Raw genomic sequence first — 57,671 nt, 5'->3', positions numbered from 1 at the left:
ACAAGGTGATCGACTTAAACGGATTGTAGCGGCGGGAACTACAGGTCATCGAATTGTGAAAGCGATTGAATGGCTGAAAACAAATTTTGCAAAATCCTTTAGCGTTGAAGAGCTGGCAAGCACAATGGGTATGAGTGCTTCTAGTTTTCATCAACATTTTAGGGATATAACGTCGATGAGTCCCTTACAATACCAAAAGAGAATGAGGCTAACCGAAGCACGGCGTTTATTGATGACCGAAGAATGTGATATTTCAACTACTAGTATTCAGGTCGGTTACGAAAGTTTGTCTCAATTTTCCAGAGAATATAAACGCTTTTTTGGAGCACCACCGTCGGTGGATATAAAAACTATATAAATAAAAAAGCCCTGAATATTCAGGGCTTTTTTATTTATCACTTATTACTGTGGAATAATATTCACAGCACTTGGACCTTTTTGTCCTTGAGTGATATTAAACGTTACTTTCTGACCTTCATGTAAAGTTTTGAAGCCAGAAGACGCGATTTCTTTAAAATGAGCAAATACATCTGGACCAGATTCTTGTTGAATAAAACCGAAACCTTTAGTTTCGTTAAACCACTTTACTGTACCAGTATTTGTATTAGACATAATATATCCTTGAATATTAATCAGTTGAGTCATTTTAGAAATGACAAATATAACTTGAAAAAATGATGACGAATTGAGCTTAATATCTGAAAAAACGAAGGATTATGACTAAAACTACGATACTTAAAGAAGATTTACTACAAGTCTTTTTTCTAGCTAAGTTAAGCATACATGAAACAAGCATTTATTCAAGATTTTCGTATGTAATATTTATTTCTTTATAATTAAGAGACATATATCACCTACTTAGTAAAGATAAACACCTAAAAAGTAATGTTGAATGTATAGAGTAATTATTAATAGTTATAAGTAAAGCGACTTGAGCTTTGCTATGAAAATCACGGCAAAGCTCAAGTCGCTTTAAAAAGTATAGAATTTATAAACCTTGTAAATGATTCATTCGCTCAAGCTCACGGATTAAACCAGAGTGATCTAACTCCCCGTCTCCAGCAGCAAGCATATTTTCAAATAATTGACCGACTTGTTGAGCAATAGGTAAATTCAATTCAAGTGATTTAGCATAACTAACGGCTGTATGAATATCTTTATGCTGGTTTCGAGCAGTGCCTCCTGGTTTAAAATCTCGATTTAGCATGCGTTCACCATGCTGCTGTAAAATTGGGGAATCTGCAAAGCCCCCAGTCAGTGCTTGTTTTAGCTTATTAGGGTCAGCTCCCGCTTTACTGGCAAGCAATAAACCTTCACTCACGGTTGCAATGGTCGTTGCAACTATCATTTGGTTTACAAGTTTTGCGAGCATTCCACAGCCAGCACCACCAACTAAAATTGGGCGTCCCATTGCACTTAAAATAGTTTCAGCCTGTGAAAATGTTTTGGTGTCGCCGCCCACCATAATCGCTAAACTCGCATTTTGGGCGCCTTTTTCTCCACCTGAAACTGGGGCATCTAAATATTGAAAGCCTCGTTCTCTGCATTTTTCGCTTTGTGCTTGTGCAACTTCAACCGGTATCGAACTCATAACAATAACCGTGCTCTCAGGTTTTAGCTGAGAGATTGCGCCATGCTGTTTAAATAGGATTTCATCACAGGTTTTCCCATCGCTAAGCATACAAATCAGAAATTCTACATCTTTTCCAACTTGTTCAAGTTCAGAGCAGACATAGGCACCAGCTTCTTTTAAACTATCAGCTTTAGATAATGTTCTATTCCAGACTTTTAGCTGATGACCTGCCTTGAGTAAATTCATAGCCATCGGCATTCCCATAATACCTGTACCCACAAATCCGATGGTCGCCATTATTTCATCTCCGCAGCAGTTCGAACTTTAAGTTGCTGCTGTTCTACTTTTAAGCTATTTGATTTTAATCTTGCTAATAGAAGAAGTCCTAAGCCACCCATCGCTACAAATCCCGCAATGGCAAGGAACGCTACTGTATAGGTGCCCGTTGTTGTATATAAATATCCAGTTAAATATGGGCCAGTAAAACCACTTAAATTACCCACCGAGTTAATTAATCCAATTCCGGCTGCTGCACCAACACCCGTGAGAGTTTGCCCAGGAATAGTCCAAAAAATATTAATTGCGCTAAACACACCAATGGCAAGAAAGATAAAGCCTACAATAATGGCCCACGGTTGATTTACAATTAGTGCAATCGCAATTGCTAATGCAGCCATGAGTGCAGCACAAGCACCGTGTTTGTAACGCTCTTGTCTACGGTCAGAACGGCGGCTCCATAAAACCATTCCGACTGCTGCAAATGCATATGGAATTGCGGTGAGTAAACCATTTTGAATAAGACTGATTTGCATACCAAATGTGTTACGGAATGACTCTAAAACACTTGGTAAGAAGAAGAACATTGCATTTGAACCAGAAGTAATTCCAAAGTAAACAATTGCCATAATCCACACTAAAGGATTTTTAAACACTTGTTTGATCATTTCTCCTTTTGTTAACGCGGCTTCTGTTGATTGCTCTTTTTCTCTTTCTTCGCGCTCTAGTGTAGACATTAACCATTGGCGCTGCTCAGCCGTTAACCACTGTGCTTCTTTTGGGTTATTGGTTAAATATTTTAGACAGATTAATCCCAAAATAATGGATGGAATACCTTCTAGGATATACATCAAACGCCAACCTTCATAACCAATGGTATTGCCCCATTGCATGAGACCGACTGAAATTGGCGCCCCAATAATTTGAGCAATTGGTAATCCAAGATAGAACGTAGCAAAAACACGAGCGCGATATTTTGCAGGAAACCACAAGGTTAGATAAAAAATAACACCTGGAAAGAAACCTGCTTCCGCAATACCGAGTAAAAACCGTAAAACAATAAACTGCGTACCGCTATGAATAAAACCCATGAGTCCAGCAATAATTCCCCAAGTAATCATGATTCGGGCAATCCAGATTCGCGCTCCAAAACGATGAAGCAAAATATTACTAGGTACTTCAGCAATAAAATAACCTAGAAAAAAAACACCCGCACCTAGACCAAAAATGGTTTGAGTAATTCCAAGTGCATCATTCATGTGTAGCGCAGCAAAACCAATATTGGTCCTGTCTAGAAATGCCATAATGAATAGAATAATAAGAAACGGGATAATTCGATTCGAAATACGTTTGATTGTCTGCTCTTCGAGAGCAGTTACATTTTTGATATCTTCCATAATAACTCTCACATCAATTGGCGATCACTGCCATTAATTTTGGGTATCTTCTATATGTGCCTGAATCACGCTTTCAAAATTTTCATCTGCTTGGAAACCTAAAGATTCGGCATATTCAGCTTTCACTTGAACAGGCCAACTTTGAACAATACGTTGAATAGTTTTGTCTTCTTGCCATTGCACTAAATCAGTTGCTTTTTTGCCTGCGACTTTTTCAAGCGCATCAAGCATTTGTTTAACGGTAACCGTTAATCCCGGGAGCGGAATAATTCGGTTATCTTGAAGTACATCTGAAGAAATTGACGCAGCTTTAATCATTGATTCAACACAACGTCGTGGTGAAGTAACAAAAACAGGTGTATCTGACTGGACTGGGCAAACGGCCGTTTCACCCTTTAAAGGTTCGCGGATGATCGAACTAAAAAATGTCGACGCAGCTTTATTTGGTTTACCTGGACGAACCACAATCGTCGGTAATCTTAAAATACGGCCATCAATAAAGCCTTTTCTTGAGTAATCCGAGACAAGCAATTCTCCTACTGCTTTTTGCATGCCATAAGAAGACTTTGGGGTAACAACCGTCTCATCTGTCACCACCTCTGGCAACTGTCCACCAAATACAGCACAGCCACTGGCAAAAATGACTCGAGGCGTGGTTTGTTTCTTTCTTAATTCTTCTAATAAATTTAAAAGTCCGTAGAGATTAACATCCATACCTAAATCAAAATCAGCCTCTGCTGCTGAGCTAACCACAGCGGCTAAATGCCAAACGACATCAATATTTTCTGTAATATGAGCAACTGTAGTTTTATCAGTAATATCACCTACAATCACTTCAATTCTTGGATCTTGTGGCAAATCATCGCCAGCAAATGCATCAAACAGAATAATTTTATCGATCGACTGAGATTTATTGTCATCTAAAGTCAAACTGCCAGCTTTTAAAATCTCTTTGGCAATTTGCTTTCCAATAAAACCTGTTCCACCAGTGATTAGCACATTCATATAGAGGTCCTTTCCTAGTTTTTATTCACTTAAAAACTTTTGTAATTGTCGTGAATTAAACGATAAGGAGTCCTTGCAATAATTTCCAATGAATAATTTCTAAATATTGATAACTTTTTAATATCAGTTTTATGTTTATAAATTGACTCAATAGAGCAGGTTTTTCTTTTTAATTTTAAAGCCTCAAACCCAACTTTGGCTTGAGGCTGAATAGCTTATTTACGTTTTGCATTTTTAAGTAAAATATTAATAAACGCTGCTGCAATATCAGAAACTGGCTCATCTTTACGCGTTAAAATTCCATAATCCTGCGCATCTAAAATTAGATCTGTTTCTAAAATCTGTAATTGCCCTTCTTTTACCTGATCAATCACCATGGCTTCGGGCAACATCCCCACCATAGGCGCTCCTTTTAAGATCTGTAAAAAGGTTTGCATCGACATAGTATTGACTGTATTTAAAGGAATTTTGACTTTTGCTCGGGCAAATGCACCTTCCATACGTTCTCGAATTGGCGTGCCTTTAGGATAGAGTACCCATGGCCAATTTAGTAACTCTTCTAATGTACAAAACTTTTTATTAGCACATGGATGGGCATTATTGACAACAATACAAAACGGCTCTGGGCCTAAAGGTTGGAAATCAAAAAACTGGCTTTGTGTAACATCGGTAAAGCGACCTATGGCTAAATCTAAAGTATGTTCACTTAGCATTTCCATTAAATGGTCACTGGTCTGCTCAACAACATCGATAGAAAGTAGCGGCCATTGTTTCTTAATCTCAATAATGGAGTTTGGAATCACCACTGCTGTTGCTGCAAAGATACCACCTACTTTTAAAAAACCGTGACCACCTAATCTTAAAATTTCAATGTCTTCGACAAAATGCTTTGCATCATTTAAAACACGCTGGGCATATCGAATTACATGTTCGCCTAAAGCCGTTACTGGCATATTTCTAGGTAATCGTTCAAAAACAGGAAAGCCCAGTAAACCTTCTATTTCCTTTAGCATTTTACTCACCGCAGGCTGACTTAAATTCATCTGCTCGGCAGCCGAATGCATATTATTGGTCCTTGCCAAAGTTTCCAATAACACCAAATGTTTGAATTTCAACCAATTATTTAGGCTTGCGTAAGTCAAATCCGCCATTTTCAAAAATCCTTTTCGATAACTTTTCGTTATTAATAATTAAATTATTACGATTGGTGTTTATTAAATAAGAAACATATCATGATTTCAAATAAAAGAAGGATGCTTTAAATGAACTTTAGTTTAAATACCCATAACTCATTACCAGACGATGCTACCCAAGGATGTTTAATTGGTCGCGCGTGGATTCCAAATCAAATTTCCGGCCCATCTCCGATTCTTTTAAAAGGCGATCAGGTTTTTGATATTTCTGAAAAGTTTCACACTATTTCCCAGTTACTAGAAAGTTCAGATCCTTTAAAAGCTTTATCTGAAATTGAAGGAAAATTAGTTGGATCAATTGATGCGTTATTTGCCAACACTGTCGCTGAACCAGATACAAACAAGGCATATTTTTTAGCGCCTATTGATTTGCAAGTGATTAAAGCAGCTGGTGTCACCTTTGCAGCAAGCATGTTAGAGCGCGTAATTGAAGAGCAAGCAGGTGGCGATGCACAAAAAGCTCAATCGATCCGTGCAGTTGTGCAAGGGGTAATTGGTGATAATTTAAAAACAATTGAACCCGGTTCTGAAAAGGCACTTCAACTCAAAGAATATTTAATTGAACAAAAAATGTGGTCTCAATATCTTGAAGTAGGCATTGGTACCGACGCTGAAATTTTTACTAAAGCCCCTGTATTAGCAGCCGTAGGAACGGGTCAAAATATTGGTATTCATCCAAAGTCTGAGTGGAATAACCCAGAACCAGAAGTCGTATTAGTTGCAAATAGTCACGGTAAAATTTTAGGTGCGACTTTAGGTAATGACGTTAATTTGCGCGACTTTGAAGGTCGTAGTGCTTTGTTGTTAAGTAAAGCAAAAGATAACAACGCATCTTGCGCGATTGGTCCATTTATTCGTCTTTTTGATCATACTTTTACTTTAAATGATATCCGTGCTTGTGATGTTGAATTGCAAATTCAGGGTACAGATAACTTTGTGCTGAATGGCATTAGCTCTATGTCTCAAATTAGCCGTGATCCAGAAGATTTAATTCAACAAACACTGAATGAAAATCATCAATATCCAGACGGTTTCGTTTTGTTTTTGGGAACTTTATTTGCACCAACTCAAGATCGAGAACAAGCTGGTGCTGGCTTTACCCATAAAGTCGGAGATGTCGTTCGTATTCATTCACCAAAGCTCGGCACCCTATACAACACGGTCATGACCAGCGACAAAGCAACGCCGTGGAATTTTGGAATAAATGCTTTGATACATAATTTAAAACAACGCGAATTATTATAAATTTCACGTATTATCGATCGGTTGAATTGTAATATTCATCGTGTGAAAAAAATTAAATCTCAAAAAGTATGAGTGGAAGGATCTAAGAATGAATGATCAAGATAAACGGATTTTTTTACGTAGCCAAGAATGGTTTGATGATCCTACACATGCTGACATGACAGCACTCTATGTTGAACGTTACATGAACTATGGGTTAACCCGTGCCGAGCTACAGTCGGGCCGTCCTATTATTGGGATTGCACAAACTGGTAGTGATTTGACTCCATGTAACCGTCATCACAAAGAACTTGCTGAACGGGTTAAAGCAGGCATTCGTGATGCGGGCGGTATTCCCATGGAATTTCCTGTTCACCCAATTGCTGAACAGTCTCGACGCCCTACGGCTGCACTCGATAGAAATTTAGCTTACTTAGGTTTAGTTGAAATATTACATGGCTATCCACTTGATGGTGTAGTGCTAACAACGGGCTGCGATAAAACTACTCCTGCCTGTTTAATGGCGGCTGCAACAACAGATTTACCAGCCATTGTTTTATCTGGTGGTCCAATGCTAGATGGTCACTTTAAGGGTGAATTAATTGGCTCAGGAACGGTGCTTTGGCATGCAAGAAATTTACTTGCCACGGGTGAAATTGACTATGAAGGCTTCATGGAAATGACGACTTCCGCCTCACCTTCAATTGGGCATTGCAATACCATGGGTACTGCACTTTCAATGAATGCATTAGCAGAAGCTCTGGGCATGTCTTTACCTTCATGTGCAAGCATTCCCGCGCCTTATCGCGAACGCGGGCAAATGGCCTATATAACTGGAAAAAGAATATGTGAAATGGTTTTAGAAGATTTACGTCCATCTAAAATCATGAACAAACAATCATTTGAAAACGCCATTGCAGTAGCCTCAGCATTAGGTGCATCAAGTAACTGCCCTCCTCATTTAATTGCAATTGCCCGTCATATGGGTATTGAGCTAAGTTTAGAAGACTGGCAACGCGTTGGAGAGAATATTCCATTAATTGTGAACTGCATGCCTGCGGGTAAATATTTGGGTGAAGGTTTTCACCGTGCTGGCGGTGTTCCTGCTGTTTTGCATGAATTACAAAAGGCCGGCGTTTTACATGAAGGCTGTGCATCAGTCAGCGGTAAAACGATGGGAGAAATTGCTAAAAATGCAAAAACCTCCAACGCAGATGTCATTTTTCCATATGAACAGCCATTAAAACATGGTGCAGGTTTTATTGTGCTTAGTGGCAATTTCTTCGACAGCGCCATTATGAAAATGTCTGTTGTGGGTGAAGCATTTAAGAAAACATATTTATCTGACCCGAATGGGGAAAATAGCTTTGAAGCACGGGCAATCGTTTTTGAAGGGCCAGAGGACTACCACGCACGAATTAATGACCCTGCCTTAGACATTGATGAACATTGTATTTTGGTCATTCGAGGCGCGGGCACAGTTGGCTATCCGGGCAGTGCGGAAGTTGTAAATATGGCTCCACCCGCAGAGTTAATTAAAAAAGGAATTGACTCTTTGCCTTGTCTAGGTGATGGCCGTCAAAGCGGAACATCTGCTAGCCCTTCTATTTTAAATATGTCACCCGAAGCGGCGGTAGGCGGTGGCATTGCTTTATTAAAAACCAATGATCGTTTGCGCATTGATCTAAATAAACGCTCTGTAAATGTCCTTATTTCAGACGAAGAGTTAGACAAACGCCGCGAGGAGTGGAAACCAACTGTCTCTACATCTCAAACGCCTTGGCAAGAAATGTATCGCAACATGGTTGGCCAATTATCAACGGGTGGCTGTTTAGAACCTGCAACGTTATACATGCGTGTGGTCAATCAAAATAACCTTCCACGGCATTCTCATTAATTTCAGGATTTTATTATGACCATTATCGGACACAACTTTATTGGCGGTTCACGTAGTGCACAAAGTACAACTTTATTAAAAAGTGTGGATGCAACAACTGGCGAAGCTTTACCTTATGAATTTCATCATGCAACCGAGCAAGAGATCAATCAGGCCTGTGAAGCGGCCAGTCAAGCCTTTAAGACTTACCGCCATACATCACCTGAACAGCGTGCTGCCTTTTTAGAAAACATTGCCGATGAACTTGACGCCTTGGGTACAGATTTTCTTGAAATTGTCTCACAGGAAACCGCTTTGCCACTTGCACGCCTACAAGGTGAACGTGGTCGTACCAGTGGACAAATGCGTTTATTTGCCAAAGTACTACGCCGTGGTGACTTTTTAGGTGCCCGTATTGATACCGCTTTACCTGAGCGTCAGCCTTTACCGCGCCCAGACTTACGTCAGATTAAAATCGGTGTTGGTCCTGTTGCAGTCTTTGGAGCAAGTAACTTTCCTTTAGCTTTTTCAACCGCAGGTGGCGACACTGCTTCTGCACTGGCAGCTGGTTGTTCTGTGGTAGTGAAAGCCCATAGTGGACACATGGCCACAGCAGATTTTGTGGCTCAAGCAATTGAACGTGCTGTAGAAAAATCAAATATGCCTAAAGGTGTATTTAACATGATCTACGGTAATGGCGTGGGTGAACCGCTGGTGAAGCATCCTTTAATTCAGGCGGTTGGATTTACAGGTTCACTGCGTGGCGGTCGCGCTTTATGTGACATGGCCGCAGCCCGTCCACAACCGATTCCTGTGTTTGCTGAAATGAGCAGTATTAACCCGATGTTAATGTTGCCAGAAGCATTAAAAAACCGTGGTGAAAAAATTGCACAGGACTTGGCAGATTCAGTAGTGCTGGGCTGTGGTCAGTTCTGCACCAATCCGGGATTAATCTTGGGTATTAAATCAACCGAGTTTACTCAGTTCATTCGCAACCTCACCGAAATTATGGGCGGTAAATCTGCACAAACCATGCTCAATATGGGAACTTTAAAAAGCTATGCAGCAGGTCTTGAGCACTTAACTGGGCATCAAGGTATTGAACATTTGGCGGGTCAAACCCAGCAAGGCAATCAGGCACAGCCACAACTGTTTAAAGCGAATGTTGAACTCTTATTAGCAGGCGACCAGCTTCTGCAAGAAGAAATCTTTGGGCCAGCAACAGTGGTCATTGAAGTACAAGACAAAGCACAACTTTTGCAAGCGCTACAAAGCATGAATGGTCAACTTACCGCGACGTTAATTACTGATGAAGCAGATTTAACCGAGTTTGCAGATGTGGTTCCAGTGCTAGAGGAAAAAGCTGGGCGATTACTCATAAACGGGTATCCAACGGGTGTTGAGGTGTGTGATGCGATGGTACACGGCGGGCCATACCCAGCAACTTCAGATGCACGAGGTACTTCTGTTGGAACCTTGGCAATTGACCGTTATTTGCGTCCTGTGTGTTATCAAAACTACCCACAAAGTTTATTGCCAGAAGCTTTAAAAGACAGTAATCCATTACAGATTTTAAGACTTGTGAATGGTGAGATGACTGAAGAAGCAATCTAAAAAATTAAAAGAAATCTTTTGAAGTTAAAAGAATAAAAGCCCCGATGAGGGCTTTTATTCTTTGTTAAGCTAAAAATAAATCTGATCAATGTAAAGGGCTAAAATTATTCGCATTTATAACTATTTACGTGATTAATATCGCCAGCAATATAGGTAATTTTCGTTGGATATAGACAAATAGGTAGGCTACGATCTTTGCTTGCAGAACTAGCGACTAGATTAGTTGGAGCAGTACCCTTCTCAACCCAATTTGTTAACTGTTTATAAAGCTCATCATTAGTGACCAAGGCAACATTTGCATTGCTGTTAGCTGTGCCGTTAGCAAAAGAATGTCCCATACCTGGTATAAAATAAGCTTGCATAAAACTATTAACGACATTTTCCCCCATAGTCGATTTTAACTGTTTTATATAACGCATTGTGCCTTGAGGCATAATCAACTCATCAGCTAGTCCATGATAGATAATTAGTTTACCGCCATGATTTTTAAAATTACTTAGATCCGTTAAATCAGTATTAATATTTGAAAATGCACTTTGTAGCTCAACTCCTTTTTTCTGAACCTCATTTAGCCTTGCATAATCTAAGTTTTTCCACTGATCTAATCCATTGCTGGTCTTATTAATAAAATTGGATTGGGCAATACGGCTATCTTGCTGAATTAAAGCAACGAGATCTGTTGAAATTTGAAAAGGAACTGCGCCAGCTAAACGCGTTAAATTCGTGCCTCGTGTGAGTCCAAACCACTTATGATTCGCGGTTAAATCAAAATGGAAACTATTGTCATTTATTGGATCGGGTACGTTACCATCCTCAGTTTGGCCATACCACATTTTATTGACTGCTAAAGCTTGAACTGATGTTAAGCAACTGTCCGTTTGATTTGTACCACAAAGTATAGAAGTATCTTTTGTTGGGTCATATTTACAAGAAGAAGGATCGAGTACATAGCCATAACTTTGACCATTAACTTGACCACAAGTTTCGTTTGCTCTATTTGATACTAAATTGAGTTGTTCTGTAGTTAAAAGCTGCCCATTTAAATCTCTTTGCATCACAATTTGAGGATAAAGCTCAGAGGTAATAAATCTTGTCCAGTTAATTGCTGGAGCACCGGCAAGTACGCCATCAAAATCATCCGGATTAATCTGTACTTCTTTTAAACCTTGTCTTCCCCCTGTTGAAAAGCCATTCCAGTAGGCATACTTTTGTTTTTCTCCATAATATTGTTGGGTTAAAAGCTTACTGACCACAGCCATTTGGTGAATTCCTCTTTCTGTAAAATCACGCCATAACTCAGTATTAATGCTTCCATCACTATTCATAGCAAAAGAGCCATTATTAACAACATGACCTGTATCTGTTACTGCAGAAACGGCACCTTCAACTGTGGCAGTTTCTGCTGCAGAGCCTGCTGAACTTTGTGTAATACCCACAAGAATATTTGGATTTCGATGTTGACCGCCTACCCAGCCTCCACCACCTTTGACATGAATCCTTTTATTCCACTTAGCTGGATCAGGTAACCAAATTTCAACTCCAATCCCTTCAGAATAAGAAGGTTCTCCTTTATCTTGAAGATGAGTTTCAGGACCTACCAAAACCTTAACAACACAAATATTATTAGCAGCAGAAATGGAAGTATTCTCAGTATTCTCTTTTAATTTTAATAAATCACCTTTTTTAAAATATTCAGTAGAAATAATTTTATAATTATTATCACTAAAACTTTTACTTAATTGTGAACTATCACACACTCCAATTTTATTTGTTGTATCTTGCTCATTATTATCAGAATTATTACATCCATATAGTAGTAATGAGATTAAACTTAAATATAAAACTGATTGTACTTTTCCATTATAAGATTTCATTTTCCTCAAATCCTTTGAAAATAAAAACTCATTTAAGCACATTAATTTTTATATTTAAAAAACCTTATAAATATAAAAAAAGACCTTAAAGATATAATATAAAAACCATATTTATTTCTTAAATAAAACTATTCATCCATTACTAAAAAATAAATATGAAGAAAGATACTTCTATATTATTTTTTAAGAATGTGTAAAAACCTTCAAATTAATCTAGTTTATAATTTATATTTTTCATAAATAAATCAACTGCGTACTCAACCCAAGTGCTAATTTCACTATCAGAAATTGTATAATTAGGATGAGTAAGACACTTAAGATGAGCGTCACTTCGTAATAATGCCAAGAATATATTTGCTGCTATATCGGCAGAGGAATTTAACTCAATTTCTTTATTTTTTTGAAATTTTTCAAGATAACCCGCAATAATATTTGCAAGCTTTTGCGGACCTACTTCAAAGAATTTTTCAGATAACTCGGGAAATCTAACCGCTTCTGCAATACAAACTCTAAAAAATGCCAACCCTGAATGTGACAAGATGAAACACAGATAGGTTTTCCCCATTTCGGTTAAAGCTGAGCGTAAATTTTCAGCTTTCGTCTCGACTAAAATTATTTGCTCTTGCATGTTCGTGCATTGTCGTTCAATCACCGCTGCAAACATCGCTTCTTTATTTTTATAACAACCATACATCGTCGCTTTTGAAACACCCGCTTCCTTTTGGATCATATCTGTCGTTGTGCCACTAAAACCATGAGTCAAAAAAAACTTGGTTGCTGCATCCAGAATTTTTTGATCTTTTTCATTAGCTTTAGTTGAAACTGACATATTGACCTTATAAAAATTTTAGCGATTTCGTTCTAAGTGTAACTCATCGAAAAGTTCAAAATCGAGAATTGACGGAAATTTAATTAGAGAGTAGAGTACCGATCGGTACAGTACAGTAAATATCTGCTCCATGCAATGAATGGATGTTTAAGACTTAAGGTAAAAAATGAATACAAAGCCACTCATCGGTTTAGCAGGTGCAATATTTGCTGCAATGACTGTTGAATTTAATAACCGAATCACGAGCATTACCTTAGTCGACATTCGTGGCGCGATGGGTATTAGTGTCGACTCTGGTTATTGGGTCAACAGTATTTACGCGAGTGCCATGATTATTGGCATGATTCTGTCTACCAGTTGGGCAGTTATTTTTTCTATGCGCAGAGTTCTGCTTTTTGCCATAGGACTTTGCCTCTTTTCTAGCGTTTTAATTCCTTTTAGTCCAAATATCGAAATCTTTTATTTATTGCGTGGCTTACAAGGACTCGCCAACGGTTTAACCATTCCTTTGCTCATGGCCTGTGCGCTTAGATTTTTAGGGCCTGATATTCGGTTATGGGGTCTCGCCTGCTACGCATTAACTGCAACATTCTTTCCGAACTTAAGTGCCGCACTCTCTGCTTTTTATTTAGATGTGATTGGCTGGAAAATGATATTTTTCCAAACTATTCCTTTTTGTGCGCTAAGCGCTGCGCTGGTTTATTTTGGTATTCCCCAAGATCCATTGAATTATTCAAGAATAAAAACTTACGATTGGATGGGTGCCATTTTAGCGATTATTAGCTTAGCGAGCCTGAGCACCATGTTGTTGCATGGTAATCATTTAGATTGGTTCCATTCTCAATTAATTTGTGTACTGGCTTTAATTAGTGCCATTAGCTTACCTTTATTTTTCATACATGAATGGCGTTATCCGTCACCATTAATTAAACCGCAAATGCTCGAGATCCGAAATTTTGCTTATGCCGTTTTCGCACTCTTTTGCTTTGTCATTATTGGTATGTCGACCAGCACATTACCACTGAATTATCTTAGTGCTGTGCATGGCTATAAACCGACTCAGACCATGTGGATTGGCTTACAAATTGCGGCATTACAATTTATCTATATTCCTATTGTTGTGAAGCTTTTAAATCAAGCTTGGGTGGATAGCCGATATGTACACGGGTTTGGTTTACTTCTGGTCATTGCTGGTTGCCTAGGTGCAAGTCAACTTGATACCACATGGAATCAAGATCAGTTTTATTTTTGGCATGCGATCTCATGTTTGGGACAAACCTGTGTCGTGCTCTCGCTCTTAATGATGGGAACAAACAGCGTTCACCCAACCATGGCAATTTATGCATCACCGATGATTAACACTCCGCGTGCTATTAGCGGTGTACTGGGTGTTTGTATTTTAGATTGGATCAATCGAGTGCGCGGTGAATACCATTCAACACGGTTAATTGAAAATACAGCCCAACATGTTTTCCAAAATATTCAAGGCTCTGTCATTAATCCGCTTACTCCCCCTGTGCTCACTGCAAATGGTGCAGATCGTGTTTCAGGTGGTTTATCTGCCCTAAATTCTGCGATTCAAGCGCAACAATCTGTTTTAGTTATTAGCGATCAATATCTCATCTTAGCTGGCCTTACCACTATTTTGTTCATTGTGATGTTGATTTTGCCAGTTCGAACTTATCCGCCACGTATTGCTCTCATTAAGTTAATGAATAGTCATAACTCAGGAAAATCTTTATGAGCACTCTCGAAGCCCAAGATACCACCCACACCGAACCACCTAAGTTAACAAAGGTGCAATATCTCAAAAAGCATTGGGTTATGGTTATTGCGTTCATTATTGTCTTAGCATCTATTTTATGGGTTTTAAAACTTATATTTTTACCATCGTCAATTATAGAAACAGACGATGCACGTGTGGATGTAGAGTACTCAACCATTGCCCCTAAAGTGTCTGGCAATATTGAAGAAATTTATATTAAAGATCATCAGACCGTAAAAAAAGGCCAACTTTTAGCAAGGATTGATGCGCGCGATTATCAAGCTGCTTTGGCTGAGGCTGAATCGAATTATGCAAAAGCACAAGCTGACGTGAGTGAAGCGATGCTCGCAGTTGATAGACAACCGACCGTTATTCGAGAAACTGAAGCACAGCTGAGAAAAGTAGAAGCTGGAATCAAACTCACAAAAGACAATACGGCGCGTTATGAGCAACTACAGGCACTTGGAGCGGAGTCTAGATTAATTACACAGCAATCTAAGACTACATTGACTGAACAATATGCCGACTTAGACAGCAATAAAGAAAAAGTAATTGATGCACAGTATCAGCTCAACCAATATAAGATTCAGGTACAAGCCAAACAAGCGGCTCTTAAACAAGCACAAGCGGCACTTGATAAAGCAAAACTGAATTTGAGCTATACAGAGGTTCGTGCACCTATTGATGGCATGATTGGGCAAAAGTCAGCTAACGTAGGTAACTTTGTGAGCGCTGGTAATCCACTCATGGTGGTTGTGCCTTTAGACCAAGTCTATGTAGAAGCAAACTTCCGTGAAATTGAGTTAAAACAAATTAAGATCGGACAACCTGTTAATGTCTATGTAGATGCTTATAACGTTGAGTTAAAAGGCGTGGTAGATAGTTTCTCCCCATCTACTGGTGCATTTTTCTCTCCGATCTCTGCGACCAATGCAACTGGTAACTTTACCAAAATTGTTCAGCGTCTACCTTTACGAATCAAGCTTGTTGAAAATCAAAAAGACGTTAAATTATTACGTCCTGGTTTATCTGTTTTAGTCTCTATTGATACGAATAAATAGATAGTCTAGATTTCAAAATATGAAAGAAAAAGAGACCATTTACGGTCTCTTTTTTAATGATGAACTTTAAAAACGTCTTTAAAACTTTTTGGTGTAGTTTACAAACAAGCGATCTTCACCAAAGTCATTACCATGTTTTACGTTGTAATCAATACGAATGTATTGCAGGGCCACGCCTTTTAAGAACGGCTGCTGAAACGCATAGTTTAAAATCACATTCGACTCGGTTTCATGGTTTTTCTCACCATTGGCTGCTTTAAAGTCATGGCCGTAAACATATTTCACCATCGCATTTAAACCCGGTACATAGTCTTTAAAGTCATAGCCATACATCACATGGTAAGACTTTTCATCTTCTTTAAAGAAGCCAGTGGCGTTCCAGTTAATGAAATAGGTCTCTGGTAAGAAACCATCTGGTAATGGATAAGCCGACTCACCCATAATCTGTTGGTATCCCAAACCAAAGGTATGGTTCTTTACTTTAAGTGTTTCTAACACGCCAATATTTTGCGCATCAATATCAAAAGTATTGCCGTCATCTTTTGCATTGAAGTATTTAAACTTAGACGTAAGAGCAAAGTTAGGTTGTTTCCAATTATGCTCAAGTCCAACATAGTGTTTGTTGTAGAGGTCTTCCAAATTACCAAAGTAGTATTCGCCCTTGAGTGACGGTGTAAATTGATAGCGCAGATCTATGTAATTTAAGCCATCAGATTCTTTAGTAACCCCATTTGCCGTAAAGGAAAACTTTTTAAAGTCTTCTTCATTTCGTGGCGACACTTTTTCAACCCGGCCAATTTCGACATAAAGCTGATCTGAAAGTTGTGACTTTAAGTTGGTTCCCCAATAAGAGGCAAGTAATTGTCGGCTGGCATCAACAGCCGTTACGGGTAAATCGAGCCAGAGTTCACCGACACTTAAAAGTGTTTTGTCATAGCCTAATTTTAAAGTGGCGCCGTATTTTAAGAAGTCCGATGCTTGTGACTGAGTTTCCTTATTAAAAGGCAAAACCGTATCTGCAACATGTTTGTCTGAACTTAAGCGCACGGCGTATTGAACAGAAGCATCAGCCCCAATCGTAATCGGTTTGTCTGCTATAACTAGTGGAGTGTCATGCATTTTCGATTTATAAAATAAAGATGCTGCCTGAGACCAACTGCCCGTATCTTTGAGTGCATCATTATCAAAATTACGATTGATATAGGCATTTTTTAAAGTGAATTTCCATTCATCTTCACTTTGTTGAGCCGTATCTGCTGCCCACAATAATGAATGACCACTACAGATAAATAAAAGAGTAGAAAACTTTAAATATTCGTTTTTTAAATATTTCATGAAACAAATCATCCTTTAATTATTGTCTGCGCCATCCTTTGGCACAGACATATATTTGTTCGTTGCGATAGCCTTATCTCAATTTGAAGCGACTAAAACTTGAGACTGATTTTTCTTTAAACGTTTAATGAGTAACAACGAAACTGCGGCACAAAATGCAGGTATCGCTAAAATGCTTAAAATTTCAAAACTGGAGAGATTTAATGACATTAACCAACCGCCCATAATTGATCCCACAATCGACCCTGAGCGCCCTACTGCATTGGCCCAACTTACCCCTGTTGCACGGCAATGTGTTGGATAAAAACTAGATGCAAAAGCGTTTGCTCCTACTTGCGAACCACTAATTCCTGCACCTACCCCAAACATGGCAAACATCAATAAAGCCGTATTTGCCTGTTCAATTCCAAATCCTAAACAAATCAGGAAAAAACCACCAAAAACATAAGCCGTACTTAAAATTTTGGTTGCATCCATCTTATCCATTAGCAGGCCTAAGACAATGGCACCAATCGTTCCCCCTATTTGGAAAATTGAGGTCAGCCATGACGCATTGGATAAATTAAAGCCCTCATTGGTCAGTAAAGTAGGCATCCAACTTGAAATCATATAAATAATGAGAAGGCTCATAAAAAAGGTAAACCAAATCAAAAAAGTTCCCAAAGCAAAGCCTTTATTAAACAAATCTTTCAAACTTGATTTTTCGACTTCATTGACTGTTGGAACCAACGTAGGAGCACTATTTAAATGCGGTGCGATACGGTGAATAATCTTTTCAATTTTTTCGGTGCTCTTCTTTTTAAGCACTAAAAATCGAATAGATTCAGGTAATAAAAAATATAAGAAAGGTACGGTCGCTAAAGGCAACACTCCCCCAATGAGTAAAATACCGTGCCAGCCAATATGAGGAAGTAGCTGAGCTGAAAGAATGCCACCAAGAGCAGAACCCACAGTAAAACCACAGAACATCATGGTTACAAGATTAGAGCGACGAGATGTAGGCGCATATTCAGAGGTTAAGGTAATTGCATTGGGTAAAGCCCCACCTAAGCCCAATCCAGTGAGAAATCTCCAAATAATCAGGGTTTGTAAATCTGCTGAAAAAGAGGCAAAAACACTGGCAATTCCAAACATAATGACAGAACCAATCAAAATCGGTTTGCGGCCTAATTTATCGGATAATGGCCCAAAAATGAGTGCACCGGCCATCAGTCCAAACAATCCAGCACCAAATAAAGGAGCCAAATCGGTTGCTTGCAACCCCCATTCTGCTCTTAAAGCAGGTGCAATAAACCCAACTGCTGCGGTATCAAAACCATCAATCGCAACAATCAAAAAACACAACCACATAATTAATTTTTGCAAAGACGATAGCGGTATTTCATCAATGAAACTTTGTACGTCTATAGAATTTTGAGACATGAGAGCTCCTTTCGCCAATACATTGGCGTATATGCAATCCTTAGCAAAGGTGCCCAACTGTATTTTTTATTTAGGTTGAGCACCTATTTCAATAAATCAGATCAATTTGATTTATTTCACATTCACAGTAATTCCAGTCAGTCCAGTAATGTCTGCACGCATAACATCACCTTTCACTACCGCACCCACGCCTTCTGGAGTTCCTGTAAAAATCAAATCACCTGCTTTTAGTTCAAATAGCGTAGACAAATTGGCAATCGTTTCAGCCACAGACCAAATCAGGTGACTGACATCACTGTGCTGTTCGGTTTTACCATTTACAGTTAAATGAATATCGGCATTATTGATTTCACCCGTTTGAGTAATCGGATGAATTGGGCCAACTGGCGCAGAAAAATCAAAAGCCTTACCGATTTCCCATGGGCGGCCTTTTTCACGCATTGCCATCTGTAAATCACGGCGTGTCATATCTAAGCCGACGGCATAGCCATAGATATAATTCACTGCATCCTCAACCGATACATTTTTGGCATCTTTACCAATTGCAACGACTAATTCGATTTCATAATGAAAATTTGAAGTTTCAGATGGATATGGAATATCAACCGCATCTGTATTTACTGGAACAACCGACTCAAGGTCATTTGGCTTACAAAAGAAAAATGGTGGTTCACGGTCTGGGTCAAAACCCATTTCACGTGCATGAGCAGCATAGTTACGGCCGACACAATACACACGGCGTACTGGAAATTTATGCTCTGAGCCGTGAATAAATAGACCCGCAGTGGTCATTGGTTCAAAAATAAATGACATATATGAATTCCTTCTATTAAGTTAATCACGACTCAAAATGCATCAGCCTGCTGTTCAGGTGCTGCTTTTTGAAATGCTTCTAAGGTCATGCAATGTTGGTAAATTTCATTAATGTTTGGATAAGCCGATAAATCGACTTTAAAACGCTCGGCAGAAACGACTTGTGGAACTAAATAGGCATCTGCAATGGTCGGTTTCTTGCCATAGCAGAACTTTTCGCGACTCTGGTCTTGTTCCAAAATATGTTCTAAAGCAGCAAATCCATCCTGAATCCACTTGGCACACCATGCATTGATTTGTGCATCATCCAGCCCTAAGTTCTGGCGTAAATATTCAAGAACACGCTTGTTATTTAAGGGATGAATGTCACATCCAACTAAAGCAGCAATGGCACGAACTTTTTCACGACCCAATGTATCTGTAGGCAATAAAGCGGGTTCGGGATATTGTTCTTCTAGCCATTCGATAATGGCTAGACTTTGCAACAAGTTTCCCGATTCAGTTTCAAGTACGGGTACAAATCCTTGCGGATTTAAAGCCTTAAAAGCAGCTTGATGGTGTTCATTTTTAGCGAGCGAGATATAAGCCGCATCATAAGCCAAACCCTTTAGGTTCAACACAATGCGAGTTCGATGCGATGTACCGCTACGGAAAAAACTATAAAGTTTCATGCCACATTCCCTTGATAGTTTTTCACTGCATCAAGGCAGTTATTGACATTCCAGCCATATAACCACTCCATTGCATCATAAAAACGTTCAGTAGGACGTCCACGCCACAAGTCGTTGCGAACCAAGCGTTGCACTCCTTTGGCATGGTAAATTTTGCCCATTTCACGTGAAGACAAAACAATGCGTGCTGTCCGTGCCACACGTGCTTTTTGATAAATATCAAAAGCTTTTAAAATGTCATGGTCGGTAACACGTAACGCTTCACCTAAAGTTACGGCGTCTTCCATCGCCATACATGCGCCTTGCGCCATATATTGCGTGGTTGGATGTGCTGCATCACCAAGTAATGTCACACGGCCAAAAGTCCATGTTTCAATCGGTTCACGGTCTGCGGTTGCCCAGCGGCGCCAGCTTTTAGGTAACTCGATCAATTGACGGGCTTTCGGGCAAATTCCTTGAAAATAAGACAGCACTTCTTCTTTAGAGCCATCGGTTACGCCCCACTGTTCTTGTTCACGGCTATGGAACGTCACCACAACGTTATATTCTTTTCCACCACGTAGTGGATAATGCACAAGGTGGCAATTTGGTCCTACCCAAATACTGGCTGCATTCCATTTCAAGTCTTCAGGAAACTCGCTTTCAGGTACAACAGCACGGTAAACCACATGACCTGTAACCAATGCTGGGTCACCCACATAGGTGTCACGCACAACGGATTTAACACCGTCTGCACCGATAAGTGCCTGACCATGATATTGCTTTCCGTTTTGATCGGTAATCGTTACGCCAGCATCATCTTGGTCAACTTTTTGAATATGACAATTAGTGATAATTTCCAAGTTACCGTATTGTTTTGCACCTTCCACTAATGAACCGTGAATATCAGCACGGTGAATCACCGCATATGGGTTACCGAAACGTTCACGGAACTTTTCATCGGTTGGAATTTTGCCGACCTGATATTCATCAATTGCATCATGCATGACCATATAGTCGGTATAGACTGCTTTACTGCGAGCAATCTCACCAATTCCTAGCGCATCAAAGGCATGAAATGCATTCGGCCCTAGTTGAATTCCAGCACCGATCTCACCAATTTCAGGGGCTTGTTCAAAAACCTGTACCTTAAAGCCTTGTTTTGCCAAAGCGAGTGCAGCTGCAAACCCGCCAATGCCGCCACCAGCAATTAATATCGGTTGTTGAGTATTTGACATGATTTATATCCTTATAAAATATTCTATTTACTGGCGCTCACGCACAGAGTACAAACCCAGCTTCCGTTGTAAGGGTGCTTCATCTGCAATAAACAAATAACATGGTTGATCTGATGTATTGATTAAATCAATATGAGAAAAACATGGCGCACAGGCCGTATCAGCTTTATTTAAATTGAAATCTTTCTGATCAATTTTGACTTGGAGCTGACCGTCAATCACATGAAAAATTTGGGCAGTAGAGCGCGGTTGGAGCTGTAAAGTTTCATTTGGTCTGAGCATTAAAGCTGAGTAACCAATAATATTTTGGCAGTCATCACCAGTTTCAGGGTTGATGTAAGTCACCTGAATTGGTCCTTGATGGTTTTTATCATCTGCAAGCGCATGCAAAACTTTTTTGGTTTCTTTCCAAGAGTAGCGCATGATCGGATACGAGGCATTTTCACGGGTAAAATGTGCAGTTGGTACAATGCCCGTTCCATAATGATGAGCATTTCCGGCACTGGTCACTTTTTGGATTTCACCTGGTTGCACATAAGAAGCTTCCATGTAATAAACCAAAGGTAAATCCAGCACATCTAACCAGATAACAGGCTCATCGCCATCATGTCCATGTTCATGCCAAAGTCCAGATGGTGTAAGGATTAAATCCCCATGCTCCATCATGCATTTTTGACCTTCAACAGTCGTATAAGCACCTTCACCTTCAACAATCAGGCGCACTGCATTCGGGGTATGTCGATGTGATGGAGCCCACTCTTTTGGCAGTAAAAGCTGCATACCAAGATACATGACCGAACTAGCTTTCATATTTTCCAGACCATGTCCGGGATTTGCTAAAACCAATACACGGCGTTCAGCTTTTTCAATTGGTGTTAACTCACCTGCTTCGAGCAATAAAGGTTTAATATTCTGAAAATACCAAGCGGTTGCTACGGTCTGCGGCATCGGTTTATGCGGAGGTAATACATTGCGTAAACTTGGCCATAAAGGGACTAAATTTGATTCTTCAAGTTGACCAAGATAACGTTTCGGCAGGTCATCTAACGTTGCTAACTGTTCCATTTCAGATCCTCTATTTAAGGCCAATGAGTACAATAAGGTTTTGTACTTTTACGGCCTATTCTTCCTTGATCATCAATGTAACAATCGAAAATTGTTGAATCCATGCACAAAAAACAATAGTCTGTATTGATAAAATCAATATAAGGAAATTAAAGTGTTTGATCTTGATACTCGGCTTTTACAAATTTTCTTTGAAATTTATAAACATAGCAGTGTGTCTAAAGCTGCCGAACAGCTTGAAATTGGACAACCGACTTTAAGTATTGCGTTAAATAAATTACGTGAGCATTTTCAGGACCCACTTTTTGTCCGTATTGAAAATAAAATGCAACCTACTGAGTTATCTAAACAAATATATCCGCTAGTTGTAGAAATTCTGAACCGACTAAAACTGGTTCAAAACTACAATATTGAATTTGATCCACAGACTTCAAATTATCAATTTAAAATCAGCATGACTGATATTAGCCATCTGGTTTTATTACCTAAACTGATCAATTATTTACGTGCACATGCCCCCAATATTCGCCTAGAGATTGTCCCGATTGATGCCAATACGCCAGTGATGATGTCAAATGGTGATATTGATTTAGCCATTGGTTTTTTGCCTCAGCTTGAAGCAGGTTTTTACCAGCAAACGCTTTTCCAACAACGTTATATTTGTATTGCCAGTAAAGAACACCCGAGGCTTACAGGCACAACGCTTTCAGACCAAGAATTTCGCCAAGAACTGCATGTCGATATTTTTGCAACTGGTGGACACTACGTGCTGGAGCATGAGTTACAAAAACTGGGAGTAAACCGAAATATTCTGGTTCGTTTACCAAGCTATTTAGGGGTTGGCTTGGTTGTTCAAGACACAGACGCGATTGCGACCATTCCTCATTATTTAAGTCAGGTGCTTTTAGTCAGAGGTGGTTTAAAAGTTTTAGAACCTCCTTATAGTTTTCCGACTTATAGCGTAAAGCAACATTGGCATGCACGGGTTCATCAAACACCAAGCAACCAATGGTTAAGAAGAGTGTGTTTTGAACTTTTTTCAGAATGAGAATTTTAGAAAAAAATGTGATTAAATAAAATCATCCCTATATTTCTTTGGTGATTTACCAGTCCGAGATTTAAACCAAGTAATAAAAGCATTACTGGTGTAAAACCCCAAAGATTTCGAAATTAGAGATATTTTAAAACTATTATTTTCCAAATAACTTTTTGCGAGATCAAATCTAACTTCATCTAAAATATCACTATATTTACTATTTTCTTCAAGTAATTTTCTACTTAATGTACGTACACTTATTCCTAATTTCTCTGCGACATATTCACGTGAAAAATTTCCACTTATATGCAACTGCTCATATAAAATAGAACGCACACTATTAGTTAAATCACTACTACCTACCGATTCTTTAATAATTAATTTTGCATAATTTTCAACATTTTCATACAACCTACGGTTTGCTGTTTTTAAAGGTAATTTTAATGCATTTTTTGATAAAATAATTGCTGATTCAGATTGGTTAAAATAAACAGGGCATTTAAAAAAATTTATATAGAAGGTAACATCTTCAGTTTTTAAAATATCATGTTTAAAATGTATTGAATGTAAAACATTTTGTTCAGTACTTTTTACCAGTTGAACAATACTAGCCCACCAAGCAATTTTATATTCTGTTGCATATTGTATAAATTTAGGGCTGCCTAATAGGCACACCCATTCTAAAAAAATATAATTATCTTTCTCAATCAAAAAAACCTTACCAATTCTACCATTTAGCTCCCAATACTTCTCAAAGGTTTCTATGGCTTCCTCTAAGGATGAGCTAATTTCGATTAAATAACCTAATACCCCATTTGCTACAGAGTTATTTTTTTCAATGAATTTTAATATACTTAATGGATCATCTGAATTAGAAAATAAAAAAAGTATTATTTTCTCTAAATACTCAAATGAAACAAAAGAATTGGGATCTATCAATAGATTTTCATTTAAATTAATTTTATCTATTAACTCTTCGCGGGTAATGTTAAAAAAATCACAATTATCTAGTATATGATTAATTAATCCAACTCGAACTTTCCCATTTCTATTAAATTTTTCCTTCACTTTTACACCAATAAAACCTATTAATATAAATAAATTTTAGTAAGAAACTTTGAGAAATATTTTGAAATTCTAAACCACAAACTATCTCAGTAAAATATAAATTACTACTCTTCTAATCCTAAATTTATCATACACTAAACAATAACTTACATACAGAGTTAGCTTTTTCCATTTATTTTTTAAACTCTATTACAGCTACTCCCGATAGCCTTCTTAGGAACAGTATTCGCTTACTAAGCATCTATTTCTAATTTATGCCATTTCATTTCTGCTTTAGGTCTATTTTTTTAAAATAATAATTAATATCAAATAGATATGTGTTTTTTATAAATTTCTATCAATTGAAAGTTACTTATAAAAAATATAGTTTACGTTAAAGATTTTCCAAATCCGGCTTAAGTTTTCACATTTGGGGAATTTCGAATAGATTAATTAAAGGAATAAATTATGTTCAATTTTGGATTGTCATCTATTTTTTTTAAAGTTATTTACTTCTTAAAAAATCATTTCAAGAAGAAAAATTATCGGTCAGGGATTTTTGTTATCTAAGAGATTGATTTGTAAATTAATTTAGCTCACCTATTTTAATGCAACGCTCTTCTAATACTAATTGTCTAATGATTAAGCTCAACATTGCAGTAGCTAAAAGTTAGAGATATCACCTAATTATCAGGAACATATCATGCCCTTGACCACAAAATTACGCATGAGTACAGCTCTAATTTCCGCATTCGCCCTATCGGCATTGGCACAAAATATTAATGCTCAAACTACAGCAATGACGGATGATACATTTTTAGCTCAAACTAAAGCCGAACACCCAAATCAAGAACCATCCATTACTCGTGCTAAACAAGAGTCATCCGCCCAACAACGATTAAATATACTTAAACAACGTTTTGGCCACACTCCTAATATTATCGTTATTTTATTAGATGACGTTGGTTGGGGCGATCTTGGAGTATACGGTGGAGGGGTTTCTACCGGTGCTGCTACACCAAACATGGATCGTATGGCTAAAGATGGTCTACAGTTAATGAATGCCTATTCACAACCATCCTGTACACCAACTAGAGCGTCAATTTTAACTGGACAATTACCCATTAGAACAGGACTATTACGTCCAATGCTACCTGGCGAAGGTGCTCATGAAAGAGGTATTAACCCCAACACAACCCTTCCCCAAAAACTCAAAGATGCTGGTTATGTAACGCAAGCAATTGGTAAATGGCATTTAGGTTCAACTAAAGAAGCTCAACCTCAAAATGTGGGCTTCGATCATTATTATGGCATTCTTACCTCATCTGACGATTATACGGCGTGGCGAGAACCTTGGCGTAATCCAGAATTGATGCTGGATCCTGCCCGAAAAAAATGGGCTGCCGACGGTGAAATAATGGCTATTGTTGAAGCCTCTAAAGGACAAGAAGCTAAAGCTGTTTTTCCTATCGATAATGATTCAATCCGCCTAGTGGATGAAAAACTAACAGATAAAGCCATTAGCTTTATTAATGATTCAAAAAACAGTAATAAACCATTTTTCCTCTATATGGGCGCACGTTGCTGTCACAATGATAATTATCCACATCCCGATTTTGTAGGTAAATCACTTGCTAAATATCCTTATAAAGATGCTTTAGTGGAAATTGACTATCGAATAGGACAGATTCGAAAAGCCTTAGAAAAGTCAGGACAATCTGAAAATACGCTGATCATTTTAGCTAGTGATAATGGCCCATTTACAGAAGCCTTCCCAGATACCGGAGTCACTCCATTTCGTGGTGCAAAAGCGACTAGTTTTGAAGGAGGTGTTCGTGTTCCTGGCATTGCCTTCTGGCCTGGAGTAATAAAACCTGGACGTGTATCAGAAGGGTTATTTGATCTGACAGATATTTACGCAACCGCCTTAGGTCTAGCTGGTGCAACGAATAGTATGCCAAGTGATCGCTATATGGACACTATTGATCAGTCATCATTCCTCATTGCTGACGATGGGAAGTCACGCCGTCGAGTCCAATATTATTGGGCAAATGATAATTTCATGGGTGTTCGCATTGCCGAATATAAATTATTAGTTAAAGAACAAAGCTTTAACATACCTGATACGTGGCCACAAGCCAGTCCTTTTCAAGGTACAGCTCAACCGTTGCTATACGGAGGTAAGATTTTCAACTTACTTATTGATCCAAAGGAAGAGCACGCAATGGCTCCTCTAAAGCAACCTCAAATTCCAGTTTTAAAAGAAGCTGTAATGAGGCACTTAGAAACCATGAAAAGATATAAGACTCCTGTGCCATTTAAATAATGAGTATGACAGATCAACAACGAGCTATTAATAGATATTGATATGAATGATATGGTTTACCTCAATGGTGGTACTTTCCTAATGGGTTCAAACACTCATTACCCAGAAGAAGCCCCAGCACATCAGGTTAGTGTTTCTCCTTTTTGGATTGATAAAACACCTGTTACAAACTTGCAATTTAAACAGTTTGTTGAAGCAACGGGTTATGTCACTTTTGCCGAACTCCCTCCCAATCCAAATGATTATCCGGGTGCTCATGCTCATATGTTACAACCTGGTTCTTTATTATTTGTGCCTCCTTTAAATCCAACTGACTTAATAGACTGGTCTTGGTGGAAATTTGAATTTGGAACAACATGGCGTAATCCACAAGGTCCTGGATCAACTATTCATGGTTTAGATGATCATCCAGTTGTTCATATTGCTTACTGTGACGCTTTGGCTTATGCCTCATGGTGTGGAAAATCTCTACCGTCTGAAGCTGAATGGGAATATGCGGCTAGAGGAACACTTGAAGGTTATGAATTCGCGTGGGGTGACGAACTCACACCTCTGGGCAAACATATGGCGAATACATGGCAAGGAAACTTCCCATATGAAAATACAATGGAAGATGGTTATTCACGAACGTCTCCTGTAAAAACATTTCCCCCAAATGATTATGGACTATATGACATGATTGGAAATGTATGGGAGTGGACAGCAGATTTTTGGTCGCCAACCCACCAATTTAAATCGGTTTCACCTTGCTGTATACGACACAATCCACGTGGCGGTGCGAAAAATCAAAGTTATGATCCCTCAATGCCTGAGATCTCTATTCCTCGGCGCGTACTTAAAGGAGGTTCTCACCTATGTGCTCCTAATTATTGTCGACGATACAGACCAGCAGCCAGACATCCTGAAGCTGTTGACACTTCTAGCAGTCACATAGGTTTTCGATGTGTCAACCGTGCATAACTGAAATATAAAAGTCAAAAAATGAATAACTCAATAGGAGAAGATCAAAGCAAAGAATTGATAAACACTAAATCAAGCATAAGTACTTAGCTTGAAATCACTATATTGATGATATTCATACGACATTCTAATAAAAAATAATAATTAGAATGTTGTATGCCCCAAAAGGAATTTGAGGCTCTCATGTATTCACACATTACTCGTTACTCGTTATTTATTTTAGCAACATCACCATTTATGAATACAGCATATGCTGCTGCTTTGGATAGATCTGGGCAGCCAGTGACTGATTTTTTTCAAGATGGCACCTATGCTTCCGTTTCTTATAATTATGTTATCCCCCAAATAAGTGGGCAAGATACTGGTTTAAGCTCTCATGGGAATTCACAGCATATTCCGAATATTACCAACAACTACTCATCCCTCAGGGGCGGATTAAAAACTGATTTAAATGAAAAGATTAGTGTTGGCCTTCTTTATGACCAACCCTTTAGTATTGATCTTCAACATCATGGCCAAAATGATTTTGTCTCTCAGCCTGTAAATCAGCTTGAACAAGGAACTAACGCTACGTTAAGTAGTCATAATTTAACAGGTTTAGTTGGCCTGAATATTAATGAATATTTAGGTATTTATGCAGGGCCTGCTATTGAAGAGATACAAGGCAAAGTACAATTACGTGGGCACATCTACAAAGGTATGGCAAATTACAATGCTGACCTAGACTCAGATTATGCTACTGGTTGGGTTGTAGGATTAAATATTAAAAAGCCTGAATTAGGGTTAAAAGCAGCCCTGACCTATCGCTCAGAAATCAGACATAAAACCGAAGGTACAGAACAATTTAGCGCCTTAAGTAATGATATTTACATTTCACCTGTAACATTTACGTCTCCAGAATCGGTTAATTTTGATTTTCAGACAGGTTTGAATAAAAAAACATTATTAACTGCAAATGTCCGTTGGGTACCATGGAAAGATTTTGAGTTAAAGCCTGCCAAATTAGCAGAGCGAACTGCACCAGCGAGTCCCGACCACTCAGGATTTCCATTAATTAGTTATGAGAAGAACCAATGGTCTGCACAAATTGGAGTGGCTCGAAAAATGACTGAAAAGGTTGTCCTATCCACATCAATTAATTGGGACTCAGGCCTTGGAGATCCTGCAAATGCATTAGGTCCAATTAACGGTTATTGGGGAGTCGGACTTGGATTCCAATATCACTTTTTACCTGAATGGGCTATCTCATTTGGTGGTAAATATTTATGGCTCGGAGATGCTGAAGCTAAACGCCAAAATGGTGACATAGTCGGAAGATTTACAAATAACGATAGTATTGTTTTTGGATTAAAACTATCTTATCAAAATAAATCTAACCATTAGTAATTGCAGAAAGGACGGTATTTATCCGTCCTTCATATGTAAAGACTTTTTAATTAATCCAAATTCATGGCAACCGCTCTGGTTGCTTTACGCTTTCGCGTGACAAACAACCCGCAAATAACCACCAATAAAGTGACGCCTAAAGATAAAGTGGTTTCATAACTATAGGTTGGTGATAAGAACATATAACCTAAAACAGTCATAATCACTAAAATTACAAACCAAGTTAACCAAGGGAACAACCACATTTTAAAAGATACAGCAGTACCCTCTTTTTCCCATTTATGTCTTAAACGTAATTGTGAAAATGCAATCACTAAGTAAACCAGTAAAGCAATTGAGCCTGTGGTGGATAGTAAGAACCCAAAGACTTGACCTGGAAACATATAGTTAACCGCGCAACAGGCCACACCAACCAAAGTAGATAAAAACACAGCTGATGTCGGCACACCTGCTCCATTAATTTTTGTCACTACTCTTGGTGCTTCCTGACGTGTACCTAAAGCAAATAGCATTCGAGATGAAGTGTAAACTGCGGCATTCATACAGCTTGCAACCGCAATAAAAACGACGGCGTCCATAATCAGTTTAGTCTCAGGAACATTAAGACTCATTAATACAAACTGAAAGGTGCCAAATTTTTGTAAGTCTGGTGAACGCCAATCAACCAAAGCAACTGCAAGAAAAATAGAAACAACAAAGAATAAAATAATTCGATAGAGCACCAAATTGGTCGCACGTTTAATTTTTTCTTCTGGATTTTTAGATTCTGCCGCAGCAATAGAAAGAATTTCTATTCCAAAAAATGAAAATGCAGAGATTAAAATTGCCGATAAGACACCACCCATTCCATGTGGCATAAAACCACCATTTGAAAATAGGTTACCAACACCACTGACATTTGTTGCTAAAGGCCACACTCCAAAGACAGCCATTGCTCCAATGATAATAAACACTACAATCGCAATGACTTTAATGAGTGCAAACCAAAACTCAAACTCACCAAAGCTTTTGGTACTAAAAAAGTTAGCTAGACTGAGTAAAATAATAAAGGCAAATGCATAAACGGCACTAGAAATTTGCGGGAACCATGCATGTAAAATTTCAGCTCCAGCAATGGCTTCAATGGGAATCACCAACACCCAGAACCACCAATATAACCATCCAATGGTAAACCCAGCCCAAGGACCGATGGCTTTACGGGCATATGTAGAAAATGAACCTGTATCGGGTTGCGCGACCGCCATTTCACCCAGCATGCGCATGACCAGAAAAACTAAAATACTTGTAATTATATAAGCGAGCACGGCTGCTGGCCCTGCTTTTGCAATTGCCGCAGAAGAGCCTACAAATAAACCTGCACCAATAACACCACCGATACTAATCATGGTGACATGTCGATTAGAAAGTCCTTCACTTAATTTTATTGTTTTATCATTGTTCATATTCGATTCCTTCAAATTGACAAACTGATTTTAAAACCGTCTTAAAAATGTACTTCTCCAACTTGTACGAAACAAAAAAGGGAAAATCAGAGTTTTCCCTTTTTATTGATTAATTTAATGTAGGCATAGCAAATTGTTTGGCTTCACGGACCTGTGTTGAAGGCCAACGTTGGGTAATGGTTTTACGGCGTGTATAAAAACGCACACCATCTGGGCCATATGCATATAAATCACCGAACAATGAACGCTTCCAACCACCAAAGCTATGATATGCAACTGGTACAGGTAATGGCACATTGACCCCAACCATACCGACTTGAATATTGCTGGTAAAATAACGTGCAGCCTCACCGTCACGCGTGTAAATACACGTTCCATTACCATATTCGTGGTCATTAATCAGTTGCATTGCATCTTGCATGGTTTGTACACGAATGACCTGTAAAACAGGACCAAATATTTCTTGCTGGTAACTTGTCATGTCTGGTGAAACTTTGTCAATTAAAGTTGGCCCAACAAAAAAACCGTTTTCATACCCTGCCGGTTTTGCATCACGACCATCCACAACAATTTTAGCACCTTGTTGCTCTGCACTTTGAATAAAAGCTTGTACTTTGTCTTTATGTGCTTGCGTAATGAGCGGTCCGAAGTCATTACGCTCATCTGCATAGTGTCCAAACTTCAATTGTTTCATTTCTTGTTTTAATTTTTCGATCACAACATCTGCCACTTCATCACCAATAGCTACAGCAACCGATAACGCCATACAACGTTCACCAGATGATCCAAACGCCGCACCTAACAAAGAAGTCACGACATTATCAATATCGGCATCAGGCATAATAATCGCATGATTTTTTGCTCCGCCTAAAGCTTGGCAGCGTTTACCACTCGCTGTTGCCGTGCGGTATATGTACTCTGCAATAGGCGTAGATCCAACAAAGCTAACCGCTTGAATTTTAGGATGATGAAGCAACGTATCAACCGCCTCTTTATCGCCATTTACAACGCTAAAAACACCATCAGGCAATCCAGCTTGTTTTAGAAGCTCCGCTAAAAATAAGGCAGCAGAAGGCGCTTTTTCTGAAGGTTTTAAAATAAAACAGTTACCGCAAACAATTGCCATTGGGAACATCCACAACGGAACCATTGCAGGAAAGTTAAAAGGTGTAATACCTGCAACCACACCTAGCGGTTGAAATTCGCTCCACGAATCAATATCTGGACCCACATTTTTTGAAAATTCACCTTTTAAAAACTCAGGCGCACCACATGCATACTCAACATTTTCAATGCCACGTTGTAATTCACCTTTAGCATCGTGGCAAATTTTTCCGTGTTCCTCGCCAATCAGCTGGCAAAGCTTGTCAGCATTTTCTTCGAGTAATTGCTTAAATTTGAACATGACGCGCGCACGCTTAATCACTGGTGTATCACGCCATGCTGGAAAAGCTTGCTCTGCAATTTGAACGGCTTGATTGACCAGCTCTGCATCTGCAAGTGCAACTTCTTTGGTGATTTCACCTGTCGCAGGGTTATAAACAGGTTGTTTCTTGATGGTTTTAGTTACGAGTCCACCATCAATAAAATGCCCAACTACCTTAACGGATTGTTGCTCTTGATTTGTATCTGTATTAGAAAGCGTGTTGCTGTCAAAATTCTCTAAAGTGTTCATCTTTATTCCTTGTGTCTATTCATCTTTTCGAACTAAGTTTTTAAGTCGATCAGTGTTATTTCACTTGATAAATTGCTTCACCTACGGCATTCATGAGTCGTTGCAACTCTGCCTCTGTACTATTAAACATTGGACCAAACTGAAGCGTATCTCCGCCAAAACGGACATAGAAACCCGCTTTCCAAAGCTTCATACCAATTTCAAAACCACGAATCGTCGCATCGCCATCACGTGGTGCTAATTGCACAGCACCAATCAGCCCACAGTTGCGTATATCAAGAATATTTGGAGCACCTTTTAACTCATGTAAAAGTTTTTCAAAACTTGGAGCCAAAGCAGCTGATTGATGAATTAAATTTTTCTTCTCTAAAACATCAAGTGTCGCTAAAGCCGCCGCACAGGCAACCGGATGCGCCGAATAGGTATAGCCATGGGTAAATTCAACCGCATGTTCAGGTAAATCTTGCTGCATAAAGGCATCATAAATTTCATGGCTTGCCACCACGCCACCCAGTGGAATAGCACCGTTGGTAATTTGTTTAGCAAAATTTAAAATATCTGGCGTAACGTCAAAATATTCTGAAGCAGTCCAAGCTCCCATTCGCCCAAAACCAGTAATGACTTCGTCAAAAATAAGTAAGATATCGTGTTGATCGCAGATTTCTCTTAAGCGTTTTAAATAACCAGACGGCGGCACAATACATCCTGCCGAGCCAGAAACAGGCTCTACAATGACTGCGGCAATATTAGATGCATCATGTAGCTCAATTAACTTAAGCATTTCATTGGCAAGCTCTACGCCACCAGTTTCAGCACAGCCTTTAGTAAAACTTAAATCGGGCTGCAAGGTATGCGGTAAGTGGTCTACATCCATAAGCTGACCAAACATTTTACGGTTGCCACCAATACCGCCCAGACTTGTCCCCGCAACGTTTACACCATGGTAGCCACGTGCGCGCCCAATCAGCTTGGTTTTGCTTGGTTTACCTTTAATTCGCCAATAGGCACGAGCCATTTTGATTGCTGTATCTGCGGACTCTGAACCTGAGTCGGTAAAGAACACATGCTGCAATTTTTCAGGCATATGTTGAATAATTCGTTCAGCCAATTGAAATGACAAAGGATGACCAAACTGAAATGCAGGAGAGTAATCAAGTTTGGCTAACTGAGTACTCACTGCTTGCTGAATTTCAGGAAGTGTATGCCCAGCACCACAAGTCCACAGACCTGATAATGAGTCGTAGACCTCACGGCCAGTGCTATCAATTAAATATGATCCTTTAGCACCAACAATCATGCGTGGATCTTTATGGAAATTACGATTTGCAGAAAATGGCATCCAATGCGCTTGATAATTTAAGCTCATCTGAGCATTTGATTGAACGGTTTCCGATGCTGCATTGTCATCAGTTAATTTGTCGATATCAAACATAATCACTCTTCTTGTTTTGAGGCTATTTTTTGAGTGTACATAGCACTATAGTTTTGATAAATTCAAATTATCTTGAGTTTAGATTCAAAAAAACAAAACTAAATGAAACCTAAAAAATTAAATCAAGTCACTGATTTTGATATTAAATTACTTAAAGTTTTTAAAACGGTTTGTGACTGTCACAGCTTTACGTCTGCCGAAAGTATTCTTGGCATTAGTCGTTCTGCGATTAGTTTGCATATGAGTGATTTAGAAAATCGTTTAGGTATTCGACTATGCCAACGTGGCCGCGCAGGGTTTGCATTGACAGATGAAGGGCGTGAAATTTTAGAATACATAGAAGTGCTTACCGCTTCTATCGAAGACTTCCGCTCTAAAGTCAATCAAATGCATAACCGTCTAAAGGGTGAGTTTAATATAGGTATTATTAATAACCTCGTGACCATGCCAAGTGGCTACATTACCAATACGCTGGCACAACTTGCTGAAGAACATTCTGAAGTGATCATTAACATTAGCATGAGCACCCTTTCAGATATTGAGTGCCGTGTGCTAGACAACCGTTTACATGCGGGAGCAATTCCCCTTGTGACTCCGCTGTCTGGCCTAGACTATTTTGATTTATATAGCGAAAGTTCATTTTTATATTGCGGTAAAAACCATCCTTTGTTTGGCAAATGTAGCAAGATGGATTTAGATGAATTAAAAAAATGGCAAGCTGTACTTCCTAATTATGCAATTACACCTGAAGCGGCAAAGTTACACCAGCTTTTAGACTGTAAAGCGACAGCAAGTGACCGTGAAGGAATTGCATTTCTGATTTTAACGGGAAAATTCTTAGGTTTTTTACCCGATCATTATGCAAAAAAATGGGTTGAAGATGGCTTTATGCAGCCTGTTTCAAAGGAGAAAATGCATTACAGCACATCCATTTGCTTAATTACTCACAAAGGCAAAAACCATAATATTATTTTAAAAACTTTTATGGATATGCTTGAGAGGCGGATAGTCATTAAGCAAAGTGAAAATTAATTTTGTATAAATAAAATATATATAAATCAAGGGCTATTTTATTAATAGCCCTGATATTTTTAAATATCAACTACTTAATTGATTTATTTTGCAACGTATATACTTTAAATTTGGAATTCCAGTATATTTATCCCGATCATTAACATCTGACAACTCGTTAATGCTTACGCCCGTATTAACAAGCTCTCCAGTTTCTGGATCTGGATATTTTAAATTAAATAAATTAGGCAAATGTAAATGCCCTTTTCGTGTGCTTCCATCTACACTAACTGGCACAATTACTTCTCCTCTTTTTGTTTGTAAATTTACAAGATCTCCACTTTTAATATTTAAACTCTCTGCATCAGATGGATTGACCAACATTGCATAAGGAATTTCTCTTCCTTTTCTCCAAGAAGGATCACGCACAATTGTATTAGCAGTCCACCCTGTTCGCATTCCTCCATCTAAAATAAAAGGATAATCAGAAATTTCTTCTTGCTTAAGCATTAATTCCTTTAAATCCGCAATAAAATCATCTTGAAATAATCTGGCTTTTTTATCTTTAAAATGGCAGAAATCATTGAAGTTATTTTGTTCATCTAACAAACCAAGGATAACTCCCTCTGGGTGATCATTGATAAGTTCAAATATTCTTTGAGCTACCACAAATGGGTTCTTCACAGACTTTAATTCTGGGAATTGTAAGTTAATTTGCTTTTTTCTCGTTAGTGCATATCCAACTGATAACAACCAGATATAGGCCATCAATGGATTTTTTAGTTGTGGACCAAGTGTTTCATATAAAATGAAAAAGATTCGCCCTATAATCGCCATTATCTCCTTAGTATTTAATTTTCCTTTAAAGGCTGATGCTCCAAGGCTTGTAAGAAAAATAGGTGTATATAGAGGATTTTGGATTTTTTTTGCTAATTTTTTTTGCCACTTTGAGGATGCCTTAATAATGCCCATAGCCTTTGCTAATCGATAATATATTTCTATCTCTGGCAAAGCATCCGAAGGACCACTTATTACAGGTGGCCGAACTTGAGCATATATTACATCTTTTGGAAATACTGCTATTTCCCATTTCTCGTAACCAGCTGGAGTGGGTAATACATAATCTGCGACTTGAGCAGTTTCTGTCATATTGGGTTCAATAACCACCAATAAATCAAGCTGCTCAAAAGCTTCCCTAAACTTTTTGGAATCTACATAACTTACAAGAGGATTTGCTCCATCTACAATAAGTGCTCTTATACGATGTGGATGGCTGGAAAGAATTTCTTCTGGTATCAAATTAGGCGAAAATTGCATCATTGGAGCAATTAATGCAGATGCTTTGATATTAGATTCAAGTGGTTCTTGTAATCTAGGTAGAATAGGAAATTTAGGACCAAATTGCTGAACAAATATATTCCCGCCTTTCTCTCCTAAATTACCAGTGATTAAGGATAAAGTACGTATTAAATAACTAATTAGAGTCGTATTAACTCCATGATCGACACCTAAGTCATAACATATGGCTGAGGATGAAGCTCTAGCAAACTCTCTAGCTACTGTTTGAATTTCCTCAAGTGTCAATTCAGTCCGTTTGGCCATATCATTAAGATCAACTGTCTTAAGCATTTCCGCAACTTGTTCAAAACCTTTAACACGCTTTTTTATATATTCTTGATCATAAAGATTCTCACGAACAATAATTGAATTGAGAGCAAGCAATAAGTAAACATCTTGAGCAGGCTTTATACATAAATGGAAATCAGCCCTACGAGCGGTTTCAGATACTCTTGGATCAATAACAGCTATTTTTCGATTTGGGTCTTTTACTATTTCTCTAATGGTTTCAGTTGCATTGATTCCGCGATTGCTAATTAAAGGATTTGTGCCTATATACAATACAAATGCAGCATTATGCTCATCTCCAGCCAAATAATGATCATGCCCACCTTTAAAAAGACGTTCATCTACTAAAGGGTGCTGAATTTTTTCTTGACCAAGTGCATTGAAAAATGAACCTGAGCCAATTGAATAAAGAAGTGGTAATGCGCCAAATACATTTGAGTGGTTACCTTGACCACCAACACCAGCAATGCCAATAGCCCTAGGAGCATAATTTTTTTGAATAAATTTTAATTTTTCAGCTATTTCATGAATAGCCTGATCCCAAGTTATTTCACTAAATGTACCATCTGACATTTTTTTTAATGGGTGGTGCACCCTTTGTTTGTGATGAACACTATTTGGAATAGCAAATGCTTTATTACAAATGTAGCCTTTAGTGGTGGGATTTGTTTTATCAGCTTTAACTTTAACAATAGTATTATCTTTTACATCAAGTTTAACTCCACAATTATGCGAACACAGTACACATATGCTTGATAGTTCTGTTGCATTCTCAGCTGTTAATGCAGCTCCATCTTGAACTTTATCTGAACTAGCCATAAAAAAACTCCCTATATCTTTTTAAATTTTTTAATACTTACGTAAAAGTTACATATTTTTTTCTTGGCGTTATTCTATTAACTCGCTTAGATTTAGGCCCCATTTCTATCTAATACACTTAGTTTATTCGTAACACCTTGCCACTTTTCATGTTCACTTAATGCATTTTTTTTCTCAGTTATTCTCTTCCAGTTTGGATGTTTAGACAGTTCCTCATTAATAAGAATGAAGTCTCTTTGAGCATCAGGTACATCATCTTCAGATCGTATCGCATCAACAGGGCATTCTGGCTCACATAGTGCGCAATCAATACACTCACTAGGATTGATAACTAAAAAATTAGGTCCTTCATAGAAACAATCAACTGGGCACACAGTCACACAATCCGTATGCTTACATTGAATACACTCTTCTAGAACAATAAAAGTCATAAAAAGCTCCAAACAAGTTCCATAAAGGAATTAGTAATAAAAGGGCTAGATTCGAAAGTCAATGAATTTGAGATAACTGGATAAGGATGCTGCTCCCCTGTTCTTTCACTCACACCTATTTATTACTTTGGCCTAATTTGTCATTTATTCGGTCAAAATAGACATTACAAAGTTCCTTTTTGGAACTTAGCATGTAAAGTATATAAAAATTCAGATGGTCTAAATCTGGTTTGCAAATTGTTCAAGGGATAAAAATAAAATGAAATCAACTCAAAGTACAAACAGCGCTGTATTTATGTTTGGAAAGCTTTCAGGTGGAATCTTTCTATCTATCATCATTATTAGCATGATGATAGCGGGCTGGATTGCTCTAGAAGAAGGCAAAGGTCGTTTTCTAGATGGGTTCATGGGTAAACTTTCAACAGAGCAAATTGAGCAAACAATTAAGACTGTACGTACAAACCCAACTCCAGAAAATATGCGTCACGTCAGTGCTGAAATATGGGGCTTATCAAAATTACATAATGCTTCACACTATGCCGATTCTAAACTGATGGAACAAGGTCTGTATTACACCACAATGTCAAACTACAACAAAGGACTCATGGTCGTCCATGTTCTTTTTGGTAGTGTTTGCATGCTATTCGGTGGTTTACAATTCTGGCCTTATTTCCGAAAAAAATACTTAAAAGCACATCGTCTTATTGGTGCTTTATATATTGCTACTGTACCCATAGCAGTTATTGCATCCCTGCTTTATCTTGCCAATACCGCGCCACATCATATCTATGATCATTTGGTTGCATGGATTGGACTATGGATATTTGGTGTACTCTCGTTAATTGCAATCACGATGGCTGTTTTTGCAATTAAAAAGCGTAAGATTTATGAGCATCAAGCATGGATGGCTTTATCTTTCGTCAGCTTAATGGTTGCACCTATGCTGCGCTGGGATTGGGCAATACTTGCAGCAATTTTTCCCCACATAGACCAGCAAACTTTAAATCTGGTCACTATGGGGTTAATGCTGCCGGAAAGTTTGCTTATTGGCTATGGTCTGATTCTGATTAATCGCCAATATGCGAGACCAATGGCTCAACGTAAACCGAATCCTATCGCTATTCGTGGTAGTGAGATTTATGTTCGTGTGTTACCTATACTTTACGCTTTAGCTATTGTTTCAGGCATTATAAGTTTTACTTACTATATAATTGGTCAAGGTTTCTCTAGCTTTGGTTTTGCTAAGCACCTTGTCCCTGCCGCTCTAATTACGCAAGAATCCAGTGTTTTATCATCTCATCCAATAGCCAAAACAACATTTATTATTTCTATCATTGTAGCTTTGCCTTTGGCTCTATACATGTTCAGAAATTTACTGATCCGTCCATCTACAACCACTCCTTTCCAGCAACACCATTTAGCAAACTTCATCGCTATTTTGACAATCATAGCGGGAAGTTCTGCATTTTACATCGGCTGGAACATAGGCCTTATGCCACAGAATGTTCTGTTTTCTGGTGGAACGATGTATGTCGTAAATGGTGCTTTACTCGTCTTTTTCGGCATTTTCTTTTTAACTGCAAATCGTCGTAAGCATTGGGCATATATGAAAGAAAGTTTGGTTTTTCTTATTTGCCTATTACCATTCCCAACGCTTTATTGCCTAACTATAGGCATCATCAGTTTTCTTCCTCTTCCTATTGAATATATTTTGGCAGGCCAAGGCTTTGTCATCCCTATTGGATTTAGTACTGCTTTACTCTTTCTCGCTTTTTTTCATGTCATTTATGGCCAAGCCACCCGCGAACATAACTAAATATTTAATCGGAGAATAAACATGCAGCAACCAGCCTTCTTTGTTTCATCCTCAACCGATATTCAAATTGCTGTTTATACTTGGGGGGACGAACCAACCCATGAGCATCCACGCGAAATACTAATATTTGCTCATGGATTTCCAGATCGGGCACTCTTTTGGGAAAAAGTGGCAAAACAACTTGAAAATGACTTTTATGTTGTTGCTTTTGACATGCGCGGATGTGCAGAGTCAACACATATTAAAGGATATAGACATTATCGGTTCGAGCATTTAGTCAATGACCTCTATGCAGTTATTGATGCTGTAAGCCCAAATCAAAAAATACATTTAGTTGGACATGACTGGGGAGGCATTTATGGGTGGGATGCTATTCGAGATAGTGAAGGAAAAAAACGAATTGCTTCATTTACAACCATGTCGCCAAGTTTAGAACAGGTTGGGCTATATTTACGAAGACGCTTACTCAAACCTACCCCAAAAAACTTATGGCAACTGATTGTTCAACTCTGGCGTAATAGCCTTATGACCTTCTTTACGCTACCTATTCTTCCAGAATTATTATGGTACAGCGGCTTAGGAACGTTGATGATGAAATGGATGATTACTTATTATGAGTCTGACGTTCATTATCAAAAGAATATAGGCGTTGAAGGAGATGCTATTCGATATTTAGGCATTTATCGTGCAAACCTACTACAACGTGTTCTATTCGCAAAAAAGGTAATGACAGACGTGCCCATACATACATTAATGGCTTTGCGAGACCCATTTTTGCCCCCCTATCTTTTTAATGACAGTAAAGACTGGGCAAGTAACTTAAGTGAATCCACAGTAAATGCAGCTCATTGGGCACCACTAAGCCAACCAAAAGTGTTAGCCGATAATATTAGAAAATTTCTTCTATCAATAAATAATAAGTAATCATTATAGAACTAGTGTAAAAGCCCGCTAGAAGGCTTTTACACTAGTTCCTACATTCACATTTCTAGACATTTTATAGCTAGGATCGAACCTATCTTTCTAAGATATTCACTCTCTTCTATTTAGCCTTTTTAACTATAATTTTTTTCATCTGTAACGACATTAGCTTTAAACCATATCCACTTATCCATGCAATCAATGGTAATGTAAAACTCACTTTCCCCTTCATTTCAATCGTTGACTCCCATGTCATTTGTGTACCACCTTTTACCGATTTAAATGACATGCGGCCACCAATATGGCTCAAGGAAAGCGGCCATTTGATAAATTTATAATCCCAATAATGTGGATAATTCACATCCATGACTTGCTCATGAAAGACACCAAACCCTAAATCCAATTCTCGGATAGTGCCAAGTGAATAGCTTTGTTCTGATTGCCCAGCTTGTAACACTCGTGTGCTTTTAACACCAGATAATAAACGGTAAGTTTTATAATCAGTAAAAGTGTCAAAAACTTGTTCTATAGGTGCAGGTATAAACGTTGAAGCTTTACAAGTTTTTCTCATTTAAATACTACCTATAAAAAATTAGCAACTTAAATACTTATGTAACTTCAATAATAGCTATTATTGACTTTTAAATTAGTGAAAAATACACAAGTTCCAAAAAAGAACCATATAAATAGAAGTAAACCTGTATTGTTGTCTTGTCAACTAAAAACTTGAAATTCAAAATTAAACGTGTACTAGAAATTACTATTGATTATGTAAGGCTATGATCTATCAATTTCCACTTAAATCTTAAATTCAGAACGAATCAAATCAATTAATGCTTGCAATGCATTGGAAACGTGCCGATGCCCCGGATAATACAAACATAACCCATCATAACTTGGACTATACTCCTCTAAGATGATTCTAATTTTATTCTGTGCCACATATTCATGTGTTAAGTGTTTGGGAACAAATGCAATTCCTATACTATCTATTGCAGCTTCAACCATCAAAGGCTGATCGGTTAAAGTAAGTGCTCCTCTCACATCAAATTTTTTAATTTTGCCATCTATATTGAATTCCCATTGAAAGATTTCTCCACTTTCAAATCTAAATCTAATACAGTTGTGGGTATATAAATCATTTGGAATTTTAGGAACTCCGTATTTATTTAGATATTCAGGTGATGCAATCGCTACAAACTCTTCACTTTTTGTTAAGCGGATAGCTACCATTTCTTGGGGAATATTGTCTCTTAGGCGAATACCTGCATCAAATTTATCTTCTACTATATTCACTAACCTTCCATCACAGACGATATCTAGCTCAACAGATGGATTGATATCTAAAAACTTTTTTAGTATTGGCTTCAAAATCATACGGACAGCCCCCTCACTAGAATTAATCCGTAAAATTCCATTTGGTTTTTCTCGAAAGGCATCTAATTGGTTTACTGCTGTAGCAACATTTTCCATGGCAGGTTGAAGTGAACTATATAACTGATACCCCGCATCCGTTAACGAAACACTCCGTGTAGTTCTATTGAACAATCTCACATCTAGCCGGTCTTCCAAGTTTTTAATCGCATGGCTTACCGCTGAAGGCGTCATGTTTAATTCGACTGCGGCTAGGCGAAAATTACGATGGAATGCTGCAGCCAAAAATATAGTTAAGGCAAACATTTCACCACTTTTTAATTGATGAGTGAATTTCATCTTTCTATACAGTTTTATGAGATTGTTCTCAATAATATTCTACTTTTAGAATCAAAGTACACCATTAATAAGAGTAACGATCATGTCAAAGCATGGTAACTACACTAAAGAAAAAGTATCTTTTGACTCTCATGGCGATCAAGTTGTTGGTGATATTTACAAGCCTCTTGGTAACGGACCATTCCCTACAGTAATTATCTTAGGCCCCTATTCTTTTCAAAAAGAACAAGCACCCACACAATATGCAACGAGAATGGCTGATGAAGGTTATTTGGCTCTAGCCTTTGATCCACGAACTGTGGGTGAAAGTGGAGGAACCCCTCGTCGCCTTGAAAATCCAAAAATGAAGAATGAGGATGTTGTTTCAGCTATTGACTACATGTTCACGCGATCTGATGTAGATACAAGCAAGATTTACCTTTTGGGAGTCTGCCAAGGTGGGCCAGAAATGCTTGATATCGCATCTTATGAAGATCGGGTTCAAGCTGTTGTATCGGTTACAGGTTATTATCGTGATACCGAGACTGATTTATTTATGATAGCTGCGGGTGTAACTGAAAATCCTTTTGATACAACCACCGCTCCTTCAATTGAAGAACTTGAAGCACTTCTACAAAAGCGACTAAAACATGCTCAAGAAGCAAAAGATCTTTATGAAACAACAGGTGAAATCATTTATCAACCTCTTGTCTCACCCGATCTTGGCGATCGAATAAATGGCTCAAATGCAGGACTGCCGGGACCTCTCGTATGGAGTTGGTATGGCCCATGGACATTAAAAGGTTGGGAAAACCAATATGCTATCATGAGTGACCTTGATCATTTTTCTTACTCTACTGTAAACGGCGTTTCTAAACTGACAAAGCCCGCTCTTATCATTCATTCAGATACCTGTATGAACCCAGCAGCTGCTCGCAGACATTACGACTCTATTCCAACATCTGATAAAGCATTAATTTGGGAAAATGGTACAAATCATTTCCAGTATTATGAACAACCAGACGTAGTAGACAGAACAGTAGGACATGTAACAGACTGGTTTAATCGCCACATCAATTAGTTTAAAAATACTTCTTATGGACTATTAAACTTCAGAGTCGGATTTTGGCCATCAAGTCCGACTTTGACCCAATTTATTTATTCTTACTCTATCCTATCTCCGAGTTTCATTAATAATAGATTTAAATCTTCATCAGCAATGGTTAAGTTAAAATTTTCTTTAAAGCACTTTCTGTAATCTTCGATGCTAATTAATGTTTTCTTGTGAATTCCCGTATTTGAATATTCTTTCATAACATTATTGTTTATCGTTTTTCTTTTGCCATCATGAATAACTGAAAACATTAAATTTTGAGTGAACAAAGATTGTGGTGAAGTTGAAATATACCAATTAGCTGTGATGATGTCAGACTGCGCAACTCTATGCTCTGGATTAAATGCATATACATTTATCCAAGTATCCTTTATATAAGCCTGTAACATAAATTTCATTCCAAGAAGTGCGGACTCTGCAACCCCTGAATTGAGCACATCAACCAAATGGAATGATTCATAAGGAGTATTTTGAACTTCATTTATCTTACTCAGTGATAAAACACCCGTTGGGGTCATTCCTCCAAAGCCTGGATCAAATAAAAAAAGCTCATTATTTAACTTAACGATTGAAAGTAGGTGTGTTTTTATAGGAGCTTCTACATGTGTGCCTTGATAATAAACCCTTGCTAAAAGATTAAATGCTTCAAACCCTAATTCATTTAAAACATAAGTAGTTAACACGTTTTGTTCAAGGCAATACCCTTCTCGTTCATCATCTAAAAGTTTTTTCGCGACTTGTTCAATATCTACCGATATAGCATTTCCTAAAAATGCATCTAAATTGCCAAAAGGTATACTTTGGATATGTAAGTTTAGAATTTCTGAAAGATCATCAAATGTTAAAGATACGTTTCTATTAAATCCAATTTTATTTAGATACTGTCGTGAGATAGATAAGTTAGAGTCCATACATTTTCCCAAACAAAAAATAATAACTTGTTAGTATAGCTTTACAATAATTTAACTCTGATGAAGTCCATTTAAATAAAAAATTGAAAATTTAATTTCCAAAGTTATCTTCTCCTTGCCAGAGCTCCTTTTCAACTAACCAATTTGAAATCTTTAAAGCCAAGATGGCAGCTTGTTCAATTGGAATCATATGACCAGTATTATTAATCACCTCATGCTTTGCATAGGGTAATTGACCTAATAATTCAATTGCTTCCTCACCGGAACGAAGTTGATCCTCACTACCAGAAATAATTAAGGTTGGACATATTATCTTGCTTATATCATATGAACTTCTATCCAACATAGACTGTTTAACAAACTCGTCATAACCTAATCTATTACCCATTTCCTGAATTCTTTTCACAAGATTTCGATTTTGAGCATTTGATGTATGAAGCGTTTTCGCAATAGAGATCGAACTCAGCCCACGGAAACTTTCTTTAGAATTAAGTCGAATAGCAGTTAATTTTTGATTTTTTTGTTCCTCACTATCAGGGCGTAGTGAAGATGCTATTAAGATGAGTGCCTTAACTTTTTCAGGAAATTGTTCCGCTATAGATCTAGCAATATAACCTCCAAGTGAGAAACCAATCACTACAAAGTTTTCAGGCACATTTTCAGCAATTTTTTGAGCAATTTCCTTGATTGTGCATCCGTCTTTTAAACTAGCCCGAAATATTTTCCACTCTCTAGGTAAGGCATTTACCAACTCATCCCAGAGAGACTCATCAAGCATAAAGCCAGGAATTAAAACAACAGAAAGAGATTTCTTATTCATAAATCAGTTAGTACCTTCTCCAATGATCTTCAAAGGTCATTTAAACATACCTCCACATTAGACATATACGCTAACTTCGTTGGTACACATCTGTATTTTTAAATCTTAAATTTAAAGTAAAAAATATGTAATTACTTGCATATTGAAGTTCCTCAAGGACCACGCGCTGGTGCGTTATGCGTTCTTATGCGGTCACAGGCAATATTTTACTATAACAATATAGCTATGTTATTATAGTTAAATGCCATTTTAGGCTGCCAATTCATGTCTTCAACCAAAGGCCAAACATCGTGAATACTGCTCTGATCGCACTTGACTACATTTTAGATATTTCACATCCCGAAGGAAAAATTGCACGCTCGGCACAGCAAGTGCTGGAACGTAATGTCATCGGTCACGCCAATCGAGCATTGGCACTGGCACAACAAAAAGACTGGCTACGCATTCTGGTCAAAGTCGGCTTTGCCGCTGGCTATGTTGACCAGCCCAAACGCTCACGTATGTTTGGCCAAGTAGATAAATTCTGTGCGCTAGCACTAGATCAGCCTGGCACAGCGTTTCATCCCGATCTGGCGTCCGAGTTGGGGGAACTAGTAATCGTCAAACCTCGCGTTAGCGCCTTTTATGGCACCAACCTTGATGCAGTGCTGCGAGCACGAGGTATCGAGCGGTTGATTATCTGTGGTGTCAGCAGTACTTGGGCGGTACAAAGCACGGTACGCGACGCACATGATCGAGATTATCAAGTATTGCTACTCGAAGAAGCTTGCGCGGCTGCCACGCTGGAAGAGCATCAGATATCGATGGAGACACTTGCCCACATCGCCGAAATTGTCACTCTAGAAGATCTAAAGGGTCGTTGATGCCTCAGATGCTATCAGCACTAACATCAGAAATTGATCTGCGGTCTTTAAAACGTGCTGCTTGGGTGTTAGCACCTTTGCTAGCACTCACATTACTGACGGGTGACACCAACTGGCTGAAAGCTTCTATCCTGACCATTTCACTATTCATCACTTATGAAAGAGCCGAGTTAGCGCCGCTCGGTGTAGCATGCCAAGCCCTAACCTTTTTGCTAGTCTTTCTAACGTTATTGTTTGCCATGGGCCAACCCATCATTTTTGTACTGGTCTGTGCACTGGCCGCGGCAGCGGCTGTGAGGGTATCAGCCTATGGCGGCAAGCTGAGGTCTCTTGGAAATTTCACCTTTATTCCTGCGCTCTATCTGGCATGTGAGACTGCGGAAGGAATCACCCCAGCACAATACTCCCAGCATGTTCTGGTGCTATTGCCCTTTCTGATGGTTGCTGTGCTGCCAGTGTCAGTGATCTCACTTGTTGAACATATACAAGTCAGTCACCGTTTGCGTCATATATTTAGGTTGCATCGTACCGGTGATCTCGGCACGCGAGCTATATGTGGCGAAGCTGTGGTGACTGTGTGCCTCGCAGTGGCGTTGGCTGCGGCAATTGTCGAGTGGCGCCAACTGGATTATGGTCAATGGGTGATCTGGTCAGCCGCCAGCGTAGTGACCGGCGACATGGCAACAGCACGCCAGAAGTTGTATCAACGTGGAGCGGGAGCTTTAGTTGGCGTACCGCTTGGCATGCTGCTAGGCTATGCGATGCCACACAGCCTGCTGATGTATGAGCTTTTAACCGTTACCGCTATGCTTACATTGGTGTCTTTCTCACACTATATATTGGGTTTTGGTGCTCGCTGTGCCTGCATCGCCAGTGCGATGATAGTAGTTGGCCAAACTCCCGATATTGCCGCAGAACGGGTGCTCAATGTGTTACTAGGAGGAAGTATCGGTCTACTGTTCGTTTTTTTGCTGCATGTCGTCATTACTATCAGAACCCGCGCTCATATATAACGCTAAACTCTCTGTTTTACCAATTTAAGTTGACCGCATAATCCTGTGGTGCAAAAATATGAATAGATATAGCGATTTATAAATAAAGATGAAGAAGAATCCTGAAGAAATAACACAATTACGTACGCAGTTGATGTCCTTGGTTCGACGTATGCGGCGCGAGGCACGCAGTGACGAAAAATCTTGGGCACAGCTGCTTCTGCTCGGTGCCATCGATCGCCATGGTGGGATGGCAACCCCTTCGGTGCTGGCTGAATCTGAAGGTATGCGTTCTTCCAATCTGGCCGCTGCGCTGCGTACTCTAGAAACTGATGGTTTGCTGAAACGTATACCTGATGCTGAAGATCGACGTAAGATCAGGGTAATGCTAACTCAGGAAGGATTAAGCCTGCTACATGAAAGCCGTGCGCGGCGTGAAACCTGGCTCTCTAATGCAATGGAACATTGTCTCACTGCCGAAGAGCAGACATTGTTAATCGCAGCAGGGAGTTTAATGGCACGTATTGCCAACTCGCCTCCACTAAAAGAGAATTCTTATTAACTCTATAAATTGTGCATTCTTTTAGCAGAATGCACATTAAACTATCTTTTTAAATATCTACCCAATTTGCATGGAAACCTAAAGGCACCCTTACAGGTAAATCAATAGTAGCTTGGGGGTCTTGCCCAATTTTTTTAGAATCGAGTATTACTACTTTACTTGGCTTTATTCCGTCTAAAGCATGGATATACGAAATTAACCAACCATCGCCTTCTTCACTCTCAGAGTGTTTTGGTAAAAAAATCACTTCGCCAGTGAAATAATCATCACCATATGAATGCTTATAGGATTCACCTTTGAGTAAATCATGAACCAATAAATTATTTGCTTTTAAATTAATATTATCCACTGGCTCACCTTCATTTCCAACAGAAATTGAATAAGCAAAGCGATAGGGTTTCCCAACAAAACGTTCATCTAGACGAGGAAACTCTTGAGGAATTTTTGAAATTACTTCTCGTTTTAAAGTTTGAGTACCAAATTGCAAAGTCCATCTTTCAAACTGGATAAACTGCTTATCTACTGGTCCCTGAATAGAGTCTGTAAAAGTCTTGGTATGAACACATGCATCAAAAACAATATCACCATTTTCAAGGTCATATGCATTAAATGAATGAAAAATAATACAAGGATCTACATCAAACCATTTGATATCCTGTGCATCACCAGTTTTTGGTAAGACACCTATTCGCGCAGGGTGTTTTTCATTCCATGCATATGGTAATTGCCCCCCTTTTAACATTCTCTCGAATGAAAAAGTTACAGGAAAATCCAGAACCAACATTTTAGTTTTTGTCATCCCGCAATCATGCATCATCGGCCCATGCTTAACAGGGATACTAACCCGCTTCTTAACTTGGCCTGATTGATCAATCACCTGATAATAGACTTGCATTGGTAGTAAAACATCATAGCAAATCGCATGTAATTCTCCCGTATCTGGGTCAACATGGGGATGAGCTGTAAAAGGATAATTATCTTTACTGTTAAATAATCCATATTTAAAGCTATTTAGTTCAGAATCTAAAGCGACTGGAAATGGTCCTGCTTCTGTTATTGTCCAGATCTTTCCCGCATGACCAATAATATTGGTATTTGCCAAATCAATTGGACTTCTTGGTTCACCTTTTATTTTCTCTCGTCCTAATTTTTTATGTACTTGATGCGTCCCTACATATCGATTTTTGTACCATAATGCTTGACCATCTTTTAACCTGAGACCATGTACCATCCCATCGCCCATAAACCAATTATAGTTTGCAGGATTTTCAACTTCTAATGGATTTGGGCCCATTCTTAAAAAAATACCATTTAATGAAGATGGTATTTCCCCATGTACAACCAAATCACTTGAAAAAACTTCTTCAGTAACAGGTGCAAACGCACCTACAAGAAAGAGATTATCTGGGCTATAGGGAACTCGGCTTTGGTGGAAACTCAGAAACTTCCCGACTACGGAAGAAACCAGCTTATTGTTAACAATTTCATTACGGATACTTGCCCTGTTCATTCGATTACATCCTACCTGCTGATTAATTTTTTGTATAATTCCAGTATGTATCAACGAATGTATACACTGTATACTTAATTAAAATTACACGAGGATGTTCATAGTGTCAACATCGAGCATAAATCCAACTTCTAGCTATCACCATGGTAATTTGAGAGAAGCTTTACTTATTAATGGCTTACAATTATTAGAGTCTAGTCATGGTGTTGATTTTAGTATGCGAGAATTGACCCGCATGATTGGAGTATCCCCAAACGCGGTTTACAGACATTTTGCAAATAAAGAAGAATTACTGACTGCTTTAGCCATCTATGGATTTGAGCAATTAATAGAAGCTCAGGCGCACGCTATTCATAATGCAACCAATCCAAAAGACGGTTTTTTAAACTCAGGGAAAGAATACATATATTTTGCTATTAAAAACCCATCTTTATTTAGACTGATGTATAGCCAGTTTACTGTCGCTCAAGATGATGAAAAATTAAAATCTATGACAAATTTATTCTATACGGGAATGGTATACGCAGCGGCAACAGCATTTGATGCCCCCGTCGATGCTGCACAGAGTCAAACTATGGCAAGATTAGCTTGGGGAATGGTTCATGGTCTAAGCTATTTAATTATTGACGGACAATTTAGTCATTTGAGTAATGATGAACTCAATATCATGATCGATAATGTGCTAGAAACAGCAATAGCTGTATCAGGAAAGTAGCTGCTTTTAGGTTAAAAAACTATCATGATGATAAAAGCCCTCATTAAGGGGGTACTCATTCTACTTCGAGTGATTTTTCAGTAGTCTTAGGTAAAAGTGTGGATACTTTTTCTCATAAGACTTTTTAAATTTAAAATGCGAGATAAAAATGAAAACAAAACCATCAAGGAATGATTTAAATTCGATTAATGAAAAACTTAAGAATCTTGATGACTCGATAAAAGAGCTTTTAGAGTCGACTTATGAATGCTTTCAAAATGATAAATACTACAGCACCGAATCTGCTTTTTTACTCGATCATGCCCTTAATATAAAAATGCATTTTTATATGTTATATCCAGAATTAGCACCTGAACATTTAAAAGATGTTGAATATGATCGAATTATTCATATTGAAAATATTCAAGTATCACATACGCGTGAGAAGAATCCAGCAGATAGTTTGAATCAAATTCAGCCCAAATACTCACAAAATGAGAGTTAACTTACCTACCTTTTAAAGGCTAAAGCCCCGTTATTAGTATCAACAAGAGGCTTTACAGACCAGTTAACTAAATTAATTTCTAATGGCAGATTCGCGTTATTCCAAGCTGCTTTGACCTGATTTATTTTTCTTTGACTCTCAGTTGTTTGTTTACCATTTACACGTACATAAATATTTCCGCTTTTTTCATCATACTCAACAGTTTGAACCTTAGAAAAATATTTATTGGCTAATTTTGCGGCTTTATTTATCTGACCTTTAGCAACCTCTCTTGTTTCTTTTGCCCCATATTGAATATCAATAGGCAAATCACTTTTAGAAATTGTATTTCCTACTACTATATTGCGTTTCTCATTTTGGCCATAACCTTTGACTCTGACCACAATTTTATATGTAGGTACATTTTCCACATAAATACCACCTATACGCCCTTTGAATTCTTTTTCAATAGCGTCGAGTGCAGAGTCTCTGTTAGCTTCTAAAAATAATGCTTTATTTGCTTCTGCTGTACTTACGCCATGCAATAAAAAATAGCTTCTGATGTCCTGCTCAACTCCCTCATTTGATGCAGCAAATGTACAAGATGATGAAATTAAAATTGTTAGCGCTAATATTTTTTTCACTTTTACCTTCTAATCAGAAATAAGGTTAAAATATAACGATATATTCTTTATATAAAAACCAACCAAAATTTAGCTATGAGCTGCATAACCTTAAGATATTCTTTAACACTTCATCATTAAATATTTAATTTATAATAAAAAATCAGAAAATTACAATTTATAAAACAAAATATTATGAACGATTATTTTTTTGCTTAAGTTAGCCACATGCACTAGCTATTATTCGTTTTGTTTTTGGATCAATTACTACAGTAACTCGATCTGGGCGGAATTCTTCAGTTACCGCTTCTCCTGGGTAAGCACTTCGATAAGTTCGAGCATTGGTCATCGATAGAACCTGTTTTTCTGTTAAGCCAGTTTTACCTATAAGATTTTTAACTTTAATTGGATCACAGTCAAAAGATGAGTCCCATGTTTGACTTGTGCCAAGGACTGGAGGCTTGACTTTTTTCTCTTGTGGCTGCGCTTGAACTTGTTTAGAAGTTTCAGGGTTTAATACATTATTTGAACATGCTGAAAGCAGGCTCATCACGAGTCCTATAAAAATATATCTTTCCATACTTATTAACTTTATTAATTATTCAATTTATAGCAATATATCATGAGTTAAAAGAGAGAAAGCCACTGCGAATAATCGACATTTAGTGTAGAGGAGCTTTCTCTGCCAGAATATTCTCAACAATTTAAGAACTTAATTGAAGACTTTAATTCTATTATCATTCTAACTACAGTTCGAATAGACTATCTTAGATTCATTATTTATCACAACACTCAGTCGATCATAATGTAAGTCTGTTCTCACAGATTGACCTGTATGGGAAATTCGTACCACTCCCGCATTAGTCCTTGCTTTTAATTCTTCCTCACTCGGAAGAGATTGCCCTATAAGCTTTTTAGCATCACTGGGATTGCAATAGGCATCTTTCGGCTTTACCTCTAATGGGTTTTCTTTAGGTTCATTAGTTGCACACCCAATGCTACTTAAAACAATAAAACCTGAAATTAGAAAAATAAATTTATTAAAAGTCATAAAATTAACCCTTTTTCTTGGTTGTTAATTGCTTTATTAAAAGAAAAGATAGAATAAAAACATAAATAAACTACCAAGTCCTATTACTACCCATGATATAAGTTTAGATATAAATCTATCTTCTTTAAAAAAGAATGGTAAAACCCATTTATTGATGTCTATTTCTCTTAGCCAAGATAAATACCAAGGAAAAGTTAAGGCGAATATAAGAGAACTTGTGAACATAGCAACAAATGAAGGTCTCTTGTAAAATTCAGACTCACTCATTTTAAAAAACATTACCCAAAAAATTACTTCTAGAGCACATAGCAAGGCACATAAATAAATATAAAACTTATTCTTCAGATTAGTGATAAAAATTGGGGTTAGTGTCCAGAATGGAAAAATGAATCCAAATCCAAGTCTAAAACCATATAAATCATTATTAATATCAAATAGAAAGAACCGTAGAGGTATTATTATATAATAAAGAGCAAAAAATATAAGGCTTAAAAACTTAACTCGATTAAGAGTATTAAAGTCAAGGTCTAAAACAATAGGTTTAGATATTAAATATCCAAAAAAATAAGTAGCATAGAAACTAATTAGATAAATAAATATGGAAGAATATGACTCATAGTCAAAAACACCATACAAGAATGAAGATAAAATCCAAAGCAATCCAAAAATAAAGAAATTTTTAGCAATAATAAAAAATGGCGATTTGGCTCTAAGAACTGATGGTTCAATCATAATTTGCACTGCAGTATATCCAATCTATACATAGCCATTCCTAAGTGATGGCTACAATTCAACTTTATCAAGAAATTCATAAAATTATACCTATATTTAGCATTGCACCCTCTTGTAATCCAAGAGTCTGCAACAACACTTTATAGTTAGCCTATTCAGCTACAAAAAATTTATCTGTATCGTTTCAATCAAATCATCAGCTATCACTTCAAATTCTTTAATTTTTGCTGAATGAGTGTTCATTAAAGGATGATTTAAAGATATTTCCTCTAATTCATCTAATGCTCTTAATTTATTAATCACATGAATTTCAAGTGGCAATAAAGTAAACGGAGGGAAAATAAATTTTGGAGGATACTTACGTAAATCATTATCTATTAATTCTTCGCAGTGTAAATTTGCTATATCTATGAGTAATGGTTCTAAAAATACTGAGTCACATGACCAATTATCTATCAAATCTTTAAATTTTCCGCCTATTTTTGCTTCTAATGTAAATTCTTCATTAATCCATTTGTAATAAGCCCATAATGAAAAATAGTCATAACTTAAAGGAAAGTCAGATAGAAATTGTTGTTGTAAGCAAAACTTCACTTGGCGTGCTAATTTCTTTGCTAAATTTTTATTATTTAATAGAATCGCCCAAAAAAGTAGTGCAGAAAATTCTGAAAAATACTTCTTTAACTCATGTACATTCATTTTATCTAAAGGTTTTATTTTGAAATCTTTTAATTGTAATTCTCTTCCCACTTCAGCATACATCAAAGCAAGATTTAAACTATTTAAAGCATCTGTATCTGCATTATTATTTTCAATTTTTAAGAATGCCAATTGGGCATAAGGTATAGACATACCCACTATATGATAGGGAAAAAGTATATCTTTTCCATCTAAGGTCTCTAGTATATGTTTTTGATAAAATTTTAATGAATGAACCAAACTTTCAATACTATATGTTTTATAACATTTTAATAATTTATTTAATTCTCTTATTGCTTTCATAAAATAACCTTATTGGCTTTCTATCCATTCAAAATAGTTATAAAGATTTGATACTTTTAACTTTACTTTAAAATTAGCTTTATAAACTATAATTTATCTTTGTGGAATTATTTATTTAATTTCCCACCAAAAAACCTCCCTACCACCACATCCCTCTCTTCTAAACTTTTTGAGCTTAAAATCTGAAACATCAAACCATCGATTAAGTTTAAAACCATGTTGGCATCGGGTTTTAGTGTGCAGTTTTCCAAACTAAAAACTAAATCAAAAAGTTCTCGAAGCAGCCATTTTCTATACTCAATTGCCATGTGGTAGGCCTGAGAGTAAATCTGTTTAATTTCAAAAATGGCTTTAAGTAATAGATAGTACAGACTATTAAAATTGACATGTAAAACAATAATCTCTTTGAGTTTATCGTTTGGGGTTCGGTAACGGCTTGAATAAATAATTGCCAGCACCTCTTCTTTCAATCGGCTTTTTTGAAAAGATACGCACCTTTCAACAAGCTGCTCTTTTGAATGAAAGTAGTTATAAAAAGTGGCTTTAGGAATTTTGGATTCTTTAGCAATTAAGTCCACGCCCGTATTGTGGAATCCATAGAGATTGAACAGCTCTATTGCAGTGTGAATAACCTGTAATTTTTTGGAAGATGTTTCTAAAGTTGGCATAATTTTACCGTTATACATTCTTGTTGTTTCTAAAGAGATCTAAAAGCCATTACCCTTTCTGGGAGAAAAAAGGCATAGCAAAGCCATAAAGACTGTGCTTGGCACATCTCAAGTTTCATTGTTGATTAAGTTTTTTAGTCGTGACGATTTAAAGTCCGATAAGCGTAATAGCGATCAAACTGTTTTAAAGTGATTTAAGTTGTGTCGATATAGATTTTGACAATGACTGCCAATAATTTATGAATGTGCATGGGCCAACTCCTTCTTTTGGGAGTTCTGCCGAAACATTATAAATTATGGTGGCAGAACGGAAACGGGTTGACGGACTGGTTTCGACATCCAGCACACTCGAAAGTGTCCCACTCCCGTCCTACCGCTACGGGAGGGAACGAGGTGCGCACATGAAACTATTCCTCAGAAAGAATAATCTGATGTGGTCGAATAAACGGTCCGTCAAAACCGACTGGCAATGTAGGCCAGCCCGCAAATGGTAATCTGCAATATTTAAGGTGTCAATGTAATATTGGCTAGAAATTATTTAATTAATTATTGTTTTTCATTTAATTACACAATTAAGGTAAATCTTAAATATCAACTTAATAAAACAGTATTGCTTACTAAAAATATTTTTAGTCCTGTTGGATAAAGATGGTACATGGCGCTCAATATACATATTCTTATGAAATGTATGAGCTGTGCACCCTAATAGCAGAATGCACAGCAAAAAAATAAGCGGGATGAATACGAACTCGAAATTTAAGAAATATTGTTTTTAGATTGATTCTTGAAATAAGGGCCTAGTAAAAAATCCCAAGCATCAACTATTTGTTGATATTCATGCTCACAATCCACAGCACGTTCTTTGTTCAGCACGCCATCATCTATAAGATTTTGGAAGCCTTTCATATCAGACCCATAAACATAACATAGAAAATTTGTAGCTCTCTGTGCATCTAATGAGTGCGAATCATAAAATGGCAAATCATCCAATGATGTAGCTCTTTGTGCAGCAAGGCCATACGTATCTGCAACTGTAATCAGATAATCTTTATCTTCATCATTATATGTTAGGATGTATGCTGCCAATTGATCAGCTACGTCCTCTTCTCTACCAGTTATTTTTAAATCAAGTTCTGCAATAAGTGCGTGTCCAGCCTCATGAAATAACGTCCCCACAGCGCTTTGATATAGCTCATTTTCGAGATTTACACCAGAATCACCTTCCTCCGTGAACATTTTTCTCTCTTCTACTCCCAATTCATAACAAAGTTCAATTGTGTTTTTATCACTATCGTAGAATGCATTAGCCTCTTTACATTCTTTTGCAACTACTTTGATATCATTAGGAATATTGACAAAATCATTCATTTCTTCAGTATAACCTTCTAACAACTTTCGGCTACGCCACAAATTTTCCTCAACCCTATTTTCTGCATTAGTTGCTGGCTCATAAATTGGGATAAATTTTCCTTTTGAGGTATTTGTAGGTTCTGGCTTAATACTTTCAGATTTAGAGTCTGAGCTATCATTACATCCAGTTAGACTGGATATCGTAATTAGTGCTACGGAAAATATTCCTAATACTTTAGAATATTTTAGAATATTATTTTTCATATGTTGTCCTCTTTTCTCTGTTAACAGAATGTTTGAATTATTGATGTAATAAAAATTAATTTTTTATTCATTAAGTTTTATATTCAGGCAGTTTAGTCAATAAATAAGACATTTCTTTTATTTTTGCTCTATTAAACAAAAGAAATATATCTTTTTAAAATACTAATTTTTTATTTTGAACCGAATTAAGTTGCTCATTTAAAATGCCCTTTTCTCCAAAAAGCTTCTCTCTCCATAAATCTAATAATTCATCGGTGTCATGTTGTTTTGGGTGAAAATCAGGTTTTAAAAAGTCCAGTAACTGAGGAACTATTCCCTGAAACATGCCTCCACGTCCCCAAAAATGTTTAGTTCCGGCCCAATTCTTTTTAAAGCTGAATAAGCGCTTATCATGAGCCAATAAACGACTATGAAACCAAAGGAACATAAATGCTAAAATTATTGTTGTTGGAAACATAACCAAGGCCCGTTCTGTGTAAGATCCACCAACCGTCTCATAGACATCAAAAGCGACTGTCTTGTGTTCATTTTCTTCAAGTGCATGCCAAAGCCAAATCTTTAGAATTTCTGGATCGGCCATACGATGCATATCATCAGCTTTCAAGCAATATTCAGCAATAATTGCCGTGTAATGTTCTAAACATACGGTTATTGCCAGTTGAAATCGAGATGGGGCATATTTTTGAATAAGACTTAAAAGTTTCCCGACATCATGGTCCAATTTATCCATTGGATAACCTTGTTTTGCAAAAAACTTATTAAATGAAATATGTTCTTTACTATGCATTGCTTCTTGGCCGATAAAGCCTGCAATTTGAGCTTTAAGAATTTCATCATGAATCTGATTTCGATATGGCCGAACAGCCTCTACAAAGAATGATTCGCCTTTAGGAAATAGTGCCGAGAAAGCAGCCCAAAATGTTGTCATATATTCATCATTTGCATAGCCATTGCGTGGTGCCTTGGAAAAATCAAAATCCATACGGCGAGGTGGGATATTGACTTGTGCACCAAGTGGCTTTCTACCACTTTGAGTTTTTACCATTTCCATAATCGTGAATCCTATTGTAACTAATTAAGTTTCACCTTATATTTTTCATATTAAAACTTTCAGCAATAGTTCCTATTATGTCAATTTAATGTCATTTCCCGACACAGAAGTATTTTTATGATGCGTGATGAGAAAACCAAAAATACAATACCTGGTGCTTATATAGCGCTCATTGCAGACGTTGCTTCAAGATGGGAAATATCAAAAGAAGATTTATTGCAAGGGACAGGAATTCAACAAGAAAAACTATTAGAACCTCTCTGGCATGTCGACTTTAATGCTGCTATTCAGACTCTACATAGAGCATTAACGCTTACAAAAGAACCGTCTTTAGCTTTCGGTTTCTATCTTGGCATGCAAATGACTGTAACTTGTCATGGGCTTATTGGGTTTGCAGCTCTAGCTGCGAAGAACGTACACGATGCATTAAAAATTGCACAAGAATTTATTTCGCTTCAGTCGACAATTCATAAAATCACCCTCGAAATTGACAACGAATATGCATATTTAAACTTTAACCATAATCAATCCTATCTTTATATTGATGTTGTTCACGTTGCTCTTTTGCTCGGCTTCGTTCAAATGGGGAAAGCTGTTTCTGGACATTCATTAACAGGATATGCTGATGTTGAATTTGAAAGACCTGAATATTTTGAAGACTTTGAAAAACTATTACCTGGTAAAGTAAATTATAAACAACCATATACGCGATTAGTTTTTCAAAAAGAAATTCTTGAAATCCCCCTACTTACCTCAGATCCAATTACAGAAAGATTAATGAGAGAGCAATGTAAGGCTCAATTACGTAATTTTTTAAAAAAATCAGACTTTACCAGTCTAGTACAAGACTTGGTTTATGATGAAGTTATGGGTATTAGTACAATTACCGAAGTTTGTAAAAAACTTGATATTTCAGAACGAACTTTGCAACGTAAACTACTAGATGAACAAACTAACTTTAGAGATATCGTTGAAAATGTTCGGTGTAACAAAGCACTTGGTTTTTTAAAAAATCGAAGTCTAAGCTTAAACTATATCGCTGATCATTTAGGCTATACAGACGTAACTAATTTTTCTCGTGCATTTAAACGCTGGACGGGTAGGACTCCAAGACGTTATGAAAGTTAGCCCCAAACTTTTTCTTACTTTC

At 37.6% G+C, this 57,671-nt stretch carries 52 protein-coding genes (1 of these 52 only partly in view); 20 read left to right on the top strand and 32 right to left on the bottom strand.

Features of this window, described 5'->3' with window-relative positions; translation table 11 throughout:
• On the top strand, window positions 1–358 hold the 3' end of the coding sequence (locus MMY79_RS08890) for an AraC family transcriptional regulator (RefSeq protein ID WP_252613117.1). 530 nt of this gene lie to the left of the window's left edge; the window shows 358 of its 888 coding nt (coding positions 531–888); the start codon falls outside the window, past its left edge; it ends in the stop codon at window positions 356–358.
• A 44-nt stretch (window positions 359–402) separates the two neighbouring features.
• Here MMY79_RS08890 and MMY79_RS08885 read toward each other — a convergent pair whose 3' ends face one another.
• The 5 genes from MMY79_RS08885 to MMY79_RS08865 all read right to left on the bottom strand — a co-directional run bounded on the left by MMY79_RS08885 (window position 403) and on the right by MMY79_RS08865 (window position 5,402).
• Window positions 403–612, bottom strand: coding sequence for a cold-shock protein (locus MMY79_RS08885; RefSeq protein ID WP_252613113.1), 210 nt, complete (start codon window positions 610–612; stop codon window positions 403–405).
• A 376-nt stretch (window positions 613–988) separates the two neighbouring features.
• A complete protein-coding gene (locus MMY79_RS08880) occupies window positions 989–1,870 on the bottom strand; it encodes an NAD(P)-dependent oxidoreductase (protein ID WP_252613110.1) in 882 nt (293 codons plus the stop codon).
• Window positions 1,870–3,246 (bottom strand): MFS transporter, encoded by a 1,377-nt coding sequence (locus MMY79_RS08875; RefSeq protein WP_252613108.1) that lies wholly within the window; start codon window positions 3,244–3,246, stop codon window positions 1,870–1,872. Before MMY79_RS08875 ends, MMY79_RS08880 begins: the two co-directional genes overlap by 1 nt.
• Window positions 3,247–3,279: 33 nt before the next feature.
• Window positions 3,280–4,251 (bottom strand): D-erythronate dehydrogenase, encoded by a 972-nt coding sequence (denD, locus tag MMY79_RS08870; RefSeq protein WP_252613105.1) that lies wholly within the window; start codon window positions 4,249–4,251, stop codon window positions 3,280–3,282.
• Between the two features lie 215 nt (window positions 4,252–4,466).
• Window positions 4,467–5,402 (bottom strand): LysR family transcriptional regulator, encoded by a 936-nt coding sequence (locus MMY79_RS08865; RefSeq protein ID WP_252613102.1) that lies wholly within the window; start codon window positions 5,400–5,402, stop codon window positions 4,467–4,469.
• Window positions 5,403–5,513: 111 nt separating this feature from the next.
• Here MMY79_RS08865 and MMY79_RS08860 point away from each other — a divergent pair, with 111 nt between their 5' ends.
• From MMY79_RS08860 to MMY79_RS08850, 3 genes are all read left to right on the top strand, one after another.
• Entirely contained in the window at window positions 5,514–6,689 is a 1,176-nt protein-coding gene (locus tag MMY79_RS08860) for a fumarylacetoacetate hydrolase family protein (protein ID WP_252613099.1), read from the top strand.
• Window positions 6,690–6,777: 88 nt separating this feature from the next.
• Entirely contained in the window at window positions 6,778–8,565 is a 1,788-nt protein-coding gene (locus tag MMY79_RS08855; protein ID WP_252613096.1) for an IlvD/Edd family dehydratase, read from the top strand.
• A 15-nt stretch (window positions 8,566–8,580) separates the two neighbouring features.
• Entirely contained in the window at window positions 8,581–10,158 is a 1,578-nt protein-coding gene (locus tag MMY79_RS08850; protein ID WP_252613093.1) for an aldehyde dehydrogenase (NADP(+)), read from the top strand.
• 104 nt (window positions 10,159–10,262) lie between these two features.
• Here the strand turns inward: MMY79_RS08850 and MMY79_RS08845 are convergent, their stop codons facing one another.
• Window positions 10,263–12,032 (bottom strand): tannase/feruloyl esterase family alpha/beta hydrolase, encoded by a 1,770-nt coding sequence (locus MMY79_RS08845; protein WP_252613091.1) that lies wholly within the window; start codon window positions 12,030–12,032, stop codon window positions 10,263–10,265.
• 208 nt (window positions 12,033–12,240) lie between these two features.
• On the bottom strand, window positions 12,241–12,861 hold the full coding sequence (locus tag MMY79_RS08840) for a TetR/AcrR family transcriptional regulator (RefSeq protein ID WP_252613089.1): 621 nt from the start codon (window positions 12,859–12,861) through the stop codon (window positions 12,241–12,243).
• Between the two features lie 166 nt (window positions 12,862–13,027).
• Here MMY79_RS08840 and MMY79_RS08835 point away from each other — a divergent pair, with 166 nt between their 5' ends.
• Together MMY79_RS08835 and MMY79_RS08830 are read left to right on the top strand one after the other, a co-directional pair.
• On the top strand, window positions 13,028–14,605 hold the full coding sequence (locus MMY79_RS08835) for an MFS transporter (RefSeq protein WP_252613086.1): 1,578 nt from the start codon (window positions 13,028–13,030) through the stop codon (window positions 14,603–14,605).
• A complete protein-coding gene (locus tag MMY79_RS08830; RefSeq protein WP_252613083.1) occupies window positions 14,602–15,687 on the top strand; it encodes an HlyD family secretion protein in 1,086 nt (361 codons plus the stop codon). The genes MMY79_RS08835 and MMY79_RS08830 overlap by 4 nt, the downstream gene beginning before the upstream one ends.
• 78 nt (window positions 15,688–15,765) lie before the next feature.
• Here MMY79_RS08830 and MMY79_RS08825 read toward each other — a convergent pair whose 3' ends face one another.
• From MMY79_RS08825 to MMY79_RS08800, 6 genes are all read right to left on the bottom strand, one after another.
• Window positions 15,766–17,022 (bottom strand): OprD family outer membrane porin, encoded by a 1,257-nt coding sequence (locus tag MMY79_RS08825; protein WP_252613080.1) that lies wholly within the window; start codon window positions 17,020–17,022, stop codon window positions 15,766–15,768.
• Window positions 17,023–17,100: 78 nt separating this feature from the next.
• Window positions 17,101–18,444, bottom strand: coding sequence for an aromatic acid/H+ symport family MFS transporter (locus tag MMY79_RS08820; protein WP_252613077.1), 1,344 nt, complete (start codon window positions 18,442–18,444; stop codon window positions 17,101–17,103).
• A gap of 111 nt (window positions 18,445–18,555) precedes the next feature.
• Entirely contained in the window at window positions 18,556–19,257 is a 702-nt protein-coding gene (locus tag MMY79_RS08815; protein WP_167563540.1) for a fumarylacetoacetate hydrolase family protein, read from the bottom strand.
• A gap of 32 nt (window positions 19,258–19,289) precedes the next feature.
• A complete protein-coding gene (maiA, locus tag MMY79_RS08810; RefSeq protein ID WP_252613075.1) occupies window positions 19,290–19,928 on the bottom strand; it encodes a maleylacetoacetate isomerase in 639 nt (212 codons plus the stop codon).
• A complete protein-coding gene (locus MMY79_RS08805; protein ID WP_238515125.1) occupies window positions 19,925–21,145 on the bottom strand; it encodes a 3-hydroxybenzoate 6-monooxygenase in 1,221 nt (406 codons plus the stop codon). Before MMY79_RS08805 ends, maiA begins: the two co-directional genes overlap by 4 nt.
• A gap of 27 nt (window positions 21,146–21,172) precedes the next feature.
• Window positions 21,173–22,210, bottom strand: coding sequence for a cupin domain-containing protein (locus MMY79_RS08800; RefSeq protein ID WP_252613072.1), 1,038 nt, complete (start codon window positions 22,208–22,210; stop codon window positions 21,173–21,175).
• 154 nt (window positions 22,211–22,364) lie between these two features.
• On the opposite strand from MMY79_RS08800, the gene MMY79_RS08795 reads away from it, so the two are divergent.
• Window positions 22,365–23,258 (top strand): LysR family transcriptional regulator, encoded by an 894-nt coding sequence (locus tag MMY79_RS08795; RefSeq protein WP_252613069.1) that lies wholly within the window; start codon window positions 22,365–22,367, stop codon window positions 23,256–23,258.
• Window positions 23,259–23,279: 21 nt separating this feature from the next.
• On the opposite strand, the gene MMY79_RS08790 is transcribed toward MMY79_RS08795, so the two are convergent.
• The gene (locus MMY79_RS08790; RefSeq protein ID WP_252613067.1) at window positions 23,280–24,314 is read right to left on the bottom strand and encodes an AraC family transcriptional regulator; all 1,035 of its coding nucleotides are present in this window, start codon (window positions 24,312–24,314) and stop codon (window positions 23,280–23,282) included.
• Between the two features lie 682 nt (window positions 24,315–24,996).
• Here MMY79_RS08790 and MMY79_RS08785 point away from each other — a divergent pair.
• From MMY79_RS08785 to MMY79_RS08775, 3 genes are all read left to right on the top strand, one after another.
• Window positions 24,997–26,619, top strand: coding sequence for an arylsulfatase (locus MMY79_RS08785; RefSeq protein WP_252613065.1), 1,623 nt, complete (start codon window positions 24,997–24,999; stop codon window positions 26,617–26,619).
• A 42-nt stretch (window positions 26,620–26,661) separates the two neighbouring features.
• Window positions 26,662–27,579 carry a formylglycine-generating enzyme family protein gene (locus tag MMY79_RS08780; protein ID WP_252613064.1) on the top strand — a complete coding sequence of 306 codons (918 nt, stop codon included), beginning with the start codon at window positions 26,662–26,664 and terminating at the stop codon, window positions 27,577–27,579.
• Window positions 27,580–27,762: 183 nt separating this feature from the next.
• Window positions 27,763–28,962, top strand: a complete 1,200-nt coding sequence (locus MMY79_RS08775) for an outer membrane protein transport protein (RefSeq protein ID WP_252613062.1) — start codon at window positions 27,763–27,765, stop codon at window positions 28,960–28,962.
• 53 nt (window positions 28,963–29,015) lie between these two features.
• Here the strand turns inward: MMY79_RS08775 and MMY79_RS08770 are convergent, their stop codons facing one another.
• The 3 genes from MMY79_RS08770 to MMY79_RS08760 form a co-directional block, all read right to left on the bottom strand.
• Window positions 29,016–30,407: an amino acid permease gene (locus tag MMY79_RS08770; protein ID WP_252613060.1), complete on the bottom strand. Its 1,392-nt coding sequence runs from the start codon at window positions 30,405–30,407 to the stop codon at window positions 29,016–29,018.
• Between the two features lie 109 nt (window positions 30,408–30,516).
• Window positions 30,517–32,082, bottom strand: a complete 1,566-nt coding sequence (locus MMY79_RS08765) for a CoA-acylating methylmalonate-semialdehyde dehydrogenase (protein WP_252613058.1) — start codon at window positions 32,080–32,082, stop codon at window positions 30,517–30,519.
• A gap of 55 nt (window positions 32,083–32,137) precedes the next feature.
• Window positions 32,138–33,520 carry an aspartate aminotransferase family protein gene (locus MMY79_RS08760; RefSeq protein ID WP_252613057.1) on the bottom strand — a complete coding sequence of 461 codons (1,383 nt, stop codon included), beginning with the start codon at window positions 33,518–33,520 and terminating at the stop codon, window positions 32,138–32,140.
• Between the two features lie 96 nt (window positions 33,521–33,616).
• Between MMY79_RS08760 and MMY79_RS08755 the strand changes: the two genes are divergently transcribed.
• Window positions 33,617–34,546, top strand: a complete 930-nt coding sequence (locus MMY79_RS08755) for a LysR family transcriptional regulator (protein WP_252613056.1) — start codon at window positions 33,617–33,619, stop codon at window positions 34,544–34,546.
• Between the two features lie 66 nt (window positions 34,547–34,612).
• On the opposite strand, the gene MMY79_RS08750 is transcribed toward MMY79_RS08755, so the two are convergent.
• Together MMY79_RS08750 and fdxA are read right to left on the bottom strand one after the other, a co-directional pair.
• Window positions 34,613–36,970, bottom strand: coding sequence for a molybdopterin-dependent oxidoreductase (locus MMY79_RS08750; protein ID WP_252613055.1), 2,358 nt, complete (start codon window positions 36,968–36,970; stop codon window positions 34,613–34,615).
• A 92-nt stretch (window positions 36,971–37,062) separates the two neighbouring features.
• Window positions 37,063–37,401, bottom strand: a complete 339-nt coding sequence (gene fdxA / locus MMY79_RS08745) for a ferredoxin FdxA (RefSeq protein ID WP_252613053.1) — start codon at window positions 37,399–37,401, stop codon at window positions 37,063–37,065.
• A 259-nt stretch (window positions 37,402–37,660) separates the two neighbouring features.
• Here fdxA and MMY79_RS08740 point away from each other — a divergent pair, with 259 nt between their 5' ends.
• Together MMY79_RS08740 and MMY79_RS08735 are read left to right on the top strand one after the other, a co-directional pair.
• A complete protein-coding gene (locus MMY79_RS08740) occupies window positions 37,661–39,217 on the top strand; it encodes a DUF2306 domain-containing protein (RefSeq protein ID WP_252613052.1) in 1,557 nt (518 codons plus the stop codon).
• 21 nt (window positions 39,218–39,238) lie between these two features.
• A complete protein-coding gene (locus MMY79_RS08735) occupies window positions 39,239–40,141 on the top strand; it encodes an alpha/beta fold hydrolase (protein ID WP_252613050.1) in 903 nt (300 codons plus the stop codon).
• A 118-nt stretch (window positions 40,142–40,259) separates the two neighbouring features.
• Here MMY79_RS08735 and MMY79_RS08730 read toward each other — a convergent pair whose 3' ends face one another.
• The gene (locus tag MMY79_RS08730) at window positions 40,260–40,709 is read right to left on the bottom strand and encodes an SRPBCC family protein (protein ID WP_252613049.1); all 450 of its coding nucleotides are present in this window, start codon (window positions 40,707–40,709) and stop codon (window positions 40,260–40,262) included.
• A gap of 227 nt (window positions 40,710–40,936) precedes the next feature.
• The gene (locus MMY79_RS08725; RefSeq protein ID WP_252613047.1) at window positions 40,937–41,851 is read right to left on the bottom strand and encodes a LysR family transcriptional regulator; all 915 of its coding nucleotides are present in this window, start codon (window positions 41,849–41,851) and stop codon (window positions 40,937–40,939) included.
• 82 nt (window positions 41,852–41,933) lie between these two features.
• Between MMY79_RS08725 and MMY79_RS08720 the strand changes: the two genes are divergently transcribed.
• Window positions 41,934–42,911, top strand: a complete 978-nt coding sequence (locus tag MMY79_RS08720) for an alpha/beta fold hydrolase (protein ID WP_252613046.1) — start codon at window positions 41,934–41,936, stop codon at window positions 42,909–42,911.
• A gap of 83 nt (window positions 42,912–42,994) precedes the next feature.
• Here the strand turns inward: MMY79_RS08720 and MMY79_RS08715 are convergent, their stop codons facing one another.
• Together MMY79_RS08715 and MMY79_RS08710 are read right to left on the bottom strand one after the other, a co-directional pair.
• Window positions 42,995–43,855, bottom strand: coding sequence for an arylamine N-acetyltransferase (locus MMY79_RS08715; protein WP_252613045.1), 861 nt, complete (start codon window positions 43,853–43,855; stop codon window positions 42,995–42,997).
• Window positions 43,856–43,946: 91 nt separating this feature from the next.
• Window positions 43,947–44,675, bottom strand: a complete 729-nt coding sequence (locus tag MMY79_RS08710; RefSeq protein ID WP_252613043.1) for an alpha/beta hydrolase — start codon at window positions 44,673–44,675, stop codon at window positions 43,947–43,949.
• Window positions 44,676–44,965: 290 nt separating this feature from the next.
• Between MMY79_RS08710 and MMY79_RS08705 the strand changes: the two genes are divergently transcribed.
• The 3 genes from MMY79_RS08705 (at window position 44,966) to MMY79_RS08695 (ending at window position 47,092) form a co-directional block, all read left to right on the top strand.
• A complete protein-coding gene (locus MMY79_RS08705) occupies window positions 44,966–45,538 on the top strand; it encodes an isochorismatase family cysteine hydrolase (protein ID WP_252613041.1) in 573 nt (190 codons plus the stop codon).
• Entirely contained in the window at window positions 45,538–46,551 is a 1,014-nt protein-coding gene (locus tag MMY79_RS08700) for an FUSC family protein (RefSeq protein WP_252613040.1), read from the top strand. Before MMY79_RS08705 ends, MMY79_RS08700 begins: the two co-directional genes overlap by 1 nt.
• Window positions 46,552–46,639: 88 nt before the next feature.
• Window positions 46,640–47,092, top strand: a complete 453-nt coding sequence (locus MMY79_RS08695) for a MarR family transcriptional regulator (RefSeq protein ID WP_252613039.1) — start codon at window positions 46,640–46,642, stop codon at window positions 47,090–47,092.
• A 49-nt stretch (window positions 47,093–47,141) separates the two neighbouring features.
• Here MMY79_RS08695 and MMY79_RS08690 read toward each other — a convergent pair whose 3' ends face one another.
• Window positions 47,142–48,602 (bottom strand): carotenoid oxygenase family protein, encoded by a 1,461-nt coding sequence (locus tag MMY79_RS08690; protein WP_252613038.1) that lies wholly within the window; start codon window positions 48,600–48,602, stop codon window positions 47,142–47,144.
• 103 nt (window positions 48,603–48,705) lie between these two features.
• Here MMY79_RS08690 and MMY79_RS08685 point away from each other — a divergent pair, with 103 nt between their 5' ends.
• Both MMY79_RS08685 and MMY79_RS08680 read left to right on the top strand, forming a co-directional pair.
• The gene (locus tag MMY79_RS08685) at window positions 48,706–49,317 is read left to right on the top strand and encodes a TetR/AcrR family transcriptional regulator (RefSeq protein ID WP_252613037.1); all 612 of its coding nucleotides are present in this window, start codon (window positions 48,706–48,708) and stop codon (window positions 49,315–49,317) included.
• 148 nt (window positions 49,318–49,465) lie between these two features.
• Entirely contained in the window at window positions 49,466–49,801 is a 336-nt protein-coding gene (locus MMY79_RS08680; RefSeq protein WP_252613035.1) for a hypothetical protein, read from the top strand.
• 5 nt (window positions 49,802–49,806) lie between these two features.
• On the opposite strand, the gene MMY79_RS08675 is transcribed toward MMY79_RS08680, so the two are convergent.
• The 8 genes from MMY79_RS08675 to MMY79_RS08635 all read right to left on the bottom strand — a co-directional run bounded on the left by MMY79_RS08675 (window position 49,807) and on the right by MMY79_RS08635 (window position 56,521).
• Window positions 49,807–50,424 (bottom strand): hypothetical protein, encoded by a 618-nt coding sequence (locus tag MMY79_RS08675; protein ID WP_252613032.1) that lies wholly within the window; start codon window positions 50,422–50,424, stop codon window positions 49,807–49,809.
• A 199-nt stretch (window positions 50,425–50,623) separates the two neighbouring features.
• Window positions 50,624–50,983, bottom strand: a complete 360-nt coding sequence (locus MMY79_RS08670) for an I78 family peptidase inhibitor (protein WP_354669037.1) — start codon at window positions 50,981–50,983, stop codon at window positions 50,624–50,626.
• Window positions 50,984–51,145: 162 nt separating this feature from the next.
• Window positions 51,146–51,454 carry an I78 family peptidase inhibitor gene (locus MMY79_RS08665; protein WP_252613029.1) on the bottom strand — a complete coding sequence of 103 codons (309 nt, stop codon included), beginning with the start codon at window positions 51,452–51,454 and terminating at the stop codon, window positions 51,146–51,148.
• Window positions 51,455–51,490: 36 nt separating this feature from the next.
• Complete coding sequence (locus tag MMY79_RS08660; RefSeq protein WP_252613028.1) at window positions 51,491–52,195, bottom strand: hypothetical protein; 705 nt, start codon at window positions 52,193–52,195, stop codon at window positions 51,491–51,493.
• Window positions 52,196–52,345: 150 nt separating this feature from the next.
• Window positions 52,346–53,188 (bottom strand): hypothetical protein, encoded by an 843-nt coding sequence (locus tag MMY79_RS08655; protein ID WP_252613026.1) that lies wholly within the window; start codon window positions 53,186–53,188, stop codon window positions 52,346–52,348.
• A 107-nt stretch (window positions 53,189–53,295) separates the two neighbouring features.
• Entirely contained in the window at window positions 53,296–53,856 is a 561-nt protein-coding gene (locus MMY79_RS08650; RefSeq protein ID WP_252613025.1) for a TetR/AcrR family transcriptional regulator, read from the bottom strand.
• Window positions 53,857–54,612: 756 nt separating this feature from the next.
• On the bottom strand, window positions 54,613–55,470 hold the full coding sequence (locus tag MMY79_RS08640) for a DUF4344 domain-containing metallopeptidase (protein WP_252613023.1): 858 nt from the start codon (window positions 55,468–55,470) through the stop codon (window positions 54,613–54,615).
• A 154-nt stretch (window positions 55,471–55,624) separates the two neighbouring features.
• Entirely contained in the window at window positions 55,625–56,521 is an 897-nt protein-coding gene (locus tag MMY79_RS08635) for a metal-dependent hydrolase (protein ID WP_252613021.1), read from the bottom strand.
• 117 nt (window positions 56,522–56,638) lie between these two features.
• Here MMY79_RS08635 and MMY79_RS08630 point away from each other — a divergent pair, with 117 nt between their 5' ends.
• Window positions 56,639–57,649 (top strand): AraC family transcriptional regulator, encoded by a 1,011-nt coding sequence (locus tag MMY79_RS08630; RefSeq protein ID WP_252613019.1) that lies wholly within the window; start codon window positions 56,639–56,641, stop codon window positions 57,647–57,649.
• The last annotated feature ends 22 nt before the right edge of the window (window positions 57,650–57,671 follow it).

Origin of the sequence: Acinetobacter sp. XS-4 (assembly GCF_023920705.1) — a bacterium.
Classification (GTDB): Bacteria; Pseudomonadota; Gammaproteobacteria; order Pseudomonadales; family Moraxellaceae; genus Acinetobacter.
Note: the sequence above shows the minus strand (reverse complement) of the source record. Positions and strands in the feature narration are given on the sequence as shown.

Coding starts and splice junctions, on each gene's coding strand:
- MMY79_RS08875 (WP_252613108.1), bottom strand. CDS start 3,246: ATGGAAGATATCAAAAATGTAACTGCTCTCGAAGAGCAGACAATCAAA.
- maiA (WP_252613075.1), bottom strand. CDS start 19,928: ATGAAACTTTATAGTTTTTTCCGTAGCGGTACATCGCATCGAACTCGC.
- MMY79_RS08785 (WP_252613065.1), top strand. CDS start 24,997: ATGCCCTTGACCACAAAATTACGCATGAGTACAGCTCTAATTTCCGCA.
- MMY79_RS08700 (WP_252613040.1), top strand. CDS start 45,538: ATGCCTCAGATGCTATCAGCACTAACATCAGAAATTGATCTGCGGTCT.
- MMY79_RS08630 (WP_252613019.1), top strand. CDS start 56,639: ATGATGCGTGATGAGAAAACCAAAAATACAATACCTGGTGCTTATATA.
- denD (WP_252613105.1), bottom strand. CDS start 4,251: ATGAATGTGCTAATCACTGGTGGAACAGGTTTTATTGGAAAGCAAATT.
- MMY79_RS08710 (WP_252613043.1), bottom strand. CDS start 44,675: ATGAATAAGAAATCTCTTTCTGTTGTTTTAATTCCTGGCTTTATGCTT.
- MMY79_RS08835 (WP_252613086.1), top strand. CDS start 13,028: ATGAATACAAAGCCACTCATCGGTTTAGCAGGTGCAATATTTGCTGCA.
- MMY79_RS08635 (WP_252613021.1), bottom strand. CDS start 56,521: ATGGAAATGGTAAAAACTCAAAGTGGTAGAAAGCCACTTGGTGCACAA.
- MMY79_RS08800 (WP_252613072.1), bottom strand. CDS start 22,210: ATGGAACAGTTAGCAACGTTAGATGACCTGCCGAAACGTTATCTTGGT.
- MMY79_RS08680 (WP_252613035.1), top strand. CDS start 49,466: ATGAAAACAAAACCATCAAGGAATGATTTAAATTCGATTAATGAAAAA.
- MMY79_RS08755 (WP_252613056.1), top strand. CDS start 33,617: ATGAAACCTAAAAAATTAAATCAAGTCACTGATTTTGATATTAAATTA.
- MMY79_RS08780 (WP_252613064.1), top strand. CDS start 26,662: ATGAATGATATGGTTTACCTCAATGGTGGTACTTTCCTAATGGGTTCA.
- MMY79_RS08775 (WP_252613062.1), top strand. CDS start 27,763: ATGTATTCACACATTACTCGTTACTCGTTATTTATTTTAGCAACATCA.
- MMY79_RS08820 (WP_252613077.1), bottom strand. CDS start 18,444: ATGTCTCAAAATTCTATAGACGTACAAAGTTTCATTGATGAAATACCG.
- MMY79_RS08885 (WP_252613113.1), bottom strand. CDS start 612: ATGTCTAATACAAATACTGGTACAGTAAAGTGGTTTAACGAAACTAAA.
- MMY79_RS08855 (WP_252613096.1), top strand. CDS start 6,778: ATGAATGATCAAGATAAACGGATTTTTTTACGTAGCCAAGAATGGTTT.
- MMY79_RS08690 (WP_252613038.1), bottom strand. CDS start 48,602: ATGAACAGGGCAAGTATCCGTAATGAAATTGTTAACAATAAGCTGGTT.
- MMY79_RS08865 (WP_252613102.1), bottom strand. CDS start 5,402: ATGGCGGATTTGACTTACGCAAGCCTAAATAATTGGTTGAAATTCAAA.
- MMY79_RS08740 (WP_252613052.1), top strand. CDS start 37,661: ATGAAATCAACTCAAAGTACAAACAGCGCTGTATTTATGTTTGGAAAG.
- MMY79_RS08725 (WP_252613047.1), bottom strand. CDS start 41,851: ATGAAATTCACTCATCAATTAAAAAGTGGTGAAATGTTTGCCTTAACT.
- MMY79_RS08845 (WP_252613091.1), bottom strand. CDS start 12,032: ATGAAATCTTATAATGGAAAAGTACAATCAGTTTTATATTTAAGTTTA.
- MMY79_RS08840 (WP_252613089.1), bottom strand. CDS start 12,861: ATGTCAGTTTCAACTAAAGCTAATGAAAAAGATCAAAAAATTCTGGAT.
- MMY79_RS08670 (WP_354669037.1), bottom strand. CDS start 50,983: ATGGAAAGATATATTTTTATAGGACTCGTGATGAGCCTGCTTTCAGCA.
- MMY79_RS08860 (WP_252613099.1), top strand. CDS start 5,514: ATGAACTTTAGTTTAAATACCCATAACTCATTACCAGACGATGCTACC.
- MMY79_RS08850 (WP_252613093.1), top strand. CDS start 8,581: ATGACCATTATCGGACACAACTTTATTGGCGGTTCACGTAGTGCACAA.
- MMY79_RS08655 (WP_252613026.1), bottom strand. CDS start 53,188: ATGAAAGCAATAAGAGAATTAAATAAATTATTAAAATGTTATAAAACA.
- MMY79_RS08750 (WP_252613055.1), bottom strand. CDS start 36,970: ATGGCTAGTTCAGATAAAGTTCAAGATGGAGCTGCATTAACAGCTGAG.
- MMY79_RS08830 (WP_252613083.1), top strand. CDS start 14,602: ATGAGCACTCTCGAAGCCCAAGATACCACCCACACCGAACCACCTAAG.
- MMY79_RS08715 (WP_252613045.1), bottom strand. CDS start 43,855: ATGGACTCTAACTTATCTATCTCACGACAGTATCTAAATAAAATTGGA.
- MMY79_RS08720 (WP_252613046.1), top strand. CDS start 41,934: ATGTCAAAGCATGGTAACTACACTAAAGAAAAAGTATCTTTTGACTCT.
- MMY79_RS08730 (WP_252613049.1), bottom strand. CDS start 40,709: ATGAGAAAAACTTGTAAAGCTTCAACGTTTATACCTGCACCTATAGAA.
- MMY79_RS08815 (WP_167563540.1), bottom strand. CDS start 19,257: ATGTCATTTATTTTTGAACCAATGACCACTGCGGGTCTATTTATTCAC.
- MMY79_RS08650 (WP_252613025.1), bottom strand. CDS start 53,856: ATGCCAACTTTAGAAACATCTTCCAAAAAATTACAGGTTATTCACACT.
- fdxA (WP_252613053.1), bottom strand. CDS start 37,401: ATGACTTTTATTGTTCTAGAAGAGTGTATTCAATGTAAGCATACGGAT.
- MMY79_RS08665 (WP_252613029.1), bottom strand. CDS start 51,454: ATGACTTTTAATAAATTTATTTTTCTAATTTCAGGTTTTATTGTTTTA.
- MMY79_RS08765 (WP_252613058.1), bottom strand. CDS start 32,082: ATGAACACTTTAGAGAATTTTGACAGCAACACGCTTTCTAATACAGAT.
- MMY79_RS08695 (WP_252613039.1), top strand. CDS start 46,640: ATGAAGAAGAATCCTGAAGAAATAACACAATTACGTACGCAGTTGATG.
- MMY79_RS08735 (WP_252613050.1), top strand. CDS start 39,239: ATGCAGCAACCAGCCTTCTTTGTTTCATCCTCAACCGATATTCAAATT.
- MMY79_RS08805 (WP_238515125.1), bottom strand. CDS start 21,145: ATGTCAAATACTCAACAACCGATATTAATTGCTGGTGGCGGCATTGGC.
- MMY79_RS08770 (WP_252613060.1), bottom strand. CDS start 30,407: ATGAACAATGATAAAACAATAAAATTAAGTGAAGGACTTTCTAATCGA.
- MMY79_RS08825 (WP_252613080.1), bottom strand. CDS start 17,022: ATGAAATATTTAAAAAACGAATATTTAAAGTTTTCTACTCTTTTATTT.
- MMY79_RS08640 (WP_252613023.1), bottom strand. CDS start 55,470: ATGAAAAATAATATTCTAAAATATTCTAAAGTATTAGGAATATTTTCC.
- MMY79_RS08880 (WP_252613110.1), bottom strand. CDS start 1,870: ATGGCGACCATCGGATTTGTGGGTACAGGTATTATGGGAATGCCGATG.